The sequence below is a fragment of the Streptomyces sp. AC602_WCS936 genome, assembly GCF_019049125.1.
GTDB lineage: Bacteria > Actinomycetota > Actinomycetes > Streptomycetales > Streptomycetaceae > Streptomyces.
Map to the genome: position 1 here is coordinate 57,481 of NZ_JAGMUF010000040.1, position 54,219 is coordinate 111,699.

At 73.8% G+C, this 54,219-nt stretch carries 57 protein-coding genes and 1 pseudogene (1 of these 58 only partly in view); 31 read left to right on the forward strand and 27 right to left on the reverse strand.

Annotation, left to right across the window (positions count from 1 at the left end; genetic code table 11):
• The 3 genes in view from egtC to egtA are tightly spaced (each overlapping or abutting the next) and all read right to left on the reverse strand, a layout consistent with a single transcriptional unit that may run on beyond the window.
• Window positions 1–178, reverse strand: partial view of an ergothioneine biosynthesis protein EgtC gene (gene egtC / locus KUM03_RS15510; RefSeq protein WP_217248929.1) — the 5' end (the start) only. Its footprint begins 623 nt before the window's first position; the window shows 178 of its 801 coding nt (coding positions 1–178); it begins with the start codon at window positions 176–178; its stop codon lies beyond the left edge, outside the window.
• Window positions 178–1,533: an ergothioneine biosynthesis protein EgtB gene (egtB, locus tag KUM03_RS15515; protein ID WP_217248930.1), complete on the reverse strand. Its 1,356-nt coding sequence runs from the start codon at window positions 1,531–1,533 to the stop codon at window positions 178–180. The genes egtC and egtB overlap by 1 nt, the downstream gene beginning before the upstream one ends.
• On the reverse strand, window positions 1,530–2,831 hold the full coding sequence (gene egtA, locus KUM03_RS15520) for an ergothioneine biosynthesis glutamate--cysteine ligase EgtA (protein WP_217248941.1): 1,302 nt from the start codon (window positions 2,829–2,831) through the stop codon (window positions 1,530–1,532). The genes egtB and egtA overlap by 4 nt, the downstream gene beginning before the upstream one ends.
• A gap of 286 nt (window positions 2,832–3,117) precedes the next feature.
• Between egtA and KUM03_RS15525 the strand changes: the two genes are divergently transcribed.
• Window positions 3,118–3,957, forward strand: a complete 840-nt coding sequence (locus KUM03_RS15525) for a TIGR02452 family protein (protein WP_217248943.1) — start codon at window positions 3,118–3,120, stop codon at window positions 3,955–3,957.
• Here KUM03_RS15525 and KUM03_RS15530 read toward each other — a convergent pair.
• On the reverse strand, window positions 3,942–4,397 hold the full coding sequence (locus KUM03_RS15530; protein ID WP_217248945.1) for a type II toxin-antitoxin system PemK/MazF family toxin: 456 nt from the start codon (window positions 4,395–4,397) through the stop codon (window positions 3,942–3,944). The two genes, KUM03_RS15525 and KUM03_RS15530, sit on opposite strands and share 16 nt — an antisense overlap.
• Window positions 4,398–4,586: 189 nt before the next feature.
• Here KUM03_RS15530 and KUM03_RS15535 point away from each other — a divergent pair, with 189 nt between their 5' ends.
• Both KUM03_RS15535 and KUM03_RS15540 read left to right on the forward strand, forming a co-directional pair.
• A complete protein-coding gene (locus tag KUM03_RS15535) occupies window positions 4,587–5,498 on the forward strand; it encodes an NAD(P)-dependent oxidoreductase (protein WP_217248947.1) in 912 nt (303 codons plus the stop codon).
• Between the two features lie 62 nt (window positions 5,499–5,560).
• A complete protein-coding gene (locus tag KUM03_RS15540; RefSeq protein ID WP_217248949.1) occupies window positions 5,561–5,986 on the forward strand; it encodes a PPOX class F420-dependent oxidoreductase in 426 nt (141 codons plus the stop codon).
• Window positions 5,987–6,034: 48 nt separating this feature from the next.
• On the opposite strand, the gene KUM03_RS15545 is transcribed toward KUM03_RS15540, so the two are convergent.
• Window positions 6,035–6,676: a LysE family translocator gene (locus KUM03_RS15545; RefSeq protein ID WP_217248950.1), complete on the reverse strand. Its 642-nt coding sequence runs from the start codon at window positions 6,674–6,676 to the stop codon at window positions 6,035–6,037.
• Window positions 6,677–6,838: 162 nt separating this feature from the next.
• Between KUM03_RS15545 and KUM03_RS15550 the strand changes: the two genes are divergently transcribed.
• Complete coding sequence (locus KUM03_RS15550) at window positions 6,839–7,267, forward strand: VOC family protein (protein ID WP_217248952.1); 429 nt, start codon at window positions 6,839–6,841, stop codon at window positions 7,265–7,267.
• 1,067 nt (window positions 7,268–8,334) lie between these two features.
• Here KUM03_RS15550 and KUM03_RS15560 read toward each other — a convergent pair.
• Window positions 8,335–9,624, reverse strand: a complete 1,290-nt coding sequence (locus KUM03_RS15560; RefSeq protein WP_217248954.1) for an MFS transporter — start codon at window positions 9,622–9,624, stop codon at window positions 8,335–8,337.
• 81 nt (window positions 9,625–9,705) lie between these two features.
• Window positions 9,706–10,584, reverse strand: a complete 879-nt coding sequence (locus KUM03_RS15565; RefSeq protein ID WP_217248956.1) for an alpha/beta fold hydrolase — start codon at window positions 10,582–10,584, stop codon at window positions 9,706–9,708.
• Between the two features lie 167 nt (window positions 10,585–10,751).
• Between KUM03_RS15565 and KUM03_RS15570 the strand changes: the two genes are divergently transcribed.
• The 5 genes from KUM03_RS15570 to KUM03_RS15590 are packed head-to-tail and all read left to right on the forward strand — an operon-like array spanning window position 10,752 to window position 15,072.
• Entirely contained in the window at window positions 10,752–12,722 is a 1,971-nt protein-coding gene (locus KUM03_RS15570; protein ID WP_217248958.1) for a BTAD domain-containing putative transcriptional regulator, read from the forward strand.
• A gap of 57 nt (window positions 12,723–12,779) precedes the next feature.
• On the forward strand, window positions 12,780–13,223 hold the full coding sequence (locus KUM03_RS15575) for a PPC domain-containing DNA-binding protein (RefSeq protein ID WP_217248960.1): 444 nt from the start codon (window positions 12,780–12,782) through the stop codon (window positions 13,221–13,223).
• Window positions 13,220–13,642, forward strand: a complete 423-nt coding sequence (locus KUM03_RS15580) for a CBS domain-containing protein (protein WP_217248962.1) — start codon at window positions 13,220–13,222, stop codon at window positions 13,640–13,642. Before KUM03_RS15575 ends, KUM03_RS15580 begins: the two co-directional genes overlap by 4 nt.
• A gap of 31 nt (window positions 13,643–13,673) precedes the next feature.
• Window positions 13,674–14,018 carry a DUF6343 family protein gene (locus KUM03_RS15585; RefSeq protein WP_217248964.1) on the forward strand — a complete coding sequence of 115 codons (345 nt, stop codon included), beginning with the start codon at window positions 13,674–13,676 and terminating at the stop codon, window positions 14,016–14,018.
• A 37-nt stretch (window positions 14,019–14,055) separates the two neighbouring features.
• Window positions 14,056–15,072: an RNA polymerase sigma factor RpoD/SigA gene (locus tag KUM03_RS15590; protein WP_217248965.1), complete on the forward strand. Its 1,017-nt coding sequence runs from the start codon at window positions 14,056–14,058 to the stop codon at window positions 15,070–15,072.
• A 12-nt stretch (window positions 15,073–15,084) separates the two neighbouring features.
• Here KUM03_RS15590 and KUM03_RS15595 read toward each other — a convergent pair whose 3' ends face one another.
• Complete coding sequence (locus KUM03_RS15595) at window positions 15,085–16,512, reverse strand: FAD-dependent oxidoreductase (protein ID WP_217248967.1); 1,428 nt, start codon at window positions 16,510–16,512, stop codon at window positions 15,085–15,087.
• Between the two features lie 30 nt (window positions 16,513–16,542).
• Window positions 16,543–17,775 carry a polysaccharide pyruvyl transferase family protein gene (locus KUM03_RS15600; protein WP_217248969.1) on the reverse strand — a complete coding sequence of 411 codons (1,233 nt, stop codon included), beginning with the start codon at window positions 17,773–17,775 and terminating at the stop codon, window positions 16,543–16,545.
• A gap of 188 nt (window positions 17,776–17,963) precedes the next feature.
• Here KUM03_RS15600 and KUM03_RS15605 point away from each other — a divergent pair, with 188 nt between their 5' ends.
• Window positions 17,964–18,920, forward strand: a complete 957-nt coding sequence (locus tag KUM03_RS15605) for a TerC family protein (protein WP_217248971.1) — start codon at window positions 17,964–17,966, stop codon at window positions 18,918–18,920.
• Between the two features lie 6 nt (window positions 18,921–18,926).
• On the opposite strand, the gene KUM03_RS15610 is transcribed toward KUM03_RS15605, so the two are convergent.
• Together KUM03_RS15610 and KUM03_RS15615 are read right to left on the reverse strand one after the other, a co-directional pair.
• The gene (locus KUM03_RS15610) at window positions 18,927–19,268 is read right to left on the reverse strand and encodes a hypothetical protein (RefSeq protein WP_217248973.1); all 342 of its coding nucleotides are present in this window, start codon (window positions 19,266–19,268) and stop codon (window positions 18,927–18,929) included.
• A 191-nt stretch (window positions 19,269–19,459) separates the two neighbouring features.
• On the reverse strand, window positions 19,460–20,023 hold the full coding sequence (locus KUM03_RS15615) for an NAD(P)H-dependent oxidoreductase (protein WP_217248980.1): 564 nt from the start codon (window positions 20,021–20,023) through the stop codon (window positions 19,460–19,462).
• 145 nt (window positions 20,024–20,168) lie between these two features.
• On the opposite strand from KUM03_RS15615, the gene KUM03_RS15620 reads away from it, so the two are divergent.
• Window positions 20,169–20,837, forward strand: a complete 669-nt coding sequence (locus KUM03_RS15620) for a TetR/AcrR family transcriptional regulator (RefSeq protein ID WP_217248982.1) — start codon at window positions 20,169–20,171, stop codon at window positions 20,835–20,837.
• Window positions 20,838–20,937: 100 nt separating this feature from the next.
• A complete protein-coding gene (locus KUM03_RS15625) occupies window positions 20,938–21,972 on the forward strand; it encodes a LacI family DNA-binding transcriptional regulator (protein WP_217248984.1) in 1,035 nt (344 codons plus the stop codon).
• A gap of 16 nt (window positions 21,973–21,988) precedes the next feature.
• Here the strand turns inward: KUM03_RS15625 and trxA are convergent, their stop codons facing one another.
• Entirely contained in the window at window positions 21,989–22,387 is a 399-nt protein-coding gene (trxA, locus tag KUM03_RS15630; protein ID WP_217248985.1) for a thioredoxin, read from the reverse strand.
• A gap of 119 nt (window positions 22,388–22,506) precedes the next feature.
• On the opposite strand from trxA, the gene KUM03_RS15635 reads away from it, so the two are divergent.
• Window positions 22,507–23,943: an NAD(P)/FAD-dependent oxidoreductase gene (locus KUM03_RS15635; RefSeq protein WP_217248988.1), complete on the forward strand. Its 1,437-nt coding sequence runs from the start codon at window positions 22,507–22,509 to the stop codon at window positions 23,941–23,943.
• Here KUM03_RS15635 and KUM03_RS15640 read toward each other — a convergent pair.
• Window positions 23,911–24,123, reverse strand: coding sequence for a hypothetical protein (locus KUM03_RS15640; RefSeq protein ID WP_217248990.1), 213 nt, complete (start codon window positions 24,121–24,123; stop codon window positions 23,911–23,913). The two genes, KUM03_RS15635 and KUM03_RS15640, sit on opposite strands and share 33 nt — an antisense overlap.
• 289 nt (window positions 24,124–24,412) lie before the next feature.
• The gene (locus KUM03_RS15645; RefSeq protein WP_217248992.1) at window positions 24,413–25,063 is read right to left on the reverse strand and encodes a peptide deformylase; all 651 of its coding nucleotides are present in this window, start codon (window positions 25,061–25,063) and stop codon (window positions 24,413–24,415) included.
• A gap of 139 nt (window positions 25,064–25,202) precedes the next feature.
• Here KUM03_RS15645 and KUM03_RS15650 point away from each other — a divergent pair, with 139 nt between their 5' ends.
• Window positions 25,203–26,633, forward strand: coding sequence for a PepSY domain-containing protein (locus KUM03_RS15650; RefSeq protein WP_217248995.1), 1,431 nt, complete (start codon window positions 25,203–25,205; stop codon window positions 26,631–26,633).
• A gap of 69 nt (window positions 26,634–26,702) precedes the next feature.
• Here KUM03_RS15650 and KUM03_RS15655 read toward each other — a convergent pair whose 3' ends face one another.
• Complete coding sequence (locus KUM03_RS15655; RefSeq protein WP_217248996.1) at window positions 26,703–27,050, reverse strand: tetratricopeptide repeat protein; 348 nt, start codon at window positions 27,048–27,050, stop codon at window positions 26,703–26,705.
• Window positions 27,051–27,199: 149 nt separating this feature from the next.
• Between KUM03_RS15655 and KUM03_RS15660 the strand changes: the two genes are divergently transcribed.
• The 3 genes from KUM03_RS15660 to KUM03_RS15670 all read left to right on the forward strand — a co-directional run bounded on the left by KUM03_RS15660 (window position 27,200) and on the right by KUM03_RS15670 (window position 30,528).
• Window positions 27,200–28,564 carry an APC family permease gene (locus tag KUM03_RS15660; RefSeq protein WP_217249002.1) on the forward strand — a complete coding sequence of 455 codons (1,365 nt, stop codon included), beginning with the start codon at window positions 27,200–27,202 and terminating at the stop codon, window positions 28,562–28,564.
• 413 nt (window positions 28,565–28,977) lie between these two features.
• A complete protein-coding gene (locus KUM03_RS15665; protein WP_217249003.1) occupies window positions 28,978–29,517 on the forward strand; it encodes a DUF2269 domain-containing protein in 540 nt (179 codons plus the stop codon).
• 9 nt (window positions 29,518–29,526) lie between these two features.
• Window positions 29,527–30,528, forward strand: a complete 1,002-nt coding sequence (locus tag KUM03_RS15670) for a zinc-binding dehydrogenase (RefSeq protein ID WP_217249004.1) — start codon at window positions 29,527–29,529, stop codon at window positions 30,526–30,528.
• On the opposite strand, the gene KUM03_RS15675 is transcribed toward KUM03_RS15670, so the two are convergent.
• Window positions 30,515–31,330 (reverse strand): thioesterase family protein, encoded by an 816-nt coding sequence (locus KUM03_RS15675; RefSeq protein ID WP_217249006.1) that lies wholly within the window; start codon window positions 31,328–31,330, stop codon window positions 30,515–30,517. The genes KUM03_RS15670 and KUM03_RS15675 overlap by 14 nt on opposite strands.
• A 230-nt stretch (window positions 31,331–31,560) precedes the next feature.
• On the opposite strand from KUM03_RS15675, the gene KUM03_RS15680 reads away from it, so the two are divergent.
• The 4 genes and pseudogenes from KUM03_RS15680 (at window position 31,561) to KUM03_RS15695 (ending at window position 34,912) form a co-directional block, all read left to right on the forward strand.
• A complete protein-coding gene (locus KUM03_RS15680; RefSeq protein ID WP_217249008.1) occupies window positions 31,561–31,791 on the forward strand; it encodes a DUF2945 domain-containing protein in 231 nt (76 codons plus the stop codon).
• 6 nt (window positions 31,792–31,797) lie between these two features.
• Window positions 31,798–32,130 (forward strand): DUF3140 domain-containing protein, encoded by a 333-nt coding sequence (locus KUM03_RS15685; RefSeq protein WP_217249010.1) that lies wholly within the window; start codon window positions 31,798–31,800, stop codon window positions 32,128–32,130.
• Between the two features lie 89 nt (window positions 32,131–32,219).
• Window positions 32,220–32,726, forward strand: coding sequence for a MarR family winged helix-turn-helix transcriptional regulator (locus KUM03_RS15690; protein ID WP_217249012.1), 507 nt, complete (start codon window positions 32,220–32,222; stop codon window positions 32,724–32,726).
• Between the two features lie 93 nt (window positions 32,727–32,819).
• Window positions 32,820–34,912, forward strand: a pseudogene (locus KUM03_RS15695) (MMPL family transporter).
• A gap of 16 nt (window positions 34,913–34,928) precedes the next feature.
• On the opposite strand, the gene KUM03_RS15700 reads toward KUM03_RS15695, so the two are convergent.
• Complete coding sequence (locus KUM03_RS15700) at window positions 34,929–35,354, reverse strand: TIGR03618 family F420-dependent PPOX class oxidoreductase (protein WP_217249014.1); 426 nt, start codon at window positions 35,352–35,354, stop codon at window positions 34,929–34,931.
• A 133-nt stretch (window positions 35,355–35,487) separates the two neighbouring features.
• The gene (locus KUM03_RS15705; protein ID WP_217249106.1) at window positions 35,488–35,703 is read right to left on the reverse strand and encodes a hypothetical protein; all 216 of its coding nucleotides are present in this window, start codon (window positions 35,701–35,703) and stop codon (window positions 35,488–35,490) included.
• A 211-nt stretch (window positions 35,704–35,914) separates the two neighbouring features.
• Here KUM03_RS15705 and KUM03_RS15710 point away from each other — a divergent pair, with 211 nt between their 5' ends.
• Together KUM03_RS15710 and KUM03_RS15715 are read left to right on the forward strand one after the other, a co-directional pair.
• Window positions 35,915–36,916: a mechanosensitive ion channel family protein gene (locus tag KUM03_RS15710; RefSeq protein ID WP_217249015.1), complete on the forward strand. Its 1,002-nt coding sequence runs from the start codon at window positions 35,915–35,917 to the stop codon at window positions 36,914–36,916.
• Between the two features lie 130 nt (window positions 36,917–37,046).
• On the forward strand, window positions 37,047–37,682 hold the full coding sequence (locus KUM03_RS15715) for a bifunctional 2-polyprenyl-6-hydroxyphenol methylase/3-demethylubiquinol 3-O-methyltransferase UbiG (protein ID WP_217249016.1): 636 nt from the start codon (window positions 37,047–37,049) through the stop codon (window positions 37,680–37,682).
• Window positions 37,683–37,720: 38 nt separating this feature from the next.
• Here KUM03_RS15715 and KUM03_RS15720 read toward each other — a convergent pair whose 3' ends face one another.
• The gene (locus tag KUM03_RS15720; RefSeq protein WP_308406326.1) at window positions 37,721–38,911 is read right to left on the reverse strand and encodes an amidohydrolase; all 1,191 of its coding nucleotides are present in this window, start codon (window positions 38,909–38,911) and stop codon (window positions 37,721–37,723) included.
• A gap of 174 nt (window positions 38,912–39,085) precedes the next feature.
• Between KUM03_RS15720 and KUM03_RS15725 the strand changes: the two genes are divergently transcribed.
• The 6 genes from KUM03_RS15725 to KUM03_RS15750 all read left to right on the forward strand — a co-directional run bounded on the left by KUM03_RS15725 (window position 39,086) and on the right by KUM03_RS15750 (window position 44,541).
• A complete protein-coding gene (locus KUM03_RS15725) occupies window positions 39,086–40,552 on the forward strand; it encodes an aminotransferase class I/II-fold pyridoxal phosphate-dependent enzyme (protein WP_217249018.1) in 1,467 nt (488 codons plus the stop codon).
• A 131-nt stretch (window positions 40,553–40,683) separates the two neighbouring features.
• Window positions 40,684–40,869: a hypothetical protein gene (locus KUM03_RS15730; protein WP_217249020.1), complete on the forward strand. Its 186-nt coding sequence runs from the start codon at window positions 40,684–40,686 to the stop codon at window positions 40,867–40,869.
• Window positions 40,870–40,890: 21 nt separating this feature from the next.
• The gene (locus tag KUM03_RS15735; protein WP_217249022.1) at window positions 40,891–41,598 is read left to right on the forward strand and encodes a hypothetical protein; all 708 of its coding nucleotides are present in this window, start codon (window positions 40,891–40,893) and stop codon (window positions 41,596–41,598) included.
• Complete coding sequence (locus KUM03_RS15740; RefSeq protein WP_217249024.1) at window positions 41,595–42,536, forward strand: hypothetical protein; 942 nt, start codon at window positions 41,595–41,597, stop codon at window positions 42,534–42,536. The genes KUM03_RS15735 and KUM03_RS15740 overlap by 4 nt, the downstream gene beginning before the upstream one ends.
• Window positions 42,533–43,453: a hypothetical protein gene (locus KUM03_RS15745; protein WP_217249025.1), complete on the forward strand. Its 921-nt coding sequence runs from the start codon at window positions 42,533–42,535 to the stop codon at window positions 43,451–43,453. The genes KUM03_RS15740 and KUM03_RS15745 overlap by 4 nt, the downstream gene beginning before the upstream one ends.
• On the forward strand, window positions 43,450–44,541 hold the full coding sequence (locus KUM03_RS15750) for a serine hydrolase (protein ID WP_217249026.1): 1,092 nt from the start codon (window positions 43,450–43,452) through the stop codon (window positions 44,539–44,541). Before KUM03_RS15745 ends, KUM03_RS15750 begins: the two co-directional genes overlap by 4 nt.
• A gap of 70 nt (window positions 44,542–44,611) precedes the next feature.
• On the opposite strand, the gene KUM03_RS15755 is transcribed toward KUM03_RS15750, so the two are convergent.
• Both KUM03_RS15755 and KUM03_RS15760 read right to left on the reverse strand, forming a co-directional pair.
• Entirely contained in the window at window positions 44,612–45,985 is a 1,374-nt protein-coding gene (locus KUM03_RS15755) for an alpha-lytic protease prodomain-containing protein (protein WP_217249031.1), read from the reverse strand.
• A 180-nt stretch (window positions 45,986–46,165) separates the two neighbouring features.
• Complete coding sequence (locus KUM03_RS15760) at window positions 46,166–47,827, reverse strand: alkaline phosphatase (protein ID WP_217249033.1); 1,662 nt, start codon at window positions 47,825–47,827, stop codon at window positions 46,166–46,168.
• Between the two features lie 197 nt (window positions 47,828–48,024).
• Here KUM03_RS15760 and KUM03_RS15765 point away from each other — a divergent pair, with 197 nt between their 5' ends.
• Window positions 48,025–48,330, forward strand: a complete 306-nt coding sequence (locus KUM03_RS15765) for a hypothetical protein (RefSeq protein ID WP_217249037.1) — start codon at window positions 48,025–48,027, stop codon at window positions 48,328–48,330.
• Between the two features lie 22 nt (window positions 48,331–48,352).
• Here the strand turns inward: KUM03_RS15765 and KUM03_RS15770 are convergent, their stop codons facing one another.
• From KUM03_RS15770 to KUM03_RS15785, 4 genes are all read right to left on the reverse strand, one after another.
• The gene (locus tag KUM03_RS15770; protein WP_217249039.1) at window positions 48,353–49,153 is read right to left on the reverse strand and encodes a class I SAM-dependent methyltransferase; all 801 of its coding nucleotides are present in this window, start codon (window positions 49,151–49,153) and stop codon (window positions 48,353–48,355) included.
• 63 nt (window positions 49,154–49,216) lie between these two features.
• Window positions 49,217–50,173 carry a transporter gene (locus KUM03_RS15775; RefSeq protein ID WP_217249040.1) on the reverse strand — a complete coding sequence of 319 codons (957 nt, stop codon included), beginning with the start codon at window positions 50,171–50,173 and terminating at the stop codon, window positions 49,217–49,219.
• Window positions 50,170–51,057, reverse strand: a complete 888-nt coding sequence (locus KUM03_RS15780) for an ATP-binding cassette domain-containing protein (RefSeq protein WP_217249041.1) — start codon at window positions 51,055–51,057, stop codon at window positions 50,170–50,172. Before KUM03_RS15780 ends, KUM03_RS15775 begins: the two co-directional genes overlap by 4 nt.
• Window positions 51,054–51,500 carry a GntR family transcriptional regulator gene (locus KUM03_RS15785; RefSeq protein WP_217249044.1) on the reverse strand — a complete coding sequence of 149 codons (447 nt, stop codon included), beginning with the start codon at window positions 51,498–51,500 and terminating at the stop codon, window positions 51,054–51,056. Before KUM03_RS15785 ends, KUM03_RS15780 begins: the two co-directional genes overlap by 4 nt.
• Window positions 51,501–51,624: 124 nt before the next feature.
• On the opposite strand from KUM03_RS15785, the gene KUM03_RS15790 reads away from it, so the two are divergent.
• Window positions 51,625–51,984 carry a cupin domain-containing protein gene (locus tag KUM03_RS15790; protein WP_217249045.1) on the forward strand — a complete coding sequence of 120 codons (360 nt, stop codon included), beginning with the start codon at window positions 51,625–51,627 and terminating at the stop codon, window positions 51,982–51,984.
• Between the two features lie 59 nt (window positions 51,985–52,043).
• Here KUM03_RS15790 and KUM03_RS15795 read toward each other — a convergent pair whose 3' ends face one another.
• Together KUM03_RS15795 and KUM03_RS15800 are read right to left on the reverse strand one after the other, a co-directional pair.
• A complete protein-coding gene (locus KUM03_RS15795; RefSeq protein ID WP_217249047.1) occupies window positions 52,044–53,354 on the reverse strand; it encodes an ABC transporter permease in 1,311 nt (436 codons plus the stop codon).
• Window positions 53,355–53,357: 3 nt separating this feature from the next.
• A complete protein-coding gene (locus KUM03_RS15800) occupies window positions 53,358–54,143 on the reverse strand; it encodes an ABC transporter ATP-binding protein (protein ID WP_217249049.1) in 786 nt (261 codons plus the stop codon).
• Window positions 54,144–54,219 lie beyond the last annotated feature (76 nt).

Consider the following 54,219-nt stretch of genomic DNA (forward strand, 5'->3'; position numbering starts at 1 on the left):
AGCGCGCCGGCACCGGGTCGCCCTCGGCGTACCAGCCGATGCCGAAACCGTCGGCGTTGACCGTGCCGTACCGCTGGTGACGGGGCGCCCAGGACTGGCGGTACAGCCCGTGCGGCGGCGCCACCACGAGCCGGCCGATCGGTTCTTCCGGGCCTACATAGGCCAGGTGCCGGCACATCAGGAGCCCTCCGCCGACCGGGCGGTGCGGAAGCCGGAGAAGATCTGCCGCCGGATCGGGTAGTCCCAGTTGCGGAAGGTGCCCCGGCAGGCGACCGCGTCCACCGCGAACGAGCCGCCGCGCAGCACCTTGTAGTCGGGCCCGAAGAACACCTCCGAGTACTCCTTGTACGGGAACGCCCGGAAGCCCGGGTACGGGGCGAAGTCGCTCGACGTCCACTCCCAGACGTCGCCGATCAACTGCCGTACGCCGAGCGGCGACTCACCGGCCGGATAGCTGCCGGCGGGCGCCGGACGCAGGTGCCGCTGGCCGAGGTTGGCGTGTTCCGGGCCTGGGTCGGTGTCGCCCCACGGGTAGCGCATCGCGCGGTCGCCCGCCGGGTCGTGCCGGGCGGCCTTCTCCCACTCGGCCTCGGTGGGCAGCCGCCGCCCGGCCCAGCGGGCGTAGGCGTCGGCCTCGTACCAGCACACGTGCACCACCGGCTCGTCGGCCGGCACCACCTCGGTGACGCCGAAGCGCCGCCGCAGCCACTGCCCGCCGTCCCGCCGCCAGAACAGCGGGGCGGTGACGGAGTGGCGGCGGATGTGGTCCCAGCCCTGAGGGGCCCACCAGCGCGGGTCGTCGTAACCGCCGTCGTCGATGAACGCCTGGTACGCCCCGTTGGTCACCGGCGTGGTGTCGAGGTGGAAGGGCGCCACCTCGCGCCGGTGCGCGGGGCGTTCGTTGTCCAGCGCCCACGGCTCGGTCGACGTGCCCATCACGAACGGGCCGCCGGGCACCAGGACCTCCGCGGGGCCGGCGAACAGCGGCACCGGGTCCGGGTCCGGCGCGGTCAGGGCCTGCGGGCCCTTGCGGAGCTGGTGCGTGATGAGCATGGTCTCGTCGTGCTGCTGCTCGTGCTGGGCGATCATCCCGAAGGCGAAGCCGGCCTCCGTCAGCCGCGTCCCGTGGAACGCGGTGCCCTCCAGCACGTCCAGCGCCCGTCCGCGCACGTCGGCCGCGTACCGGCGGGCCTCCTCGGGGGAGAGCAGCGGCAGCTTGGGCCGCTCGGCGCGCGGATGCTCGAAGGCGTCGTACAGGCTGTCTATCTCGGGGCGTATCGCCTCGTGGCCGGCGACGGCGCGCAGCAGCCACTGCTCCTCCTGGTTGCCGATGTGCGCCAGGTCCCACACCAGCGGGGACATCAGCGGTGACACCTGCCCGGTCAGGTCGGGGCCCTCCACGCAGCTGGTCAGCAGCGTGGTGCGGTCGCGGGCGGTGACCAGCGTGGCCAGGGCCCGCTCGCGCAGGGTCTCGGCGTCGACGGGAGGTACGGCGGTGGTGTCGGTGGCGGTGTCCATGGCGGGGTCGGTCATGGGCGGGTCTCCCTCCCGTGCGGGCCACGGCTCGCGCCGTCCGGCATCTCCAGCAGGTCGTCGGCGGGGCAGCGGCCCCTGAGGACGTAGCGCTCCAGGTACCCGGCGACGGCGTCCGTGATCTCGGGCGTGGCACCGGTGCGGGGCAGGGCGTCGAGCGCTGCGGTGAAGCACGTGACGGCGGCCTCGCGCAGCTCCGGATCGGTGAGGGCGTGCCGGGCCGCGTCCTCGTACAGCGGGTTGTGCGGGGCGCGCAGGCCGAGCGTGCGCTCGGCGAGGGGCTTCACCGCCCGGTAGGCGGTCTCGGTGGCCTCCGGGTCGTCGAACAGCGCCGCCGTCACGGCGAGCGGCACGATCCAGCCGTCGTCCCCGGGCTGCGCGTCGATCATGCGCAGTTCCAGATGGCCGCGCGGTCTGACCGGCGGGAACAGCGTGGTGAGGTGGTAGTCCAGATCCTCCCGCGTCGGCGCTCTGGGCGTCTGGTTCCGGGTCCACTCCCGGAAGGTCATCCCCTCCGGCACGTCCCAGGGCCCGCCGTCCCGGCGCACGCACATCACCGGTGCGTCCAGGACGTGCCGGGTCCAGGCGCCGCGGGGATCGGAGTCCAGCGCGGGGCCGCCGGCCCGGCCGGTGCCGATCTGGGTCCAGCGCAGCTGACGGGTGGACCGCCAGCCGGTGGGCCGGTCGCCGGCCAGCGGGGAGTTCGCGAACGCGGCCAGCAGGACCGCGCCCAGGTGGTGGGCCAGCCACCACCGGCGCACGTGCCCGAGCGGGCCCGGCTCCTCGTGCCCGGCGTCCAGGCACACCTGCACGGAGGCGGAGGTGCACATCATGAAACGCCCGGCGGGGCCGGTGCGGTCGAGACAGGCCTCCATGGCGTCGTAGCGCGGCTGCCGCAGAAAGCGGCGGGGCGCCTGCCAGGGATCGTGGCCGAGGCCGACGAGGGCGAGACCGTCCTCGCGCAGGACCGCGCGGACGGCGTCGAGGTCGGCGGAGACGGCGCCGACGCACTCCGTCAGGGAGGCGGCGGGCAGCGAGCTGAGCTCCAACTGGCCGCCCGGTTCGACGGTCAGCGCGGATCTGAGGGGCACGGTCCGCAGGGCGGCGTAGACCGCCTGGAGCCGTTCGGGTGCCACGGGGAGCCGTGGCGCGTGCGTGTCGTGGACCAGCCACTCCACCTCGACGCCCAGGCGACGGGGCGGGCCGGTCTTGAAGCAGATGCCGTGGACCAGCGCCTCGACCTCCGCCTCGGTGACAGTGGTGCGTGGCCGGATACAGCCACCTACCGCTTCGGACATGTCGGGATCCTCCTGAGATTCCACCATGTCGCCGACCCGTTCACGGTGGGCCGGGTCGGCACACTCGTCCCACCCAAGACCCTCGTACGGCTCCGCACAAGGGTGCACAGCGGGACATTCCGGCTCGGGAATCTCCGCGACCCGTCCGTTTCCGGGGGCTTTCCCCGGCGTTCCCCGGCCGGGAAACTCCGTTGCACCGCAGCACCAGCATCACCCAGGATCACCACATGAGCACGACGGGGGAGACCGCGCCGCGCGCGGTCATGGCGTCCACGGGGGTGTCGCCATGAGCGCGCGCCTGCGGGGCATCGCACAGCGGACCGAGCAGATCGTGACGGCGGGGTACTACCGCACGCCCGGCGGACGCGAGGTGTCCGTCGCGGCAGCGGTCGCCGCCGCACGCGAGGGCACCCGGACGCACGGACCGGAGCCGGTGGAGCCGGCCGTCTGGACCCCGGCACGGACGGCCCTCGAAGTGACCGGCGAGAGCAGCCTGGAGGCCGCCCGCCGGCTCGGCGGCGAGGTAGCCGTGCTGAACTTCGCCTCCGCCCGCAATCCCGGCGGCGGCTACCTCAACGGCGCCCAGGCCCAGGAGGAGGCCCTGTGCCGGGCCTCCGCGCTGTACACCTGCCTGCTGCGGGCCCGCGGGTTCTACGACCACCACCGCGCCCACCGCGACCCGTTCTACACCGACCGCGTCATCCACTCACCGGCCGTCCCCGTCTTCCGCGACGACCGCGGCGGCCTGCTCGACGAGCCGTACACGGCGGGCTTCCTCACCTCCGCCGCGCCGAACGCGGGCGTGGTGCTGCGTACGGCCCCCGAGCGCGCCGCCGAACTGCCCGCCGCGCTGGCCGCGCGTGCCGAGCGGGTGCTGGAGACGGCCGCGGCCCACGGGTACCGGCGGCTCGTGCTCGGGGCCTGGGGCTGCGGCGTGTTCCGCAACGACCCCGCGCAGGTCGCGGGCGCCTTCCGGACGCTGCTGGGGCCCGGCGGACGCTTCTCGGCGGCCTTCGAGCGGGTGACGTTCGGCATCCTAGACCGCACGCCGGGCGGCACGGTCCGACAGGCGTTCGCGCGGGCCTTCCCCGAGGGCGCGGCCCGCCCCGGTCAGCTCCAGCCGTAGCGCTCCCGCAGCCGCCTCCGAACGAGGTCGAACCGCATCCGGTCCAGGGCGCACGCCTCGCGGCGCATCCCCGCGTCGTACAGCCGCAGCACCCGGTCCACGTCGACCCAGGAGTCCCGCCCGGAACGGTCCCACGGCCCGCTCCCGATCGGCACCCACTCCCGGTCCCCGTCATGCCGCTTGCTGGACAACTGCACCGCCAACAGCGTGCCGGCCGCCTCCCGGGCGACGACGAGCACCGGCCGGTCCTTGCCACGCCCGTCATTCTCCTCGTAGGGCACCCAGGTCCAGACGATCTCGCCGGGGTCGGGGTCGCCGTCGTGCGCGGGGGAGTACTCGGTCCGCACCGGGCCCACGTCCCGGGGATCGGCCTCGGTGGTGGCGAAGGGGCCGTGACGGCCGGGAACGGCGTCGTCCGTGTCGTCGATGAAGGAACTCACGGCCGTACCGTACGGGACGCCGGCGGCAGGCCCCGGCGGATGCGCGGGCGTTCGGTTCCGCGCAGTCGCCGTCGCCGCACGCGCGGGGCGTACGGACCGGCGCCGCCGCCGACCGGGTGGCAGGCTGATCACCGGGTGCCGTACCGCCGCGGCCCGCCACCGACCGTACGAGCACAGAAAGCCGACGTCATGACCGAGCAGCTCACCGTGAGCGTCCTGGGCACCGGCATCATGGGTGCCGCGATGGCCCGCAACCTCGTCCGCGCCGGACACTCCGTCCGCGTCTGGAACCGCAGCCGGGACAAGGCCGAGCCGCTGGCCGCCGACGGGGCGCACGTCGCCGACGGACCCGACGAGGCGGTGCGGGGCGCCGACGTCGTCCTCACCATGCTGTACGACGGTCCGGCCGCCCTCGACGTCATGCGGCGGGCCGCACCCGGCCTGCGTCCCGGTACCGCGTGGGTCCAGTCGACCACCGCCGGCGTCGACGCGGTCGCCGACCTGGCCGCCTTCGCGCACGAGCACGGCCTGGTCTTCTTCGACGCGCCCGTGCTGGGCACCCGGCAGCCAGCCGAGGCCGGGCAACTGCTCGTGCTGGCCGCCGGACCGGCCGAGGCGCGCGGCGCCGTCGAGCCCGTGTTCGACGCCGTCGGCTCCCGCACGGTGTGGACCGGCGAGGACGCCGCGGCCGGCAGCGCCACCCGGCTGAAACTGGTGGCCAACAGCTGGGTGCTCGCCGCCACCAACGCGGCCGGCGAGGTCCTGGCGCTCGCCAAGGCGCTGGGAGTGGACCCGGACGCCTTCTTCGACGCCATCGCCGGCGGCCCGCTCGACATGGGCTACCTGCGTGCCAAGGCGGGGATGATCCGGGACGGCGCGCTGACACCGGCCCAGTTCGCGGTCACCACCGCCGCGAAGGACGCCCGGCTCATCGTCGAGGCCGGCGAGGCGAACGGCGTCCGTCTGGACCTGGCCGCCGCCGGTGCCGAGCGGTTCGCGCGCGCCGCGGCGCAGGGGCACGGCGACGAGGACATGGCGGCGGCCTACTTCGCCAGTTTCGAGGAGAAGGCGTCCGACCGACCGCGCCCGGGGTACCGGTGAGGGAGCGCGAGAAGCCGGACGCCGACGTAGCCTCGGCACAGACCAGGACCCAAGGAGCCACCATGTCCAAGCCCCCGCTGCCGCCCGAGGCCGTCGCACTGCTGCGCCGCCCCAACCCGTGCGTCATGGCCACCGTCCGCTCGGACGGCGCCCCCGTCTCCACGGCCACCTGGTACCTGTGGGAGGACGACGGCCGGGTCCTGATCAACTTCGACGCCGGCCGGGTACGCCTGAAGCACGTGCGCCGCGACCCGCGGGTGACCCTCACCGTCCTCGCGGGCGACGACTGGTACACACACGTCACCCTCATCGGCCGCGTCACCGACATCCGCGACGACGAGGACTTCTCCGGCATCGACCGACTCTCCCGGCAGTACACGGGCAACCCCTACCCGGACCGCGTCCGGCCCCGGGTCAGCGCCTGGATCGAGGTCGAGCGCTGGCACGGCTGGGGCGCCATGAAGGACAGCGACCAGGCGTCCCCCTGAGCGACGACCGCGAACTTCCGTATCCCGGAGGCCGTCGCCGGACGGGTTCTAGTCCTTCCGCCCGGTGACGGCCACCGTGACGCCGAGGCCGATCATCGCCAGGCCGCCCGCGCCGCCGACCGCGGACAGCCGGCGCGGTGACCGCGCGAACCAGTCGCGCGCCGTGGCCGCGAGCAGGCCCCACACGCTGTCGCAGGCCAGCGCGATGGCGTTGAAGACCAGGCCGAGCAGCAGCATCTGCCCGGCGACGCCGCCCCGGTCCCGGTCGGCGAACTGCGGCAGCACGGCGGCGAAGAAGACGATGGTCTTGGGGTTGGTCACCCCGACGGCGAAGCCCTCCCAGAAGGTGCGCCGCCGGTCCCCGCCGGTCCCGGCGTCACCGGCGAACGCGGCCCGCAGGGACCGGCGTTCGCGCCACGCCCTGACTCCGAGGTGCACCAGGTAGGCGGCGCCCGCCAGCTTCAGCACCGTGAAGACGACGGCCGACCGCTCCACGACCGACCCGACGCCCAGGGCGACCGCGACGACCAGGACGTAGGCGCCGAGCGTGTTCCCGGCCACCGTGGTGAGCGCGGCGCGGCGGCCGCGCGCGAGCGCCCTGCCGACCACGAACAGCACGCTGGGGCCGGGGACCACGACGATCAGCAACGACAGCGCCGCGAAGGCGAGAAGACGGTCGGCGGACACCATGGCGTCATGCAAGCACGGCGCCCGCGCGGCGTACCACGGGATTTCGCCGGGCGTCGACACCCGTCCGGCCCTCGTCTAAGATCCACGGCGCGGCATCGCGTGCCGGTCACCGTCCGGGTGAGGCATGGAGGCGCCGCGGAGATGCCCGTGGAGGCATTGCCCGTGTCAGTCGAGTTCAACCACACCATCGTTCTCTCCCGCAGCCGGGAGGAGTCCGCCCACTTCCTCGCCACCGTCCTGGGGCTGGAGGTCGGCGAGCCCGCCGGAATGTTCCTGCCGGTGACGACCGCGAACGGCGTCACCCTCGATTTCGCCACCGTCGACATCGACATCCCCGTGCAGCACTACGCGTTCCTCGTCTCCGAGGACGAGTTCGACGCGATCCTCGCCCGTCTCGTCGCGGACGGCGTCCCCATCCAGGCCGACCCGCACGGCCGGCACCCGCGCCGCATCAACCGCAACGACGGCGGCCGGGGCGTGTACTTCAGCGACCCGTCCGGGCACGGCATGGAAGCCTTCACCCGCCCCTACGGAAGCGACCCGTCCTCGCCGCTCAACGGCGTCACGGAGGACGTCCCGGGCGCTCGCTGAGCGCGGTCGCCGGCGGACCGTTGTCAGACCCCCTCCCCATACTGGTGGCCTCGAGTGAGCCGGACGTGAGGAGGGGGTTGCCGTGCGCACGGTCTACAGCGGTGAACTGGACGTCAGCTACGGGCAGTTCTACGTGGACAGCCGACGGGACGACGACGGACCGGCACCGTGGGCGGCCTGCGCCGGGCAGAGCAACGGACTGTGCGGCGCGGCCGTCCCCGGCCACCTCTTCCTCGTCACGGGCCTGCACACCGGCCGGGTCGGTCTGACCGTCGAGGTGCACGGGACGGCCCCGCCGCTCGACGACGCCTGGGAGGAGGCGGTGGAGGCGTCCTTCCGGCCGGCCGGCGCCCCGGTGGCCGTCCTGCCGTGGGGAGACGGTCCGCTGTGCACGCTGGACCTGCACCCGACCGACCACCGGGTGCGCTATTGCGGGCGCGGCATGGACCGGGGGCGGGAGGAGGAGCTGGCCGTGCTGGAGGGCGGCGCGCCGGTGGACCACTATCTGCTGCAGTTCTGGCCCGCCCCGCCCGCCCCGGACGTCGTCGTCCGGCAGACCTCCGGCAGCGCCGCGTACTGGCACCGGCACGCCCGCAGTCTCCCGGCGGCCGGGAAGGAGACCGTGCCGGGGGACCCGGAAACCCTCTCCTGGGGCGGCCGGCTGCCCAGCCGGCGCGTACGGGAGGCCGGCGGCGACGCACGCGGACTGGTCCCGCTCGACCGAGAACTGATCGACGCCGTCGACGCCGTGTGCCCGAAGACGCAGCGGTGCCTCGCGCGCTGGGCCGCCCACCGCGCCCTCACCGAGGCGGGGCTCGACGGCATCGACTGGATCACGCCCGCGCTGGCCGCACTGGACCGCGGTGAGCCCCTGCCCGACCCGTTCGACGACCCGGAGCGGGCCTGGGGGCGCTTCTTCGCCGACGCCCGCACCCGGCGCACCGCCGCCGCCCCGCCGGACGGGTGCGGCAACCCGCTGCGGCGGACCACGGCCCTGCCCGCCCTCCTCGCCGCGGCCGAACCGGACCCGCTGCGCGCCGCACTCGGCGCCCTCTTCGCCGCCGCGGTCACCCACGGCCCCGGGTACCCGGCGCTCTTCGCCGAGGCCCGCCGCCGCTTCCCGGCCCTCGTCCGGGACACACCAGCAGCAGGGGAGTCGCCAGCAGGAGGACTCCCGCCAGCGCGATCGCCGTACGAGGACTCGTGAGGCCGGCCAGCAGGCCCCACAGCGCGGTCAGCGCCGCGGTCGCCAGCTTGGTGCTCACCGTCCAGGCGGTCAGCGTGCGGGCGACCCGGCCCGCCGGCGTCAGGCCGAGACGACGCGTGGCGGACACCGGGTTGAACACGCCCGCACTGGCGATCAGACCGAACTCGACGGCCATCACGAGGACGAGTCCGCCGGTGCCGGGACCGACGAACGCCAGGCCCACCGACCAGCACACGCGGAGCACTCCGCTGCCGACCAGCACCCGGTGCTCCCCGAAGCGCGCCACGAGCGGGCCGGCCAGCCGCGAGCCGATCAGCCCGCCGGCGCACGGCACCGCGAAGGCCAGGCCGTACTGCCAGGGCGCGAAGCCCAGATCGCCCAGCATGAGGACGGCGAGCAGCGGCGCCGTGGCCATGATCAGGCCGTTGACCAGCAGCGTGTTGAGGAACAGCGGGCGCAGCCCCGGCGAGGTGAGGATGTACCGCCAGCCGGCAGCCAGGTCACCCGCCCGCGGCCGGACCGGGACCGCGCGGAGGGGGCGCGGCTCGCCGCCGCCGACGGCGCGGACGCCCAGCGCCGACAGCAGATGGCTCACCGCGTCGACCGTCACCGTGACCACCGGGCCGAAGAGCCCGATCGCCGCGCCGCCGGCCGGGGGTCCGAGCATCGTCGCGGTCCAGGTCGTCGCCTCGAACCGGCCATTCGCCCGCAGCAGGTCATCCGGCGGTACCAGCGCCTTGAGACAGGAGCCGGCGGCGGCCCGGAACGTGATGTCGGCCGCGGCCATGACGATCGACACCACCAGCAGCTGGGCGAAGGAGAGCCGGCCGCACGCGTACGCGACGGGCACGCTCAACAGCACCGCGCACCGGACCAGATCCATCGCGACCATCACCGGCCGCTTGCGCCGGAACTCCACCCACGGCCCCAGCGGCACCGCCACCACCGCGCCCACCGCGAGCCCGGCCGCCGCGAGCGCCGCCACCTGCTGCGGCCCGGCGCCCAGCACCACGACCGCGATCAGCGGGAAGGCGTCGAAGGCCAGCCGGGTGCCGAACGTGCTGACCGCGTACGCCGCCCACAGCCACCGAAACGGCCGCCCCAGCGACCTGCTGCCACTCACCACGTCCGACACCGACACGCCCGACATCCAAGCGAGCGCGGCACTCGCGAATCAAACAACGGGCCGGGCGCCCCGTACAACCCGCGGTTGTACGACAGCCCCCCGCCGCTACCGCACCAGCAGCTTCCGCAGCGCCCCGGCGACCTCGCCCGGTGCCTCCTCCGCCATGAAGTGGCCGCAGCCGACGGTCTCGTGGCTCAGGTCCGGGGCCCAGGCCCGCCACAGCGCGGCGGCGTCGTAGCCGAGGGCCGCGCCCCAGTCCTGCTGGAGGACGGTCACCGGCATCCGCAGCCGGTTCCCGCTCTCGCGGTCGGCCCGGTCGTGGGCGACGTCGATGCCGGCCGAGGCCCGGTAGTCGGCCACGATGGACGGCACCGCCGCACGGGACGCCTCCAGGTAGGCGGCGCGTACGTCGGCGGGCAGCGCGTCCGGATCGCGGGTCCAGACGTCGAGGAAGTGGCCGAAGAACGCGTCGGGCGCGGCGCCGATCAACTGCTCCGGCAGCCCGGGCGGCTGTGCCATGAGGTAGAGGTGGAAGCCCACCGCCGCCGAGGTGCCGTGCAGCACGTCCCACATGTCCAGGGTCGGCAGCACGTCCAGCGCGGCCAGGTGCGTCACCGCGTCCGGGTGGTCCAGCCCGGCCCGCACCGCGACCAGCGCGCCCCGGTCGTGCCCGGCCAGCGCGAACCGCTCGTGTCCGAGCGCGCGGGCGAGGGCGACGACGTCGGCGGCCATGGTCCGCTTGGCGTAGGCGGTGCCGTCGGGATCGGCCGGCTTGTCGCTGGCGCCGTAGCCGCGCAGGTCGGGGCAGATGACCGTGTGGTCGGCCGCGAGGTCGGCGGCGACGTGCCGCCACATCAGGTGGGTCTGCGGGAAACCGTGCAGCAGGACGAGCGGGCTGCCCGAGCCGCCGACGGCCACGTTCAGGGCGACGCCGTCGGCGACCGTGACGCGGTCGCAGGTGAAGTCGGGGATGGTCGGTGCCATGGCTGCTCCGTGTCTTTCGACGCACGCCGTGCCTGTTCCACGGCGTGCTGGTGACTGCTCCCAGCCTCACGGGCCCGAATCAGCAACGGATCAGCGACGGATCAGCACCATCGGCACGCGTACCGTGGGGGAGCGGCGAGCAGCGGTGCGATCGGAGCGGGCGGAACATGGAAGCGGTCACCTTCGGTGTACTGGGACCGGTCACCGCCGAACGCGCCGGCGCCGGACTCGCCCTCAAGGGCCCCAGGCACCGCGCCGTACTGGCGCGGCTGGTCCTGGCCCGGCGGCGGGTCGTCCCGCTCGACCGCCTCGTCCACGACCTGTGGGACGAACCGCCGCCGAGGGCCGTGGGCGCGGTGCGCACCTTCGTCGGGGACCTCCGCCGCGCCCTGGAGCCCGACCGTCCGCCGCGCACCCCGGCCCGGCTCCTCGTCACCGAAGGCCCCGGCTACGCTCTGCGCGCGGCCCCGGACGCCGTCGACGCGTGGCGCTTCGAGGCGGCCGTCGCCGAGGCCGACCGGCTGCCCGCCGACCGGGCCCCGGACCGCATCCGGGCCGCGCTCGGACAGTGGCGGGGACCGGCGTACGCCGACTTCGCCGGGGCCGAGTGGGCCCGCGGCGAGCGCTCCCGGCTCACCGAACTGCGGCTGCGCGCGGTCGAACGCCGGGCGGAGCTCCTGGTGGACGCGGGCCGCGCCGCCGAGGCGGTCCCCGACCTCGACGCGCACCTGACCGAGCATCCCTGGCGCGAGGAGGCCTGGCGGCTGCTGGCCCTGGCCCTGTACCGGACCGGCCGCCAGGCGGACGCCCTCGCGGTGCTGCGCCGGGCCCGCGACCTGCTCGCCGCCCACCTGGGCGTCGACCCCGGGCCCCGGCTGCGCCGCCTGGAGGCCCGCGTCCTCGCCCAGGACCCGGACCTGGACCCGCCCGGCGAACCGGCGGAGGCGGCGGCCCGGCTGTGGGCCCGCGCGACCGAGGCGTACGACCGCGCGGTCGCCGCCGGCGCCCACGCCCGCTTGGAGTCCACCGTCGGCCTGCTGCGAGGCCTCGCGGTCACCGGCGGCGGCGGTCTCCAGGCGGCCAGGGAGCAGCGCGTGGCGGCGGTCGCGGCGGCCGAGGAGACGGGCGACGCGGAGCTGACGGCCCGCGTCATCGGCGCCTACGACGTGCCCGCCAACTGGACCCGGGGCGACGACACCGAACTGGCCCGGCGGATCGTCGCGGCTGCCGAGCGCACCCTGGCCGCCCTGCCGGACGACACCACCGCCGACGCGGCCCGCTGCCGCCTGCTGGCCACCGTCGCCCTGGAGTCCCGCGGCGTCCGGTCCCCGCGCGGACCCCGGGCCGCGCACGAGGCCGAGCGCATCGCCCGCCGCCTCGACGACCCGGCGCTGCTGGCCTTCGCCCTCAACGGCGCCTTCATGCAGTCCTGCACCACCGCGGGACTGGCCCCGCGCCGCGACGCGATCGGCGCCGAACTCGTCGCGCTCTCCAGTCGGCACGGCCTGGTCAACCACCTGGTCCTCGGCCACCTGATCCGGCTCCAGGCCCGCTCGGCCCTGGCCGACCTCACCACCGCCGACGAGCACGCCGCCGCCGTGGACCGGCTGGCCGCGCGGCACGAACGGCCGCTGGCGGGCGTCTTCACCGAGTGGTACCGCGCCCTGCGCCACGCCGTCACCGGCAGCCCGTACGACCGTACGGAGGCCGCCTACCGGACTGCCGCCGCACGCCTCGAAGGCGCGGGCATGCCGGGCCTGGAACAGGGACTGCTCCCCCTCGCCCTGCTGGGCCTGCGCCTGTCCCGCGGCCGGCCGGCCGACGTGGACCCGCGTGCCGACTGGGGCCCGTACCGGCCCTGGGCCGAACCGTTCGCCCTCCTCGCCGACGGCCGTGAAGCAGAGGCCCGCACGGCCCTGCGGTCCCTCGCCGAGCCGCCGCCCGACCTGCTGTACGAGGCCCTGTGCTGCGCCGAGGCCGCGCTCGCCCTCGAACTCGGTGACCGCGCGGCGCTGGAGCGGACGTACGACAGACTGCTGCCCGCCGCGGGCGAGATCGCCGGCGCGGGCAGCGGGCTGCTCACCTTCGGACCGGTCGGCACGTGGCTCGCCGCGATCCGCCGGGCACTCGGCGCGTGAGTCCGTCGCGCCCGCCGCCCCGGGGTTGCCCCGAGGCCCGTCGGGTACCCGGCGGGCATGAAGTGGCGACAGGTGCAGGACGGACCGTCAGCGGTGTACGTGGTGGTGCTCGACCCGGGGGAGGACGCGGTCGCCGAGCTCACCGCCTTCGCCCGCGACCGGTCCCTCGGGGCGTCCCAGGTGACCGCCGTGGGCGCCTTCTCGGAGGCGGTCGTCGGCTGGTTCGACCGGCAGGCGAAGGACTACCGGCACATACCGGTGGAGGAGCAGTGCGAGGTGCTCTCCCTGATCGGGGACATCGCCGTCGCCGACGAGGGACCCGCCCCGCACCTGCACGCCGTACTGGGCCTGTCCGACGGCTCCACCCGCGGCGGGCACCTGCTGTCCGGCCGGGTCTGGCCGACGCTGGAGGTCGTCGTCCGGGACAGCCCGGCGGACCTGGCCAAGACCCACCGCCCCGAGATCGGACTGGCCCTGATCGACCTGGAGGCGCGACCATGACACGGATACGAGACGTGATGTCACCCACCCCCGTGGCCGTCGAGCCCATGACCACCGTGACGCGGGCGGCCCGGCTGATGCGCGAGGAGGACGTCGGCGACGTCCTGGTGACCTACGACCGCGACCTGTTCGGCGTGCTCACCGACCGCGACATCGTGCTCCGGGGCGTCGCCGACGGCCGCGACCCCGACACCACCACGGTCGGCTCGGTGTGCTCGCCCCCGCCGGTCGTCACCCTCGGACCGGACGACACGACCGACCGCGCGGCCGAACTGATGCGGCACCACGCCATCCGCCGGGTCCCGGTCGTCGAACACGGCGGCGTCCCCGTCGGCGTGGTCACCCTCGGCGACCTCGCCGCCGCCGACGACCCGCACTCCGCGCTGGCGGACATCAGCAGGGCCGCACCCGGCCACTGAACCACCGGACCGGTCACGCAGGAGGCACGGCATGAACGACCGGCGTCACTCCCACGGGGCCACGGAACCCGCCTCTCGGGCGCGGTCCGGCGTGTTCGGCCGCCGCCACCCGCGCACCGGCACCGAACCGGCCACGGCACAGAGCCCGCTGGGGCTCCGCCTGGTGCTGTCCGTCGTCTTCCTGCCGCTGTTCCTGGCCGGTGCCGCCTACTTCGGGGTGTGGGCCGCGGACGCGGGCCCCGGGGACAGTCCCGGACGCGGCGGCCTGGTCGTCCTCGCCGTCGTGTGCGCGGCGTTCGCCCTGCTGGCGGCGGCGGACCTGATGGTCGTACTGCGCAGGCTGCGGCACGAACGCCCCAGGACGGCCCCGCACTGACCCGAGCACCCGAGGAGGGGACGGAGGAGGAAGCGACATGGCTCCCCTGGCACGAACACCCGCGACCGGCACCGAGGACCGCCGCGCCCCCGCCCGCACCGCACGGCTGCGCAGCCGCATCCCCGAACCCGACGAGGAACCCGACCTGCTCGGCCAGTACCTCGCCCAGATCGGCGCCACCCCGCTGCTGACCGCCGAGGACGAGGTGCGGCTCGCCAAGCGCATCGAGGCCGGCGTCCGGGCCATGGCGGAACTGGAGTCGGCCGACACCGGCGAGCCCGCCCCCACCCCCGGACGGCGCCGCGCCCTCCAGGAGACCGTCCACGACGGCCAGGCCGCCAAGGACCACATGGTGCGGGCGAACCTGCGGCTCGTGGTGTCGATGGCCAAACGGCACGCCCACCGCGGACTGCCCCTGCTGGACGTCATCCAGGAGGGCAACCTCGGCCTGATCCGGGCGGTGGAGAAGTTCGACCACACCAAGGGCTTCAAGTTCTCCACGTACGCCACCTGGTGGATCCGCCAGGCCATCGAGCGGGGCCTGGCGACGCACGCGCGTACGGTACGGCTGCCGGTGCACGTCGTGGAGCAGCTGCAGAAGCTCGCCAAGGTCGAACGGAAGCTCCGGGTGGGCCTCGACCGCGAACCGACCGCCGACGAGGTGGCCGCCGAGAGCGGCATCGACGGGGACAAGGTCGTCTGGCTGCGCCGCGTCGGACGGGACGCCGTCAGCCTCGACACCCCGGTCGACGAGACCGGCGAGACCGTCGTCGGCGACCTCATCCCCGACAGCGAGGTGCTCCAGGCCCCCGAGGTCGCCGAGTTCCAGGCGCTGGCGGCGGAGCTGCGGGAGGCCGTCGGCACCCTCGCGCCCCGCGAGGCGATGATCCTCAGCCTGCGCTACGGCCTGCACGACGGCCGCCCGCGCACCCTGCACCAGGTGGCCCAGCACGTGGGTCTGACCCGGGAACGCGTCCGCCAGCTGGAGAAGGCCTCCCTCGACCACCTGCGCGCCCCCGAGACCCGGGACCGCCTCCTGGACTGGGCGAGCTGACGGGACCGGGCGTCAGGTGCGCAGCCGCGCCCCCTGCCGCAGCAGCTCGTGCTGGACCATCCGGTAGGGCAGGCCGCGCGGCCCGCGCCCGTGCCGGACGGTCAGCGCCGCGCACACCCCGGCCGCGTGACCGGTCGCCATCGCGATGGGCATGACCCGGTACGACGAGTGCGCCACGTGCGTGCCGGAGATGCAGCGCCCGGCCACCAGCAGCCGCTCCGTGCCCCGGGGGACCAGGCAGCGCAGCGGAATGTCGTAGAAGCTGCCCTGCGGGACCCGCTTGAGGACGGTGCCGGAGCCGCGCGGGTTGTGGATGTCGACCGGGTAGGCGCCGTGCGCGATCACGTCCGGGAAGGTGCGCGCGGCCAGGATGTCGTGGCCGGTCAGCTGGTAGTCGCCGAGGACGCGGCGGCTCTCCCGCACGCCGATGTGGGTGCCGCTCTGCACCACGTACGACTCCTCGAAGCCCGGCACGCGGGTGCGCAGGAAGCGGTCGATCTGGGCCAGCTGGCGCCGGGCCGTGTACTCGGCGCGGGTGAGGTCCCAGACGCTGGTGCCCAGCACGCGGTTGACCCGGGTGCTGTTGACGGCGACCTCGCGCGGGTGCGGGGTGGCGAAGAAGAGGATGTCCTCGCGCGGCAGCCGCAGCTCGCCGGCGGCCCTGGCCTCCTCGATCAGGTCCCACAGGCCGTGCACACCGCGCCACTGGTCCGGATTCTCCCGCACGTAGTCGGCGAAGTCCGGCCGGGAGAAGTCGGCGACGCGGAACATCAGCGTCATCGGCTGCACCAGCCCGTCCTCGGGCCGGCCGATCTCGAACGGCGCCCCGCAGGAGGCCGCCACATCGCCGTCGCCCGTGCCGTCGACGACCACCCCGGCGTCGATCACCACCGGACCCGACTTGGTCTCGAACACCACCCGCCAGCCGGAGCCGTCGTCCAGCGGCAGCGCGCCGGACGCGAACGAGTGGAAGAGCATCCGCACCCCCGCCTCGTCCATCATCTCCAGCAGGGAGAACTTGAACAGCTCCGGGTCGAAGGGGACCGTGTACCCGGTCTTCGGGGAGGGCGGAAGGCAGCCGCCCCGGCCCATCAGCCGGTCGAGCAGCTGCCACAGCACGCCCGCGACGACCGGCTCGCCCTCGCCGTGGTCGGTGGGCAGCAGCCGGGAGGTGTCCCCGGACTCGGTGAACGCCGCCTGCTTGTGCTCGTTGTGGAAGGACATCAGCGGCATCACCAGTGCCGCGGTCGCGTTGCCGCCGAGGAACCCGTACCGCTCGACCAGGACCACGTCGGCCCCGGCGTCGGCCGCGCCGATCGCGGCGGCGAACCCGGCGGGGCCGCCGCCCACCACCAGCACGTCGCACCGGCCCCCGTGCCGGGCGGACCGCGGCGGCAGCGTGACCTCACGTGGTTCGCGGGGCTCTTCCAGGACCGGCATCGCTCTCCTCGCGGGGTCGCTTTCCAGGGGTCAGGCGTGCAGGGGGCGCGGCTCGACGGCGTACGGCGCGTACCCGGCCGCCCGGGAGCCCGCGCCCGCCCCGCCCTCGCCGAGGCTGTCGAGGCTGTCGAGCAGGGAGCCGCAGCGGACGCAGGTCTCGCGGGCCGCCGCGGACAGCTCCCGCATCCGCGACCGCACGTCGTCCCGGCGGTTCGGGTACTCGTCCCACATCCGGTCCACCTCCGCCAGCAGCAGCCCGGCCTGCTCCCGCGCCACGCCCACCAGCGCCGGGGCGCCCAGCCGGCGCGCGAAGTCGAAGACCTTGCCGGAGTACGGCAACGGCAGCACCGGCACCCCGCTGAGCGCCGCGAAGATCACGAAGTGCAGCCGCATGCCGACGGCCACGTCCAGGTGGCGCATGAAGCCGAGGACCTGCCCCGGGCTGTAGTCGCCGTGCAGGATCCGGCCCTTGTCCGGCGCCGTCATGTGGGACAGCACGGCGTGCGCGTGCCGTACGTCGTGCCGCTCCATCGGCAGGAACACCACGTGCGCGTCCAGCCGCCGCACCAGGAAGTCGGCGACGTCGGCGAGCAGCGCGTGGTAGTCGCCCTCGTCCAGCTTCTCGGCGGCCCGGCCCGGTTCGCGCACCGACATCCCCACCAGCCGGGCGCCCGAGGGGATGCCCTCATCGCGCATCATGGCCTCGGTGAACGCCTCCGGCCCCAGCAGCAGGGCCGGATCGGCGGTGACCGCGACCTCACGCTCCAGGCCGACCTCCTCCAGCACCAGCCGGGACTCCTCGTCCCGCACCACGACGTCGTGCATGTCAGCCAGCACGGTGCGCACCGCGTCCCGGTCCTCCGCGTCCGTCAGCGGCCCGGCGCCGACGGCGTACGCGAAGGTCGGCACGGACCGGGTCTGCGCGGCGCGCACCAGCCGCAGATAGCGCCGCGCCTCGCCGTCGTAGAGAATTCCGCCGCCGCCCAGCACCAGCAGGTCCAGGCCGGGCAGCACGTCCAGGACGTGGTTGCGGCTGACGCCCTCCCAGGGCACCACCTCGTCGGCGTCGGGGTGATGGGCGCGGGTGTGCTCCGCGTCGCGGCTCATGACGACGAGGCGCGCGTCGGGCCGCTGGGCGCGCAGACAGCTCAGGACGCAGGTGAGGATCGCCTCGTCGCCGGTGTTGAAGCCGCCGTAGGAACCGAGTACGCCGATGCGCGGGCCCGGCCGGGCGGGCTGCGGAGGGGAGGGGGCAGTGGTCATCCGGGGGCTCCCGTCGGATCGGAGTGGGCCGGCCTGCCGGCCACGGTGCGCCGATCGGGCGGATCGTGCGGATCAGGCAGATCGGGCACGGTGCCGGGTTGCCTGCGCCGCTCCGCGGAAACACCCTGTCCAGGAACCTGTCCGTCGTCCGGCCCCCGCTTTCTTCCTCCACCGCATCAGGAGCTCCAGTGAACGTTTCGCTCACGGTCTGGCTGCTGACCGTCGCGGGCCTGTGCGTCCTCGTCGGCGCCGACTTCTTCATCGGCCGCAAGCCGCACGACGTGTCGATCCGGGAGGCGGGGATCTGGACGGCCGTCTGGGTGGTCCTGGCCTGTCTGTTCGGCGTGGGGCTGTGGGCGGCCGCCGGCGGCGCCCCGGCGGGCGAGTTCTTCGCCGGCTACATCACCGAGAAGTCGCTCAGCGTCGACAACCTCTTCGTCTTCGTCCTGATCATGGCCAAGTTCGCGGTGCCCTCCCAGTACCAGCAACGGGTGCTGATGGTCGGCGTCATCGTGGCCCTGGTCCTGCGCGCCGCGTTCATCGCGGCCGGCGCGGCGATCATCTCCGCCTTCTCCTGGGTCTTCTACATCTTCGGCGCCTTCCTGATCTGGACCGCCTGGAAGCTCGTCCAGGACGCCCGCAAGGGCGGGCACGACGAGGAGTACGAGGAGAACAAGCTGCTGAAGTCGATCGAGCACCGCTTCGGGGTCGCCGACCGCTATCACGGCACCAAACTGTGGATCGAGGAGAACGGCAAGCGCGTCATGACGCCGATGCTGGTCGTGATGCTGGCGATCGGCTCCACCGACGTCCTGTTCGCCCTGGACTCCATCCCCGCGATCTACGGCCTCACCCAGGACCCGTACATCGTCTTCACCGCCAACGCCTTCGCCCTGATGGGCCTGCGCCAGCTGTACTTCCTCATCGGCGGCCTGCTGAAGAAACTGGTCCACCTCTCCTACGGGCTGTCGATCATCCTCGGCTTCATCGGCGTGAAACTGGTGCTGCACGCCCTGCACGAGTCCGGTGTCCACGTCCCCGAGATCAGCATCCCGTTCTCCCTGGGCTTCATCGTGCTCGTCCTCGCGGTCACCACGGTGACCAGCCTGGTGGCCGCGAGGAAGCAGGAGGAACGGGACGCGTGACCCGTTCTACTGAATGGTCCAGCCCACGCTGCCGACCCCCGAGCTGTAGATCGCGCAGACGCCCGAGGACTCGCCGTACTGGCCGGGCGCCAGCGTCACCCACTGGCCCGAGACGTCCGGTGCCCAGCCGCAGACCACCTCGGCGCGGAAGGTGATGGTCCGGTCGGTGTTGTTGCTGCAGCCGGCGATTCCGTGGTCCGGATTGTTGTTGTGCACCCAGCCGTCGCAGTCCACACCGGCCGCGGCCGGGGCGGCCTGTGCGGGACCGGCGAAGCCGGCGGCCGTGAGGGCCAGGGCGGAGGCGGTGGCGGCGAGGCCCGCCCTGACGAGGGTCTTCCTGCGGCGCATGCGTACTCCCGTGAGGTCGCGTCCTGTCGGCGTGACCAGTCAAAGGGGCGGCGGCTGCCGTGTGAACCTCGGACCTGTCAGGGTGGGGTGCGCGGACAGCGCCTGGAAGGGCTGGGCACCGGCGGTGGTCTGACACACGTCGGGACCGGAGCCGTGCGCGGCTCCGGTCCCGTGGGCGTACGACGCTGCTGTCAGGCGGCGACGGCCTCGTCGGCGTGGCCGAGCAGCTGGGTGACGACCTCGGTCAGCTGGGCGGCGACCTCGGTGTCGTCGGCCGGGTGGGTCTCGGCGAAGCGGGTCACCGAACCGGGGATGGACAGCTTGATGTCCTCGATCACCTTGCCGCCGGCGATGCCCACGGCCTTGCGGGTGTCGTCCTGCGCCCACACACCGCCGTACTGGCCGAAGGCGGTGCCGACGACGGCGGAGGGCTTGCCGGAGATGGCGCCCGCGCCGAACGGACGGGACAGCCAGTCGATGGCGTTCTTCAGGACGGCCGGCATGGTGCCGTTGTACTCCGGCGAGAAGAACAGGAAGGCGTCGGCGGCCTGGGCGGCCTCGCGCAGCTTCACGGCGGCGGCCGGGACGCTGCCCTCCACGTCGATGTCCTCGTTGTAGAAGGGGACGTCGGCCAGCCCCTCGAACAGCTGCACCTCGGCGCCCTCCGGCGCGAACTTGGCGGCCGCCTCGGCGAGCTGGCGGTTGTGCGAACCGGCGCGAAGGCTGCCGACGAGCGCAAGGATGCGGACAGACATGAGTACTCCCACTGATGGCGCAGGCGCTGCGGGCGCAGACGCTGCTGAAACACTGCCGTAACGATCCGGACCGGGGTCCGTTTAAGTTCTAACATCCCAAACGGACCGCGGTCCAGTTTTCTTCCCGATGCTTTACGCTGGCTTCATGTCCGCCGCTCTGCCGCCCTTCCCGAAGCCCGAGGAGACCGTCGGCCCGCCCGAGCTGCCGCTGCTCGGCGCGGAGGCCGAGGCGGACGAGCCCTGCCTGCGCGCCGACGCCGCGCGCAACCGGGCACGGCTGCTGGAGGCCGCCGCACGGCTGGTCGCCGAGCACGGCGCCGCCGCCGTCACGATGGAGGCGGTGGCCGCGGCCGCCTCGGTGGGCAAGGGCACGGTCTTCCGCCGCTTCGGCGACCGCACCGGCCTGCTGATGGCCCTCCTCGACCACTCCGAGAAGAAGTTCCAGGCCGCGCTGCTCGGCGGCCCGCCGCCCCTGGGGCCCGGCGCCCCGCCCGTCGAGCGGCTGCGCGCCTTCGGCTGCGCGATGCTGCGCCGCTCCATCGACGAACTGGAACTCCAGCTGGCCGCCGAGCCGAGCGCCGAACGCCGCTACACGTCCGCACCGCGCCGTTTCCTGCGCGGCCACGTGGCGCTGCTGCTGCGGCAGGCGGCCCCGGACGCGGACAGCGAGCTGCTCTCCCACACCCTGCTCGCGTATCTGGACGCCGCCCTGGTCCACCACCTCACCGAACAGTGCGGGGTGCCCCCGCAGCGGCTGCGGGAGGGCTGGCTGGACCTGGTCGCGCGGGTGACCCGCACCGAGACCCCGGCCTGAGCCGGCCACCGGCCCGCCCCGGAACGGGAGTTCGTCCGGTCCGGACGATGCCGCCCCGCCCGGCACACCCCGCGCGGCCTCTGCCAAGATGCCGTACGTCATGGTGCAGATACCGAAACCGCCCGCCCCCGAGTCCCTCGCACCGCGCTCCGTCCCCACGAGCGCCGATGTGGCCCGCCTGGCCGGCGTCTCGCGCGCGACCGTCTCCTACGTCCTCAACAACACCAGCGCCGTCCGGATCAGCGAGCCCACCCGCCGCCGCGTCCACGAGGCCGCCAGGGAACTCGGGTACGTACCGCACGCCGCCGCCCGCTCCCTGCGCGCCGGGCACAGCCGGACCGTCCTGATGCCCGCGCCGTCCTTCCCGGCCGGCCCGCTCTACAGCCGTTTCTTCAGCGAACTCCAGGGCGCCCTCGGCCGCCTCGACTACACCGTCGTGCAGTACGGCAGCGTCGGGTTGTACGGCGACGAGGCGGCCCGCGCCTGGGCCGAACTCCGCCCGGTCGCCGTCCTCGTGCCCGGTGCCGGTCTGGGGCCGCGAGGTGTGGAGATCCTCAAACGCTCGGGCGCCCGAGCGGTCGTCACCCTCGGCCACGAGGCCGTCGAGGGGGCGCACGCCCTGCTCATGGACCACGAGATCGTCGGGCACAGCGCGGTCCGCCACCTCCGCGAGCGCGGTCACCGCGGGATCGGCGTGGTCGTGCCCGCGGAGGACGGCCTGGAAGTCTTCTCGGCGCCCCGCCTGGCCGGTGCCCGCCGCGCCGTGCGCGACACCGACGCCTCCGTCACCGAGCTGCCCCTCGCCTACGACGAAGGGGCCGCCGCCCGGCTGGCCGCCCGCTGGGACTCACTCGGCCTCGACGCCGTGTTCGCCTACAACGACGAGTACGCGATGCTGCTGATGCGCGCCCTCCAGGACGAGGGCGTCCGCATCCCCGGCGACACCGCCGTGATCGGCGCCGACGATCTGATGCTGGGGCGCCTGCTGCGGCCCCGGCTGAGCACCGTCCACCTGGAGCTGCCCTCCGGCCGCGACCTGGCCGCGCTGGTCGACCGCGCGGTCCACGACCCCGGCGCCGCGCCCGAGCGCCACGAGGTGCTGGGCGCGGCGGTGGTCCACCGGGAGTCGAGCTGACCGTGTCCTACTGGTCCTACTGGCCGGGCTGACCGCCCTGCCCGCCGGCCTGCGCCTGCTGCTCGGCGACCGCCTTGCGCACCTCGTCCATGTCCAGGTCCCGGGCCTGCCCGATGACGTCCGTCAGCGCCTCCTCGGGCAGCGCGCCCGGCTGCGCGAACACGGCCACCTGCTCTCGGACGATCATCAGCGTCGGAATCGACTGGATGCCGAAGGCCTGCGCCAGCTCCGGCTGCGCCTCGGTGTCCACCTTGCCGAACACGAGGTCCGGGTTGGCCTCGGCCGCCTTCTCGTAGACCGGCGCGAACTGCTTGCAGGGACCGCACCACGACGCCCAGAAATCGATCAGGACGAACTCGTTGTCCGTGACCGTCTGGTCGAAGTTCTCCTTGGTGAGCTCCACGGTGCTGCTCATGGTGTGACCCTCTTCCTGGGTTCGGTGCGTAAATCGTCGGCACAACACTGCCGACCTGGTGGGTATTCCGCGCACGTACCCATGTGGCCACGTCGCACACCACCCACCAGACTGACCCCATGACGCAAACGGATTCCATCGCGTACGACGTCGTCGTGATCGGCGCGGGCCCCGTGGGGGAGAACGTCGCCGACCGCACCCGCGCGGCCGGACTGACCACCGCGATCGTGGAGAGCGAACTGGTCGGCGGCGAATGCTCCTACTGGGCGTGCATGCCCAGCAAGGCCCTGCTGCGCCCCGTCATCGCCCGCGCGGACGCCCGCCGCCTGCCCGGCCTGAGCGGGCCGGCGCAGGAGCCGCTGGACGCCGCGGCCGTCCTCGCCCGCCGCGACGAGTTCACCTCCCACTGGAAGGACGACGGCCAGGTCCAGTGGGTCGAGGGCATCGGCGCCGACCTGTACCGCGGGCAGGGGCGGCTCGCCGGACCGCGCACGGTCGAGGTGGCCGCGCCCGACGGCACCCGCCGGACGCTGACCGCCCGGCAGGCCGTCGCCGTCTGCACCGGCAGCGGCGCCGCCCTCCCGAACCTGCCGGGCCTCGCCGAAGTACGCCCCTGGACCAGCCGCGAGGCCACCGCTGCCGAAAGCGCGCCGGGGCGGCTCATCGTGGTCGGCGGCGGAGTCGTCGCCGTCGAGATGGCCACGGCCTGGCAGGCCCTCGGCTCCAGGGTGACGCTCCTGGTGCGCGGCGACGACGGTCTGCTCGCCCGCATGGAGCCGTTCGCCGGTGAACTGGTCGCCGACGCCCTCACCGAGGCCGGCGTCGAGATCCGCACCGGCACCTCCGTGGAGTCCGTGGTCCGCGAGAACGGCACCGTCGTCGCCGTCACCGACACCGGTGACCGCGTCGAGGCCGACGAGATCCTCTTCGCCACCGGCCGCGCGCCCCGCACCGCCGACATCGGCCTGGAGACCGTCGGCCTGGAACCCGGCACCTGGCTCACCGTCGACGACAGCCTTCGGGTGGAGGGCCACGACTGGCTCTACGCCGTCGGCGACGTCAACCACCGTGCGCTCCTCACCCACCAGGGCAAGTACCAGGCCCGTATCGCGGGCGCCGCCATCGCCGCCCGTGCCTCGGGCGAACCGGACCTGGAGTCGGACCCCTGGGGAGCCCACGCCGCGACCGCCGACCACGACGCCGTGCCCCAGGTGGTGTTCACGGACCCCGAGGCGGCGTCCGTCGGTCTCACCCTCGCCGAGGCCGAGCGGGCCGGACACCGGGTCCGCGCCGTCGACGTCGACCTCGCGACGGTGGCCGGCGCGAGCCTCTACGGCGACGGCTACAAAGGGCGCGCCCGGATGGTCGTCGACCTGGAGGACGAGATCGTCCGAGGCGTCACCTTCGTGGGCCCCGGAGTCGGCGAACTGATCCACTCCGCGACCGTCGCAGTCGCCGGCCAGGTACCGATCAGCCGCCTGTGGCACGCGGTCCCGTCCTACCCGACGATCAGCGAGGCCTGGCTACGCCTGCTGGAGACCTACCGCGACAACTGACGGCCCCAGCCCCGCCCAGCCGTACCCGCCCACCTGCGGGCAGCCGTACCCGCCCACCTGCTGCGGGCAGCCGTACCCGCCCAGCCCCGGGCAGCCGTACCCGCCCAGCTGCGGGCAGTCGTGCCCGCCCAGCTGCGGGCAGTCGTGCCGCTGGGGCGGCACGGGTGGGCGCAGCGGCACCCCGCGACGCCGGGCTGCGCCCCCACGCCGTACTCCGGCGGCACCCCGCGACGCCGGGCTGCGCCCCCAGCCGTACTCCGGCGGCACCCCGCGACGCCGGGCTGCGCCCCCACGCCGTACTCCGGCGGCACCCCGCGACGCCGGGCTGCGCCCCCACGCCGTACTCCGGCGGCACCCCGCGACGCCGGGTCGCGCACCCACGCCGTACCCCGGCGGCACCCCGCCACGCCGCGCGGCGTCACGCGCCCCCGCAGCCGTCCCGCAGCCGCCCCGCCCCCGCAGCCGCCCCTCAACCCCCCGGCAGCCCGAACCCCAGCTCCCCCGCCGCCCGTTCCGGCGTCACCTGCCCCCACCACCGAGCCATCGCCCGCGACGACGCCAACGACCGCATCTCCGCCCGGTCGAGATACAGCACCCCGTCGAGATGATCCGTCTCGTGCTGCACGATCCGCGCCGGCCACCCCGAGAACACCTCGTCCACCTCCCGCCCCCGCTCGTCCCGCGCCCGCAGCCGCACCTGAGCGTGCCGCGCCACCACCGCCTGCCAGCCCGGCACGCTCAGACAGCCCTCGAAGAACGCGGCCCTGACGTCCCCGACGGGCTCGTACGACGGATTGACCAGCACCCGGAACGGCTGCGGCACCCGCCCCCGGGCCACCCGCACCTCCTGAGGCACTGTCGCCGGATCCTCGATCACCGCGATCCTGAGCCCCACCCCCACCTGCGGCGCCGCCAGCCCGACCCCCGGCGCCGCGTGCATGGTCAGACGCAGCGCCTCGACGAACCGTGCCAGCAGCGGCGGCGCCAACTGCCCGTCGAAGGGCTCGGCCGCGCGCCGCAGCACCGGGTCACCGGCCTCGACGATCGGCAACGGCCCACCGGTGGAGAGCAGTTCCTCCACACGCTCGGCAAGAGGCGTGCGGTCACTCGGAGTTCCCATCGAGCCAGGATGCCACGGCGCACACCACCCACCGTCACCGGCGCTGTGACGCACGCCACTTCACGGCTGGGGAACCTCACGCGCTCCGGACCCGACCACTGGGACCACCCCGTCCCCACGACGCCCCGGAGCGCCATCGATGACGACCACCTCCCCGACCCCCACGGACGAGGCCCCAGGACCGGCAGGACCGGTGACCCCGCCTCCGAGATCCGGCGGATGGTCCACGCTGCGCCCGCTCGTGCTGCGCCTGCACTTCTACGCCGGCTTGTTCGTGGCCCCCTTCCTGCTGGTCGCGGCGGCCACCGGTTTCCTCTACGCCGCCTCGTTCCAGGCCGAGAAGATGGTCTACGCGCACGAGCTGACCGTCCCGGACGTGGGCGACCGCAAGCTGCCCGTCTCCGAGCAGGTCGCCGCCGCCCGCAAGGCCCACCCGGAGGGCACGGTGTCGGCCGTGCGGCCCTCGCCCGAGGCCGATGCCACCACCAGGGTGCTGCTGTCCGGCGCCCCGGGCGTGGACCCGGACCACACCCTCGCGGTCTTCGTCGACCCGTACACCGCCGAGGTGCGCGGCGCGCTGGAGCAGTACGGCTCGACCGGCGCGCTGCCGCTGCGCACCTGGATCGACGAGTTCCACCGGGACCTGCACCTGGGCGAACCGGGCCGCCTGTACAGCGAGTTCGCCGCCAGCTGGCTGTGGGTGATCGCGGGCGGCGGCCTGGTGCTGTGGTTCTCCCGCCGCCGGGCCCGGCGCAAACTGCGCGGCACCAGCGGCCGGCGCCGCACCCTGGGCCTGCACGGCACGGTCGGCGCCTGGGCCGCGGCCGGGTTCGTCTTCCTCTCGGCGACCGGCCTGACCTGGTCGACGTACGCCGGCGCGAACATCGAGGAGCTGCGCGTCTCGCTCGGCCAGACCACCCCGTCCGTGTCGGCGTCGGCCGCCGGCGGCGGCGAGCACGCGGGCCACGGCGCGGCGGCGGGCGCCGGCGGGGACGCCGCGCACGGGGTCGGTCTCGACAAGGTCCTGGCCGCCGCGCGCGCCGAGGGTCTGGGCGACCCCGTGGAGATCGTGCCGCCCGCCGACGCGTCCTCCGCCTACGTCGTCAAGCAGGTGCAGCGCAGCTGGCCCGTGAAGCAGGACTCGGTCGCCGTGGACCCGGCGACCGGCGAGGTGACCGACGTACTGCGCTTCGCCGACTACCCGGTGCTCGCCAAGCTCAGCCGCTGGGGCATCGACCTGCACACCGGCAGCCTGTTCGGGCTGCCCAACCAGATCGCCCTGATGCTGCTGGCCGCCTGTCTGGTCCTGCTCATCGTCTGGGGCTACCGCATGTGGTGGCAGCGTGGCCGGGGCTCCGCCTTCGGCCGTCCGATCCCGCGCGGCGCGTGGCAGCACGTCCCGCCGGCGCTGCTCGTGCCGCTGCTGGCGGCGGTAGCCGTCCTCGGCTGGTTCGTGCCGCTGCTCGGCATCCCCCTGGCCGTGTTCGTCGCGGTCGACGTGGTGCTGGGCGAGATCGCCCACCGGCGGGGGCGCCGGAGAGGGGAGGGGAGCGCGGCGGTCAAGGGGTGAGCGGACGGGCGAAGCGGTGAGTACGGCGCCGTACTCACCGCCTCGCCCTGTTCACCGCGGCGTGGTCGCTCAGAGCCCCGCGAAGTCGCCCGACAGGGCGGCGGCGATCCGCAGGTGCGTGTCGGCCTCCTCCTGCCGCCCCTGCCGTTCGAGCGTGCGTCCCAGCATCAGCCTGGCGTACTGCTCGACGGGGTCCCGCTCGACGAGGATCCTCAGCTCGGCCTCCGCGCGCCGCAGTTGGGCCGAGTGGTAGTAGGCGCGTGCCAGCAGCAGCCGCGGTCCGTTCTGCTCGGGCACCTCCTCGACCAGCCCGCCGAGGACCCGCGCCGCGGCGGCGTAGTCCTTGGCGTCGAAGAACATGCCCGCGCGCTCCCAGCGCTCCGCCGGCGTTCCGTGGTCGTAGTACGTCGTGTCCACTCCTGACCTCCTTCGGCGTACTGCAACCGACACCAGTGGTTGAACATTCCACCAACTGCTTCCGATTGCAGTATGCGAGGGCATGTCCCGGCGGATCACCGGGCAGGGGAGAGATTGTTCAGCGCCGAACACCTCAGGAGGGAGCGTCCGTGGCCACAGGCGGAAAGGGTGCCACTGCCGAGCCGGAGGGCGCCGACGGCACCCCGTTGCACCGGGCCCTCGGTCCCAAGCTGCTGATCCTCTTCGTGGTCGGCGACATCCTCGGTACCGGCATCTACGCCACCACCGGCCAGGTCGCGGGCAAGGTCGGCGGGGCGCTGTGGCTGCCGTTCGTCATCGGCTTCGTCGTGGCGATCCTGACGGCGGCGTCGTACGTCGAGCTCGTCGGCAAGTACCCGAAGGCGGCCGGGGCCGCGCTGTACACCCACAAGGCGTTCCAGGTCCCCTTCCTCACCTTCATCGTCGCCTTCATGGTCATGTGCTCCGGCCTGTCCTCGGCGAGCGCGGCGGCCCGCGCCTTCAGTGGCGACTACCTCGGCGAGTTCACGGACTTCTTCCCGCCCACCCTCGTCGCGATCCTTTTCATCCTCGCCCTGGCGGCCCTGAACCTGCGGGGCGTGTCCGAGTCGGTGAAGACCAACGTGGTCCTCACTCTGGTCGAGCTGACCGGCCTGTTCGTCATCCTCGCCGTCGGTGCCTGGGCGGTCCTCAGCGGGGAGGGCGAGCCCTCCCGGCTCGGCGAGTTCCAGGCGGGCGGCACCGGCTACGCACTGCTCACCAGCGTGCTGGGGGCCACGGCCCTGGGCTTCTTCGCCTTCGTCGGCTTCGAGGACTCCGTCAACATGGCCGAGGAGACCAAGGACCCCGCGCGCACCTTCCCGCGCGCCATCTTCACCGGCGTCGCCGTCACCGGGACCATCTACGTCCTGGTCGCCCTGGTCTCCTCGCTCCTCGTCGACTACCGCGTCCTGGAGGACTCCAGCGGCCCGCTGCTGGAGGTCGTCAAGGCCGGCGGCCTGGACTTCCCGCCGAAGCTCTTCGCGCTGATCGCCCTGTTCGCGGTCACCAACTCGGCGCTGATCAACATCATGATGGCCTCCCGGCTCTGCTACGGCATGGCGAACGAACGCATCCTGCCCCGTGCCCTGGGCCGAGTCCTCCCCAGGCGCCGCACCCCCGTCGTCGGCATCGTCTTCGTCTCCCTCCTCGCCATCGGCCTGGTCTCCACCGGGGAGATCGCGGGCCTGGGCGACACCACGGCCTTCCTGCTCCTGTGCGTCTTCGCCGTCGTCAACATCACCGTCCTGGTGCTGCGCCGCGACCGCGTCGCGCACGAGCACTTCCGTACGCCGACGGTCCTGCCGGTGCTGGGCGCGATCACCTCACTGATCCTGGCCAGCCCGTTGTCCGACCGCCCCGCGCACGTCTACATCCGGGCGGGCGTGCTGCTGGCGATCGGGATCGGACTGTGGGTGCTGAACAAGGCGGTGATGAAGGCACGCCACGAGACCTGAGCAGACGGGGCGCCCGTGGCCGCGCCGCGTTGAACGGGTCCTGGAGTCCCGCGACCTCCGGGCAGCAGGACACGACCGCGCGGCCGGCCACCGCCTCCTCGACCTCCGGCGACGCCCTTGTGACGTCCGTCGAACCGGCAGGGCACCCCGCGCAGACACGCGCTGACCAGGATCGTTTCCATGCCCTCACGGACTCACCACAGCCCGGCGGCCCGCCGAACCGGTCGGCGGCGACGGGCACGACGTCCTGGACGGCACCGCGCGCGTCGTGTCCGACAGCCCATCGTGCGGCCGGAACGGCGGGGCACGGCGCCGGACGTACGTGCCTCCCCGCGTCCTGCGCCCGCGTCGGTATACGCGGTTACTCCCGTCGTGGGACGCCCGGGCGGCCGTCGCCCGGCACCGTGGGCGGTGTGAAACTCAGCCGCCCCGCACGCCGGGTCTCCCTCGTCGTCCACGTCGTCGCCTCCGCCGGCTGGCTCGGGCTCTCGCTCGGGCTGCTGGCGCTCGGAGTCACCGCCGCCACCACCGCGTCCCCGGTGGCCGTGGAAGCCGGGGTGCGTGCCATGAAGCTCTTCGCCGACTGGCTCCTGCTGCCGCTCGCGTTCCTCACCCTCGTCAGCGGTGTGGTGCTGGCCCTGGGGACTCCCTGGGGGCTGGCCCGGCACCGGTGGGTTTTCACGAAGTTCTGGCTCACGCTGGCCACGACGACCGCCACCGTCTTCGCGCTGCGCCCCGGAGTGAACGCGGCCGTGACCGAGGTCGCCGCGGGCGGAACGCTCCCGGACGCGGGCGACGTGCTGTTCGGACCGGTCGTCTCGCTGTCCGCCTACTTCTTCATGACGGTGATCTCGCTCCTCAAGCCCTGGGGTCTCACCCGGCGCGGCCGCAGGCTGCGCGCGGCGGCCGCACCAGCCGGCCGGCAGGCTGCGACGCTCCCGGCCCGTTCGTAGCATGAGGCCATGACCGACAAAGTCCCCGACGCGATGCGCGCGGCGTACATCGACTCCGTCGGCCCGGCCGACCACATCCGTCACGGGGAACTGCCCGTGCCGGCGGTCGGACCCACGGACGTGCTCGTGCGGGTCGGGGCGGTCGCCGTCAACCCCGTGGACACCTTCGTACGTTCCGGCGCGTACGCCACGCCGCTGCCCTTCCCCTTCGTCGTCGGCCGGGACCTGGTGGGCGAGGTCGCCCTGGCGGGCCCCGGCGCCGCGGGCTTCGCGCCCGGACAGCGGGTCTGGTGCAACAGCCTCGGGCACGCGGGCCGGCAGGGCTCCTGCGCCCAGTACGCGACGGTCGCCGCCGAACGGCTCTACGCCGCCCCGCCGGACATCGCCGGCGAGGATCTCGTGGCGGCCGCGCACCCGGCGGCGTCGGCCTGGCTGGCGCTGTTCCGGCACGGCCGGCTCGGGGCGGGGGAGACCGTGTACGTCGGCGGCGGCGCCGGGAACGTCGGTGGCGCCGCCGTGGCACTGGCGGCGCGGGCCGGGGCTCGCGTGGTCGCCACCGCGCGGGCCGAGGAGGCCGAGGCGGTACGGGCCCTGGGCGCCGCCGAAGTCCTCGACCACCGCGCCCCCGGCCTCGGCGAGCGGGTGCGCCGGGCCGCCCCCGACGGCTACGACGTGCACCTGGACACCTCCGGGCACGCCGTGCTCGCCGACTCCGTGGAGGCGCTGGCACACGGCGGGCGCCTGGTCGCGATGGTCGGACTGGGCGGCGGGGCCACCGAACTGCCGGTGGGGCGGCTCTACACCAGGGACGCGAGCATCGTGGGCTTCGCCATCAGCAACGCCACGACCGCCGACCTCGCCGACGCGGCGGACGGCGTCGTCCGCCTCCTGCGGGACACCCCCTGGCGCCCCCGCGTCGCCGACCGGCTGCCGCTGTCGATGACGGCGGACGCCCACCGCCGACTGGAGGCCGGCGAGGTGCGCGGCCGGCTGGTCCTCAATCCGTCCTGACCGTCGGCTGCGGGCGGACGGTGAGCAGCTGCTGGGCGTGACCCACGGGGCCGTCCAGGTCGTGCAGCACCGTGCTGGTGATGCCCTGGCCGGTGGGGCCGAAGACCACGGTGGTGTCGAGGCCCGTCCAGCGACCGCGCGGCGCGCGGTGCAGGTGCAGGGTCAGGTCGACGTTCGGGAACATCCACTCCGCGGGCGACTGCCGCACCGCGATGCCGTTGGCCGTGTCGACCAGCGCCACGTAGGACGCCAGCGGGCTCGCCGTCTCGCCGGCGACCAGGTCGAGTCCGGTGGAGACCCAGGCGGTGGTGCGGCCCGGCCGGGGCGGGGCGAGCGGGCGTACGTCCAGGGAGGCGATGTAGCCGCCGGGCCACTGGGTGGCCATGGGCCAGGAGGCGAGGTCGTGCGGTGGGGTGAGCGGGGCCGCGGCACCCGCGGCGACCGCTTGCGTGTCCACGTCGGCGAGCAGCCAGGCCCTGGCCCGTGTCACCGAGCGGCCCGAGATGAACACGGTCGCCTCGACCAGCTCGATGGTGCGTCCGGGCCGTACGGTCTCCACCCGTATCTCGCACTCGTCCAGCGCCGGTCGGCCGAGGATGTCGAAGCTGATCCGGCTCAGCGACATGGCCGCACCGGCACGTCCGGCCAGATGGCGGTCGACGGCGTGGACGATCAGGCCCCCGAGCGGGCTGAAGTGCTGCTCGTCCGCGCTCCACGCGCCGCCCGCGTGCGGGGTGGGCTTGTAGCGGTGCTCGTCGATGCGCTCGTAGTAGCTGTCCGGGGTGGCTGTGCTGGTGTTCAACGGGCTGCTCCTGGAACGGCGGCGGTGACGGGTGGGGTGGTGGACGGCGGCACCGGGGCCAGGATAGTTCGGCAGTGAACGACAGTTCCGGCGCCCCCGTGGCGCCCCCGTGACGCCTCCCTGGGGGCACCGTCCGAGTGGTGCGACCCGTGCACGGGGCCCAGGCTGTGGAGGAGCCGGAAGGAGCGCGCACGGCGAGCACCGGGCACCGCGAGTGAAGGAGCACCGAGATGGCGAAGAACCGCGACCACGGCGACGGCCTCAAGAAGGGCGACAAGGTCGCCTGGAGCACCCACGGCACGGAGACCGAGGGCGAGGTGGAGAAGAAGATCACTGAGCGGACCGAGGCCGCGGGCCGCACCGTCGACGCCTCCTCCGACGACCCGCAGTACCAGGTCCGCAGCGACAAGTCGGGCAAGCCGGCGGTGCACAAGCCGTCCGCGCTCAAGAAGAAGAAGTGAGGCGCCGTGGACGCCGATGAGCGGAAGAAGACCTGGGACGAGTTCCGCGAGCTGGTGAACATGACACCGGCCGACCTGGAGAAGTGGCTGGCCTCCGACCGGTCGCGGGACGCCGGTCAGCACAAGGACGGCGGAGAGTCCACCGGGCACGCCTCCGGACGCCGCATCGTGGACATCCTGCGGACCAATAAGGGCGACCTCTCGGACGACGACCACCAGCACATGCGCAAGGTCGTCGGCTACATCCGCCGCCACCTGGCCCAGCGCCCCTCGGGCGACGTCGAGGACACCCGCTGGCGGTACTCGCTCATGAACTGGGGCCACGACCCGCTGGCCTGACCGGAAGGAGAACGCCCGCACGGAAGAGCCGCACCGGCGTCCAGGGCGGTCTGCACGGCGACCCCTCGGCCCTTCTATACGCTGATCGCGTGGCGACAGCGAACCAGCGCGGACAGCACGCGAGCGAGCGGGGGACCGGCACCGGGCCCGAGGCGGGCGACCTCCAGGCCCTGGCCGTGCAGTTGCGGCGGATGAACGGCGAGATCAACCGCCTCGTGCAGAGCTTCGCCGGCACCCACGGTCTGCACGCCACCGACGTCCAGGCGCTCGCGGCGATCCTCGACGCGCGCGAGCCCATGACGCCGGGGCGACTGCGCGAGCACCTGGGCCTCACCTCCGGCGCGGTGACGGCGTGCGTGGACCGGCTGGAGCGTGCGGGGCACGTCCGACGGGTCCGGGAGAGCGCCGACCGCAGGGTCGTCCACCTGCACTACGTGCCCGACGCGCGCGCCGCGGCCCGCACGTACTTCCGTCCACTGGCCGAAGCGGCGGCAGCCACCCGCGCGCGCTTCGACGACGCCGAACTGGCGGTCGTGCTCCGCTTCCTGGCGGCGATGAACGAGGAACTGGGCCTGGTGCGGTCGGAGGACCGCTGACGACACGGACTGCGACCCAGTTAGTTCAATCATTGAGATTGTTTATGATCGAGCTACTGTGACCGAGACCTGAGACCAGGAGACCTGAACCCGATGACCAACCCCTCCCGACGGGCCCGCTGGCTCGTCCCCCTCGTCCTGCTCCTGGTCTGGCTCGGCATCGGCGGCACCCTCGGCCCGTACGCCGGGAAGCTCGGCGAGGTCGCCACCAACGACCAGGCCGCCTTCCTGCCCCGCAGCGCCGAGTCGACGCGGGTCATCGACGCGCAGAAGGCCTTCCAGCAGGACGAGACCCTCCCGGTGATCGTCGTGTGGACGGCGGACGACGGTGGCGCCGCCGCGGGGCACCGGCAAGAGGCCACGCGTTCGGTCGCGGGCCTGGAGGGCGAGCCCGGCATCGTCGGTCCCGCCTCCCCGGCCGTGCCCTCGCGCGACGGCGAGGCCCTGCAGGCCGTCGTCCAGGTCGAACCCGGCCTCGGCGACCGCCTGCCCGACGTCCTGGAGCGCATCGAGGAGGCCGCCGGGCAGGTCCCCGGCACCCGGGCGCAGCTCGCCGGACCGGCGGCCTCCCAGGCCGACCTCTCCGACGCGTTCTCGGGCATCGACGGACTGCTGCTCGGCGTCGCACTGGTCACGGTGCTGGTGATCCTGCTGCTCGTCTACCGCAGCGTCCTGCTGCCCCTGGTGATCATCATCAGTGCCGTGTTCGCGCTGGGCCTGGCCTGCGCCGTCGTCTACGCTCTCGCCGACCGCGACGTCGTCCGCGTCGACGGGCAGGTCCAGGGCATCCTCTCCATCCTGGTCATCGGCGCCGCGACCGACTACGCCCTCCTGCTCACCGCCCGCTTCCGCGAGGAACTGCCCCGCCACCCGGACCGCTTCGCCGCCGTCCTTGCCGCGCTGCGCGCCTCCTGGGGAGCCGTCGTGGCCAGCGCGGCCACCGTCGCCCTCGGGCTGCTGGCCCTGCTGCTCAGCGACCTGACCAACAACCGCGCGCTCGGACCGGTCGGCGCCATCGGCATCGTCTGCGCGGTCCTGAGCACGCTCACCTTCCTGCCCGCCGTCCTGGTCCTGCTCGGCCGGGCCGCCTACTGGCCGGCCAAGCCCGTGCGGGCCGGCGACCCGGAGGCCGGCCACCGCCTGTGGCACCGCGTCGCCGAACGGGTCGACCGCACCCCCCGCCGCATCTGGGCGATCTCCCTGGCCGCGCTGGTCGCCTGCGCCGCCTTCGCACCGACCCTGACCGCCAAGGGCGTGCCGCTGGACGAGATCTTCGTGGGCGACGCCCCCTCGGTCGCCGCCCAGCAGACCCTGGCGCGGCACTTCCCGGGCGGCTCCGGCAACCCGGCGGTGATCATCGCGGACGCCGACCGGCTCGACCCCGTCCTCGACGCGGCCCGCGACACCGAGGGCGTGGCCTCCGCCGACGCGGTGACCGCCTCCGGCCGTCCTGGGGCGGCGAGCCGAAGGTGGTCGACGGGCGGGTGCGGATCGACGCGACGCTCCAGGCGCCGGCCGACAGCGACGCGGCCAAGAACACGGTGGCCCGGCTCAGGACGGCCGTCCACGACGTGCCCGGCGCGGACGCGCTCGTCGGCGGCTACACCGCGCAGCAGTACGACACCCAGCGCACCGCCGAGCACGACCGCACGCTGATCGTGCCCGTCGTCCTCGGCATCATCCTGGTCATCCTGATCGTCCTGCTGAGGTCCCTGCTGATGCCGGTGCTGCTGGTGGCGACGGTGGCCCTCAACTTCGTGGCCACCCTGGGCGTCTCCGCGCTCGTCTTCACCCACGTGTTCGGCTTCAGCGGCACCGACGCCTCCGTCCCGCTGTACGGGTTCGTGTTCCTGGTCGCCCTGGGCGTGGACTACAACATCTTCCTCATGTCCCGGGTCCGGCAGGAATCGCTGGAACACGGCGTGCGCGAGGGCATCCTGCGCGGGCTGACCGCCACCGGAGGCGTCATCACCTCGGCCGGTGTCGTGCTCGCCGCCACCTTCGCGGCCCTCGGGGTGATCCCGCTGGCGTTCCTGGTGCAGATCGCCTTCATCGTGGCCTTCGGCGTGCTCCTGGACACGCTCGTGGTGCGTTCGCTGCTGGTGCCGGCGCTCGCCCGGGACATCGGCGCCGTCGCGTGGTGGCCCAGCCGCCTCGGCCGGCGCACACCGACCCGGACCGAGTGACGTACCCCGCGTCGGGTCAGGCCTCCAGAGTCCTCGCGAGGGGGCGCACGGTGCCGAGGAAGCGCCGTACGGCGATCTCGACGACGACCCGGTCCGGGTTCGCCCGAGGGCGGCGGTAGCGGTCCGCGTACCGGGTCTCGGCGTCGCGGACCGCCTCGGCGTCGTAGCGCACGGTCGCCACGCCCTCGAGCGTGGACCAGCGCCTGCCGTCCACCTGGCCCACGGCCACGACGGGGGATTCCGCCCGCTCGATGTTGCGCACCTTCGCGGTGCCCCGGCTCGTGATGATCCGCGCGGTGCGGGTGGCGTGGTCGTACGTCACACCGACCGGGACCAGGTGCGGGGTGCCGTCGGCACGCGGCGTCGACAGGAAGCACACCCGGCGCTCCTGCCAGAAGGCCACGAACTCGGCGTCCTCGTCGGGCAGTTTCCCGGTGTCCATCCGCTCTCCTCGCCCGAGTCGCGCGACCGCTGCCACGCGCTGCGTCCACCTCGGGCAATTTCCCACCCTACGACGCACGTGCGCGGCGCGTTCGCGGGCCCCGCCGCGCCGGACGGGCGCCGGACGGCGGACGTCAGGCGGCGTGCCGGCCCGGTGGACGGTCCTCCCGGGCCTCTTCCGGGCGCCGGGCCTCGGAGGCCTCGTCCCTGCCGCCCGGGAGCAGCCGCAGATGCCGGCGCCGGGCGTGCCGGGGTGGCTCCGGATCGCCGAAGAGCCGGTCCTCCAGATACGTCATGGTGAACAACAGCAGCCCCAGACCGGGCAGCAGTAGGACGGCAACGGTAACCACGCCGCGGGTCCCCCTCCGCTGTGGACGACTCCGTGCCGGGTGCCCGGGCCGGCGCCGGTGATGGGTCGGTGGCGGGTGAGGATGGTGCAACGGTCGGACATAAAGGGCAAGTGGGGAAGGGGGACGAGTGCGCCGGGCGTCATGTTCGAGCGGTGCCTGGGTAGGCGGGCCCGACGGCGAACACAACCCCGAGAACGGAGCACCCCAGCCGATGTCGCACACCGCACCACCCACCGGACCGAGTACGGACGCGCAGTTGGCGGCTTCGTGGTCGGACTGGATCGGCGACCACACCGAGGCACTGATCGGGATCCCGCTGCGCATCGCGCTCATCGTCGTGGTCCTGCTGGTGCTGCGCGCGGTGGCCAAACGGGCCATCACCCGGGTCGTCCAGCGCGTGCTGGAACCGTCGTCCGGCGAGACCGAGAGCAGCCGGCCCCGGCGCACGAGCCGTGGGGCCGCCGTACTGCACCGCGACCGCTCCCGGGCACGGCAGCGCCGCGAACAGCGCGCCCGCACCATCGGCTCCGTCCTCAGCAGCGCCGTGACCATCGTGCTCTTCATGGTGGGCGTGGCCATGGTGCTCGACCAGGTCGGCATCGCGCTGGGACCGCTGCTGGCCAGCGCCGGGGTGGTGGGCCTCGCGATCGGCTTCGGCGCGCAGAGCCTGGTCGCGGACTACCTGTCCGGCCTGCTCATCATGATCGAGGACCAGTACGGCGTCGGTGACTCGGTCGACCTCGGGGAGGCCGTCGGCGAGGTGGAGCACGTCGGTCTGCGGCTGACGCACGTCCGCGATCTCAACGGCGGACTGTGGCACATCCGCAACGGCGAGATCCTGCGGGTCCGCAACGACAGCCAGGAATGGGCGCGTGCCGTCCTGGACGTCGCCGTGACCTACGACGCCAATCTCGACACGGTCCACCGCGTCCTGGAGGACACCGGCCGCGCCCTGCGCCAGGACCCGGACTTCACGGACGTGCTGCTCGAGGACCCGGCGGTGTGGGGCGTGCAGTCCCTGGACGCCGACGGTGTCCTCGTGCGGCTCGCGGTCAAGACCGTGCCGCTCCAGCAGTGGGGTGTCACCCGCGAGCTGCGCCGCCGGGTGAAGGACGCCCTGGACGAGGCGGGCATCGACATCCCCTTCCCGCAGCGCACGGTGTGGGTGCGCACGGACGCCGAGGAGTCCGGGGGCGACGCCCTCGCGCGCTGACGCCGGGCGCGGCTTGCCGGAACGGCAAAGATCTTTGTCGTTCCGGCTTCCGCGGGTGCAGCCTGCACGCAGGGCGCGAGACCGTCTCGCGCCCGGCCGAGCAGACGGCCCGTCCGCCCCAGGAGGCATCATGACCGACACGCCCGCGACGGCTCCCGCCGCGGAGTTCTGGGAAGCGCGCTACCGCGACACCGACCGCGTCTGGAGCGGCCGCCCCAACGACCTGCTGGTCCGCGAGGCGAGCGGCCTCGCCCCCGGTACGGCGCTGGACCTGGGCTGCGGCGAGGGCGCGGACGCCGTGTGGCTGGCCTCGCGCGGCTGGCGGGTCACCGGCGTGGACATCTCCGGCACCGCACTCGAACGCGCCGCCGGACACGCCGCGGACGCCGGGATCGGCGACCGCGTCGCCTGGGAACGCCACGAGCTGGGCAAGTCCTTCCCCGAGGGCTCCTTCGACCTGGTGAGCGCCCACTACTTGCAGTCCCCGGTCGAGCTCGACCAGCAGACGGTCCTGCGCGCCGCCGCTCGGGCCGTGGCGCACGGCGGCACCCTGCTGCTCGTCCTGCACGCCGGCTGGCCCTCCTGGCAGACCGAACCGCCGTTCGACGCGGTCTTCCCCACCCTGGACGGAGTCCTCGCCGAACTGGCCCTGCCGGCCGACGAGTGGACCGTCGAAACCAAGGAGACCGCCCGCCGGCCGAGCACGTCCCCCGAGGGCGCCGAGGGCTTCCGCGAGGACCACGTATGGCGCCTGCGCCGAGCATGAGGCGCCGGCGCCCGCGTACCCCTCCCGGCCCGGCCGGGTCAGCGCTCCGCGGCCTCCGCCGTGCGATGGGCCGACCAGGCCTCGGCGCGCAGTTCGGGCCGGAGCAGGACGTCCGCCGCGGTGCAGGCCAGGGCGGCGGCCGCGGCGACGGTCACCTCCCGGGCCCGCTCCGAGGCGGCGGCCTCGGCGAACTCGGGGGTGTGGTCGGAGCCGTCCTCGCCCATGATCGCCACGAACGGGTGGACGGCCGGCACCCGCACACTCACGTTGCCGATGTCCGACGACCCCAGGTACACACCCGGCACGGGCGGCGTCAGCGTGATCCCCGCCCCGGAGAGATGCGCCGCGAACCGGTCGGACAGGATCCCGCTGTCCCGGAAGTGGTCGTAGCGGGCTGTGGCGCGCTCCACCTCGGCGCGCGTGCCCGTGGCCCGGGCCACGCCCTCGGCGCACTCGCCCAGCTGCCCGACCAGCTCGTCCAGCGCTCGTGAGGTGGCCGCCCGCAGCCCGAACAGCCCCTGGGCGTACTCGGGCACGATGTTGGTGGCCGTTCCCCCGTGCGTGACGATGCCCTGCACGTGCGAGGCCTCCGGCAGCCGCCGGCCGACCGCGCCCAGCACGTTGAACAACTCCACCAGGGCCGCCAGCGCGTCGATGCCCTCGGTCGGGTTGCCCGTCGGGTGCGCGGCCCGCCCGTGGAAGGCCACCCGGTACTGCACCTGCGCGGTCAGCGGTGCCCGCCGCCAGTCGTACACGCCCGGGTGGAACATCAGCGCCGCGTCCACCTCGTCGAACACCCCGGCGTCCACTTCGAGGGCCTTCCCGCCCCCGCCCTCCTCGGCGGGCGTGCCCACGGCCATGACGCATCCGGCGCGGCCGCCCAGCACCGCGTGGAGAGCGAGCGCCGCGCCCAGGCCCGCCGCCGCGATCAGATTGTGGCCGCAGGCGTGGCCGAGGCCCGGCAGGGCGTCGTACTCCAGCGGCAGCGCCACCGCGGGACGGCCCCGGCCCGAGCGCGCCGCGAACGCGGTCGGCATCCCCGCGACGCCCCGCTCCACCGCGAAACCGGCACGTTCCAGCTCGCCGGAGAGCAGGGCCGCCGCCCGGTGCTCGGCGAAGGCGTACTCGGGGTCGGCGTGCAGCCGCAGCGCGACGTCCCACAGCGCCCCGGCCCGGCCGGCCACCTCCTGGCGGATGTCCTCGTGGACGTCGTCGAGCGTGCGGGTCACGCGGCCTCCTCGGGTCGGATGCTCCGAATGCGTGCCGTTCCCGGGTTCCACCGCCCGGGTGCCGCGACACCCGCCGGGTTTCGGCGCCGGGGCGGGTGCAATACGTTCCATGCGCCGCGCGGCCGCGAGCCGACGGAACCGGACGGCGCTTCCCGAACCGACGTGGGAGGAACGATGGATCACTCGCGGGTGCCCGTACTGGAAGCGCTGCAGGACTTCCGCCGCCGGGGGGACATCGCCTACGGGCCGCCGGGACACAAGCAGGGCCGCGGCGTCGACCCCAGGGTCGCGGAGATCGTCGGCATGGACGTCTTCCGCTCCGACGTCCTCTCCCTCAACGGGCTGGACGACCGCCGCCAGTCCCAGGGCGTGGTGAGCCGGGCCCAGGAGCTGATGGCGGACGCCGTCGGCGCCGAGCACGCCTTCTTCTCCACCTGTGGCAGCTCCCTGTCGGTCAAGACCGCGATGCTGGCCGTGGCCGGCCCCGGCGAGAAGCTGCTGGTCTCGCGCAACGCGCACAAGGCCGTGGTCGCGGCCGTCGTCGTCAACGGCGTCGAACCCATCTGGGTGCACCCGAAGTTCGACGCCGAGCGGCACCTCGCCCACCCGCCCGAGCCGGACGACGTACGCCGCAAGCTGGCGGAACACCCGGACGCCAAGGGCATGTTGCTCATCACGCCCACCGACTGGGGGACGTGCGCCGACATCGCGGGCGTGGCCCGGGTCTGCCACGAGTTCGACGTCCCCCTCATCGTGGACGAGGCCTGGGGCGCCCACCTGCCGTTCCACTCCGGCCTGCCCGCCTGGGGGATGGACACCGAGGCCGACCTGGTGGTGACCAGCGTCCACAAGATGGGCGGCGCCATCGAGCAGAGCTCCGTCTTCCACCTCCAGTACGACCGGGTCTCGCCCGAGGTGCTCAAGCAGCGCGAGGACCTGCTGGGCACCACCAGCGCCTCGACCCTGGTGTTCGCCACGCTCGACGGCTGGCGCCGGCAGATGGTCGAGCAGGGCCGCGAACTGCTCGGTGCCGCGCTCGGCCGGGCGGAACGCGTCCGTGCGGCGGTCGCCGCCATGCCGGGGCTGCGCCCCATGGGACAGGAGGTCGTCGACGTCGGGCTCGCCGCCGCCTACGACCCCCTGAAGATCGTGATCGACGTGCGCGAACTGGGCATCAGCGGCATGCAGGCGACCGAATGGGTGCGCGACCACTGCCACGTCGACCTCGGCGGCTCCGACACCTGCCGCATCAGCGCCTCGATCACCCACGCCGACGACGACCGGACGGAGGAGGTGCTGCTGGACGCCCTGCGCGCGCTCGTCGACGGCGCCGGGTCCATCGAACGCAGGCCGCCGGTCCGGCTGCCCGAGCCCTCCGCGCTCGAACTGGAACAGGCCATGCTGCCGCGCGCGGCGTTCTTCGCCCCGGTGGAGCACGTGCCCGCCGAACGGGCCGCCGGGCGCATCTCCGCGGAGATGATCAGCCCCTATCCACCGGGTGTGCCCGTCGTCGCCCCCGGCGAGGTCATCACCCAAGAGGTCCTGGATTACCTGCGCAGCGGCGCGGACCACGGTGTCCTCATCCCGGACGCGGCCGATCCGTCGGTGCGGACGCTGCGGGTGGTGCGCACCCCGCACTGAGCGGGCGGACGATTCGTGTCCGATTTGTTGAAGAAGTGACGTAATGAGTTTTTTGAGAAGAGAGGCATGCTTTGTGGCTTCCCGGACACCTGTGGTGTGAAGGCCTTTGGCTACCAGAGGGAGATGGTGAAATGCCTTCCAACGACAAGGTGCTCGAGGAAGTCCGCACCGAGAACATCGACATCGAAGCAGCACTCGACCCCACCGAGCCCGACGGAGTCTTCCGCGACAGCCGCGAGTGCGCCGCGCTCGCCCTGCAGTCCGGAGGCACCACCCTGCTGCTTTCGCCGCCGACCCCGCGCCCCAAGAAGGGTTGACGGACCGACGGGAGCAGTGAGATGGAGCAGTCGAGCACGTCAGCCCTTCTCCAGGGAACGGTGCTGGACCTCGCTTCCGACGTGGTCTCCGCTCTTCGGAGCGGAGACCACGTGCGAGCGGGGGGCACCCTCGCGGCAGGCGGATCGGGCGACGGCGTCGCACGCGCGGCGGTACGCGTCCTGGGCGCCGACCTGCTGCTGCCCACCACCCTGTTGAGGCTTGAGCCCGACCCCGGTCAACTCGCCGTGTTCCGGGACGCCGTGACGGCCCATCCGCCCCGCGGCGACGCGGCCCCGGCCGTAGCGTGGAGCCACTGGGCGATGACCCGGACCCTGCACCGGCTGGGACAACCCCCGAACGACCCGCTCACCGCCGAGGCGGGCGCGGAACCCGATGCCCGCTGGCTCGACGGCGCCGGCTGGCAGTACCTGACCCACCAGCTCGCCGTCCTCGCGCCGCTCGCGCTGCCCGGCGAGGAGAACGCGGTCATGCGCGCCGCCCGCCGCCGCCCGGTGGACGTCGCCCGCGGCTTCGTACGGGCGGTACGCCGCCGCGACTGGCAGCAGGCGGCCGGAGCCGGACGCTGGCTCACCCTGCTGGACGGGGTGCCCGCCACCCTCGGTCTCGACGCCGGCCTCGACTTCGTACGGCTCATGGGCGGCAGCGACCCCCGGGTCGCCCTCCAGCTGGAGGCGGCACGGCTGATGCCGGCCGGAGTGCTCCTGTGAGCGCCCGGCGGGTCGAGGAGGCCGCCCTGAACTGGGTGTGGACCCACCGCGACCGCTTCGCACTCGGCGAGGACGCGCTCGCGGCGGACGGACAGGTCAACCACACCTGGAAGCCGCTGGGCGAACTGGCCCAGGTGTGCGCGTCGGTGGCCGCCCGCACCTCGGCCTCGGACCCGCTGCACGCACCGGTGGCCGAGCTGCTGGACTTCGCCTGGCAACAGACCCGCGAGGGCGAGATGTTCCCGCTGATGCAGTCGCTGGAACCCTTCGCCACCTACCCGCTGGAGGTCTACGCGGCCTTCGCCTCGGCCGGCTACCGCCACCCCGGCTACGAGGCGTCGGCCGCCGTGGTGGCCCGCACCCGCGGCTGGCGGCTGACCGAGCAGTACCCCACCCGGCGGCTCGGCGTCATCGAGGCCGAACGGCGCAGCGGCCTGCGCCCGCACGGCGCGGTGCCGCAGGCGCTGGACCGCACCTGGCTGGGCGGCCTGCCCGAACCGTGGACCTTCGAACGCGCGGCCGGGTACGCGCTGACCCACGTCGTCTTCCACCTCACCGAGTGGGGCCGCGCCCCGCAGGGCGTGCCACCGGACCTGGCGGACTACCTGCGGCACTGGCTGCCGCCCTGGCTGGACACCTGCCTCGACGCCCGCATGTACGACCTGAGCTGCGAGCTGCTGGCGGTGGCGGCGAGCCTGCCGGACCCGCCGGAGCCGGCCGTCCTGGAGGACGCCTGGCACCGCGTCACGGCCGCACAGCACGCCTGCGGCGCGATCCCCGAGGAGGGCGCCCTCCAGGACGCCGCCCCACCGGGCCAGGACGACCCCTACGCCTTCACCGACTGCTACCACTCCACCCTCATGGCGGTGTTCGCCGCGGCCCTCACCACGGCACGGGTGCGCGACCTGGACCACGCCGGACAAGGAGTGCCCGGATGACGGACACCCGACTGATCCACCGCGTCGGAGCGGGCGCCCTGGAGTGGCTCTGGGCCCACCGGGACGGCTTCCGGCTGGAGCCGGACGTGGACCCCGAGATCGGCTTCCTCGAGCGCTTCAAGCCGATCGGCGAACTCGCCCTGATCTGCAAGGTCCTCTTCCGCGAGGGCGTCGCCGGCTCCCGCCAGGCCCAACTGGCCCGCCAACTGCTCGACCACGTCTGGCGGGACACCCTGGACGGCGGCCGCATGCTGGAACGCGGGCAGCGCATCGAACCCTTCTCGCCCGTGCCCTTCGAGGTGTACCTGCCGTTCAGGGAGCTGGGTTACAGCCAGCCCGAGATCGAGCGGGCCACCGTGCTCAACCACCGTCTGGACAGCTGGACGCGGTTCCCGGTGACCCCGACCCGGCGCCTGGGTCTGTCCGCCTTCCAGCGCCGCTTCGGCCTGCCGGCCCGGCCGCCCGAGGCCGACCTGGTGGGCACCACCTGGCTGGCCGGCACCCCCGAACCGTGGACGGTCGAGGGCCACACCGCCTACGACATCACCCACACCGTCTTCCACCTCACCGACTGGGGCGAGCGGCCCGACGGCCTGCCCGAGCCCGTTGCCGACTACCTCGCCACCTGGCTGCCGGTCTGGATCGACGACTGGCTGGACCTGGAGCGCTGGGACCTGCTCGGCGAACTCCTCGTCGTGGACGCCTGCCTGCCCCGGCCCACCCTGGACGAACCCGCGTGGCAGGCCTTCGCCGCCGCGCAGCAGCCCGACGGCGCCATGCCCGCCGTACGGACGATGCCCGAGGGCGACCCCGACACGGTGTTCGACATGATCTACCACCCGACGCTGGTCGCCGCCTACGCCTCCGTGCTGGCCACCTCCCGCGCCCTCAGCGAACTGGCGCACAGCACCTCATGACGGCCCGTCCCGCGCCCTGGCCGGGCGAACCCGACGACGAGGCCGAGCACGTCCCGCCGACGCCACCACCCCCCGGACCGTCCGACGACGCGGCCCTGCGCGACCGGCTGGCCGAGGCCGTCGACGCCTCCGACGCACCCGACGCCGTCTTCGCCGTCTCCCGGCACGGCCGCCGCACCCTCCACAGCGGCGGCACGGGCACGCCGCCCGCCGTCCCCCGCCAGGACCTGCGCTACGAGATCGGCTCGGCCTCCAAGACCCTCACCGGACTGCTGCTGACCCTGCTGATCCGGCGCGGTGTGCTCACCGGAGCCGAACCGGCCGCCGGCTGCCTGGAACCCGGCCGCCCGGCCGGCCCGCACCCCGTGACCCTCACCCACCTCATCACCCACACCTCGGGACTCCCGGCCCTGCCCGCCGACTTCGTCCCCCGCGCCCTGCCCGCCTGGCGCACCAACCCCTACGCCCGCTACCCGGCCGAACGGTTGACCGGCGCCTTCCTGCGCCACGGCGCGCGCCACCGCCCCGGAACCCGCTGGCACTACTCCAACTACGGCGTCTCCGTCCTCGGCCACGCACTCGCCGCCACCACCGGCAGAACCTGGGACGACCTGCTCACCGGGCAGGTCCTGCGCCCCCTCGGCCTGAGCGGCACGGCCCTGCGCGCTCAGGACGAGAAGACCGACGCCACCGGCCACCGCAGGGACGGCCGGACGCCGGTCCCGGCCTTCGACGCGGGCGGCTTCCAGGCGGCGGGCGCCATCCGCTCCACCCCGCACGACCTGCTCACCTTCCTCGAGGCCCACCTCGACCCGGCCCGCTCACCGGCGGCCGGCGCGCTGCGGGCGGCACGCGTGCCGGTGCTCCGCCGCGGGCTGGGACACCGCCATGTGCACACGGTGGCGTGGTTCCGGCACCCCACCGACGGCGGGCCGATGTACTTCCACAGCGGCGCCACCCTCGGCCAGCAGGCGTTCCTCGGTTTCCGGCCCGACACCGGCACGGCCCTGGCCGCGGTCTGCACCCGCCGCTTCCGCGCCCGGGACCCGTTCATCGCCACCGCCTACGCGCTCCTCGCCGGACAATGACGAGGGCGCGGGACCGCCGCCTCCCGCGGCGGCCCCGCGCCCGAGCCGTACCGCGCCGGCTCACGCTCCGTCAGACGCGCTGCCACAGGGCCGGCGTCGCCTCGGGCGACCACACGCCCTGCGCCTGGTGGTTCTGCAGGCACCGGTAGCGCAGCCCCGCGTGGGACACCGTGGCCCCCACCTCGTAGACCCGGCCCGCCGCCCACGCGTCCGCCGCCGCGTTGTCCTGCGGCGCGGGCGTGCCCGCCTCGGCGGAGGTGGTCTTCAGGGTGAGGCCGAAGTCGCTGAGCAGCGGATTGATCGGCTGGTAGAAGGTGGTCCCGCCACTCGTGCAGTCACCGGAGCCGCCGGACGTGGTGCCCTGTGCCTGGGTGCCCGCGACGAAGGGGCCGCCGGAGTCGCCGGGTTCGGCGCACACCGTGGTCTGGGTCAGCCCGTCGACGGTGCCCTGCGGGTAGCTGACGCTCGTGTCGTGCTGCTGGACCGTACCGCAGTGCCATCCCGTCGTGGAACCGGAGCGGCAGACGGACGCGCCCACGAGTGCCTCCACCGAGCCGTCGATCTGCACCTTCTGGCCGCCCTCGCCGTTGACGTCCGGGGTGGCGGACCAGTCGGCGTTGACGCCCACCCAGGCCATGTCCTTGCCCGGGAAGGTGGATGCCTGGAAGGTGCCCTGGTCGGTCTCGTCGACTCCGGTGGTCGTCGCGCCCGGCTCGCCGCAGTGGCCGGCCGTGGCGAAGCCCTGCTGCTGGTCCTTGGTGACGGAGAAGCCGATGGAACAGCGGGCCTGGCCGTCGATGTAGTAGGCGTCGCCGCCGACGAGGTCCTTGAACACCCGGGGCCGGTCGGCCGAGACCCGGACGCCGACGTCCTGGCCCCCGACCCCGGCGGCCTCGGCGAAGTCCGCCGCGGCCGACTCGCTGGTGGCCTGCACGACGACCCGGTTGGTCCGGACGTCGACGAACCAGACCGGTGTCTCGCGCGTCCCGGTGCGCACCGCGGCGGCGTCCAGCTTCTCCTTGACCGAGCGGAGCTCCGCCAGCCCCTTCTCGACGACCGCCGCTGTGGCCCCCTGGGCCTCGATGGCGGCCGTGTCCGCGGCGTCGGTGGTGGCGACGGTCAGTTCGGCGGAAGTCGCGCCGCTGACCCAGGCACCGGCGAAGCGGTCGCCCAGCGTGTTGCGCAGCATGCCCGCGCGGGTGCCCGCCTCCGCCTCGTTGACCAGCCTGGCCGACGCCTGGGCCGGCGTCAGCCCCAGGTCCCGTTGCATGGCACGCAGCACCTGTGCCGGGGGTTTGTCCGCGCCGAGCGTCCGGGCGGCGGACGCCGGCCCCGGAGCGGGCGGCGGTGCGGCCGACGCCGCGGCGGGGACTGCGGTCAGGACCAGGGCGCCGAGCGCGGTGAGGGCGGCGCGGCGGCTGCGCGCGGCATGTCTGCCGACCATGCGATGTGCCTCCTTCGAGGGCTGTGCGAGACAGCGGGTGTCGGTGGGTGACCACGGTTCGTGGTGCGGGTCCGGCGAAGTCACAGTCCTTGCCGGTGGGGTCCGCGGCCATGTCCGCACCGGGCGTCTTTCGCGCGATGGGGGACGCGACGGGTGCCAAGTGCAGTACGCGGGCGGGCGTCAGGCGGGGGTCAGCCCCGGGTTGCCCGCCTCGGTGACGAAGGACGCGGCCGTGGTGATGGGAGCACCGGGCGTGCTGATGGCGGAGACCGTCCGGAAGTCGAGGCGGGTGGCCTGGCGGTCGAGCTCGGCGCGGACGTACCCACGCTTGCCGTTGTAGAACTTCATGTGCGGGTTGGCCCGCATGTACACGTCCCAGTTGGCGGGCTGCTCCACGCCGTCCCGGCCGCTGGCGACCGAGGTGCAGGTGACCTCCGTGCCGACGGTGGCCGACGCCGGGTCGTCGAAGTCCTCCTTGACGTCGAGGGCGTAGCCCACGTGCACGTCACCGGTGAGGATCAGCCAGTTCTCGACCCCGGCGGCCTTCGCCCCGGCGACGACCCGGTCGCGCGAGGCGCGGTAGCCGTCCCAGGCGTCCATCGAGAGCGCGGCGTCGGCGGTCACGTCGAACTTGCGCTGGGAGAAGCAGACCTGCTGGGGCATCACGTTCCACAGCGCCGTCGAGTTCTGCCAGCCCTCCAGCAGCCACTGCTCCTGCGCCGCGCCGGTGATGGTGCGCGCCGGGTCGTCCGACTCCGGACCGGGAGCGTGCGGCCGGTCGTCGTAGGCCTGGTCGGAGCGATACTGCCGGGTGTCGAGGATGTCGAACTGGGCGAGCGTGCCCCAGTGCAGCCGGCGGTACAGCTGGGCGTCCGGGCCCTGGGGCAGCTGGGCGGCGCGCAGCGGCTGGTTCTCCCAGTACGCGCGGTAGGCGGCCGCCCGCCGCAGCAGGAACTCCTCCGGAGGGATGCCGTTCTCCGGGATGTCGTCGGCGTAGTTGTTCTCGGTCTCGTGGTCGTCCCAGGCGACCACGAAGGGGTGCGCGGCGTGGGCCGCCTTGAGGTCCTCGTCGCTCTTGTACAGCGAGTAGCGCAGCCGGTAGTCCGCGAGCGTCATGGTCTCGCGGTTGAAGACATCGGGCAGGACGCGGTCGGTGTAGCGGCGCTCGCCGCCCGACGGGTTCACCGCGTACTCGTACAGGTAGTCGCCGAGGTGGAAGACCACGTCGACGTCGTCCTGGGCCAGGTGCCGCAGCACGGTGTAGTAGCCGTCCATGTACGCCTGGCAGGCGACGGCACCCAGCCTCAGCGTGCCGGTGGCGCTGCCCGCCGGCGGCGCGGTGCGGGTGCGGCCCGCGGGGCTGATCCAGGCTCCGGCCCGGAAGCGGTAGTAGTACACGGTGCCCGGCGTCAGGCCCTTCACGTCGACGTGCACGCTGTGGTTGTACTCGGCGTGGGCGTCGGCGGTGCCCCGGAACAGGACGGCCGCGAAGTACTCGTCGAGGGCCACCTCCCACTCGACCGTGACCCGCTCCGTGCCCATGCCGCCGTCCTCCAGGAACGGCTCGGGCGCGAGCCGGGTCCACAGCAGCACCGAGTCCGGCAGCGGATCGCCGGAGGCGACACCGAGCGTGAACGGGTCCTTGGTGATCCGGGCGGCGCGCTCGGGTGCGGCCACCGCGCCGCGGGCCGGGGTGTTGGTGGAGAAGGCGAGCGCGGCGGCGGCCGCGGTGACGGTCAGGAAACGCCGGCGGGCCAGGTGCCGCGCGGCGGCGCCCATGACGGCGTCGTGCGGGGAGAAGGCGTGCTCGGCCGGTCGGCGGTGACGGCCCGTGGGCGCCATCTGGTGTCCTCTCGTACGGGGCGGGCGTCCTGCCCGGGATGCGCGGACCCCGCATGCTAAGCAGACAAAACGGCCGAAACCGGAAGGGCTTGCGGAGTGATCACACAGGAGGACGTACGCGCGTGTGGGCGCCGTGCCCCGGGGGCACCCGGAAGCGGGTGGGACGGGGCACGGGAGAGGGGCGGTGGGCGGAGCCGATGGCCAGGACCAGGCGCTACGAGGTGGCGGCCTCCGGCCGCTGGTGGGACGAGGAGGACAACCGCTGGCTGCCGGCCGGCGAGGTGCACGCGTGGGAGCAGGGCATGAACCAGACCGTGTGCGGGCTGTCCCTGCACCGCTCGCAGCTGGCCCGGTTCCCGGCCGTCGGCTGGAGTGACGTCCTGCCCGAGTCCGGCGGCGCGGCCGACGCCGTCCGCCGGGTCTGCCCGCGCTGCGCGGCGGCGGCCGGCCGCCGGGGAGCGGGCGACCGGCCGGGCTGGCGGCGGGTGAACCCGCGCCCCTGAGACCCGGGGCGCGGGCCGCAGGTCAGGACGGCAGCGGTGAGCGGCTGACCCGGATCTTGGACTGTCCGTGCGGCCGCTTCTCCCAGTCCGCCATGAACCGCGCGTGCAGGTTGTGCTGGGCCGCCAGCGTGAGCAGTGTGTCGGTGCGGTAGTAGAAGTCCTCGCGCAGCACCTGGTGTTCCGTGCCCTCGGTGCGGTCGAAGGTGAAGTCGAAGAACCCCGTGTCGGTCAGGATGCGGCCGACGTGCCCGAGGCACTCGTCGATGACGCTCAGCGGCGAGTGCGAGAAGACGCTGTGCGCGTGGACGACGTCGAAGTGGCCGTCCGGCAGGAACTCCAGCTTCAGGTCCCCGGTGATGGTCAGGTGGGGCAGCTTGGCCTGGAGGCCGTGCTCGGTCAGCGTCTGCTTCGCGGCGATCAGTATGTCCGGCGAGATGTCGATGCCGTAGTAGTGCCCGGTGTCGAGGTGGTCGATGAAGTGCCGGCCGCCGCGCAGGTTGCCGCAGCCGATGTCGAGCATGCGATGCTCCGGGCGCAGTCCGTGCTCGATCAGGTAGTCGAACTGCATCTGTCCCAGGGCCAGCCAGCGGTCGTGGGTACGGCTGCCGACCGCCGCCTCGGGGCTGCGGCGGGCGTCGGAGGCCATCACCGCCCGGTAGTAGCCGACGTGGTCCGGGTGCTTGAGCCGCAGCCACGCGTCCCGGCCGGCGCGGCGCACGTACGGGCCCACACGGTCGGGGTGGCGCAGCGCGTAGCCGACCTTGTGGGTGAGCGCGGCGCGGTTGCTGCGCAGTTTCTTTTGGGACTTGGCGTCCTTGGGCATGACGGGTTGGACCTCCGTGTGAGGGGTTGAGGGGGGACGGTGCGGGAGGTTCCGCAGAGGGTGTCAGATCCGGCGGCGCAGCAACAGGACCGTGACGAGGGCGAGTACGAGCGCGAGGCCGCCGAGGAGCGCCGTGTCGGTCCACTGGAACGCCCAGTAGTCGCCGGCGGGGTTCGCCTCGTAGAAGCGTGCGACGTAGCCGTGCTGCGTCATGCACTCCTTCAGCTCGCGCCCGGACGGGTAGGGACAGTTCAGGACGTCCTCCCGGCGGCCGGACGCCGTGATCAGGCCGTAGTGCCCGGTGGACCACTTCTCGCCCATGGGTGCCTTGGGCCGCCACCCGTCGCTGACGTAGGTGTGCGGCGGGACCAGGAGCCGGGCCCGGTGGGTCCACTGCACCAGCGCCGTCACCGCGGCCGTGACCAGCAGCGTCCACGCCATCGCGGACAGCACCCGGCGGGTCAGCAGCCCGGCGAGGGTGCCCACGGCCAGGCCGCACAGCGCGGCGGCGACGGCGGAGGGGCCGGAACCGGTGAGCGCGGTCGCCTCGTACCAGAAGACGCCGTAGCTGTGGTTGGCGGCGGGCTCCCACCACCAGCGGAACAGCAGGGCCAGCGACCCGGAGAGCGCCACGGTGCCAACCGCGGCGAGGGCGAGGCGGGAGGTGAACCACTGGGCCCGGCTCACGCCCTGCGCCAGCACCATCCGGTGGGTGCCCAGCTCCCGGTCGCGGCCCAGCAGCGGTGCTCCCCAGAACATGCCGATCAGCGTGGGCAGGGCGATGTTGAGCGCGCCGAGCAGCTTGAGCGGTTCGATGTCCAGGAACTGCGGCAGCCCGTCGCCGGGCCGGCTGCAGAACAGCGGGCCGGGATCGCAGTGGTCGAACAGCCCGCTGTGCAGGTCGTCCAGCATGCCCGAGCGGAAGTAGGCGGCGAGCACGGCGGCGACGACCAGGACGGCCGCGCCGCAGCCGACCAGCACCCGCTGCTGGCGCCAGGCCAGCCACAACGTGCCCTTCACGCCGCCTCCCGCGTGCCGTCGGCGCCGGAGCGCAGGTGACCGAGGAGGATTTCCTCCAGGCCGGGCCGCTCGACGTGCCAGTCGCCGCCGAGCGGGCCCCGGGGGCGTATCAGCGCGGTCAGCTGCCGTCCGTGCGTGCGTTTCCGCACCACTTCGTGGCGCCGCAGTCCGGGTGCCTCGTCGGCGTGTCCGGTGACCAGGGCGTGGCTTTCGCGGAGCGCGTCGGTGTCCTCGTCCAGTGCGACCCGGCCGGCCCGCAGCAGCAGTACCCGGTCGCAGGTCTGCTCCAGGTCGGGCAGGACGTGCGAGGACAGCACGATGCTCACCTCGCGCTCCGCCGCCTCGGCCATCAGGGTCGCCATGATCTCCTCACGCACCACCGGGTCGAGGTCGGCGAGCGGCTCGTCCAGGAGCAGCAGCTCCGGCCGCTTGCCGAGGGCCAGGGCGAGCGCCACCCGGGTGCGCCGGCCCGGTGACAGCTCGCCCACGCGGGCCGTCAGAGGGATGCCGCCCTCGCCCACGACCCGCTCGGCGACCGCCCGGTCCCAGGCGGCGTTCAGCTTGCCGCCCATGCGCAGGGTGTCGGCCACCGTGAAGCGCGGGTAGAGCGGCTTGTCCTGGGTGAGCAGAGCGACCCGGGTGCGGGCCGCGGCCGTGTCCGGCGCGGTGCCCAGGGCCCGGATCTCTCCGCGCGTGGGCCGCAGCAGGCCGCCGGCCAGGTGCAGCAGGGTGCTCTTGCCCGCGCCGTTGCGGCCCACCAGCGCGGTGATCCGGCCGCGGGGCACCGTGAACCCGCAGTCCCGCAGGGCCCAGTCGCCGCGTGCCCGGTAGCGGAACCCGAGGTCCGTGGCGTGCAGCGCGGCGGGCTCGTCCGGCCCGGTCATGCGTCCTCCTGTCTCCGTCCCCGGTCACCCGGGTCCTGCTCGTGCGGCTCGTCGGGCTCGTACGCGTCCAGGGCCGCCGTGACCAGGGCGAGCACGTCGTCCCGCTCCAGTCCGGCCGACCGGGCCCGTGCGACCCACTCGGCGAGCTCCGTGCGCAGCGGCGAGTCGTCCTCCGCGCCGGGCCGCGCCAGCGACCGCGTCACGAAGGTGCCGAGCCCGCGCCGCGACCGCACCAGACCGGCCTGCTCCAGGTCGCGATAGGCCCGGAACACGGTGTTGGGGTTGATGGCGGTGGCGGCGACGACCTCCTTGGCCGTCGGGAGCTTGTCCCCGACCCGCAGCACGCCCATCCGGAGCGCCTGCTCGGTCTGCCGCACGATCTGTACGTAGGCGGGGATGCCGCTGCGCCGATCGATCCGGTACTCGACCACGTCACCTTCCATGCTTTCATTAATTCATTAGTAGAAGCATGATCAGGTGGCCCGTGGATGTCAACTCCTCCCGGATGGCGGCGCCGAGTTGACAGGCGGACGATGGGGTGGTGGGGACTGGGAAAGGAGGAGCGTCATGCTGGAGGCCAAGACGCTCGACAAGCCGGACGAGCGGCGCGATTTCCCCCGCGGGCACATCGAGGCCGTGCACATGGAAGGACTCGACTTCGCCGTCGCCACCTTCGAACCGGGCTGGCGCTGGTCGGAGTCCGTGGCGCCCATCGCGGGCACCGACAGCTGCATGATCCACCACAACTGCTATGTGGCGGAGGGCCGGATGCACGTCCGCATGGACGACGGCGCCGAGAGCGAGGTGGGCCCCGGCGACGTGTTCGTCTGCTCGCCCGGCCACGACGCCTGGGTCGTGGGCGACGCGCAGTGCGTCGTGTACGACTTCGCGGGCGGCATGGCGAAGGAGTACGCCAAGGCCGACTAGAAGCGCATACGGGAGGAGGGGGTGACCGCCTCGGCGGTCACCCCCTCCTCCCGCGTCGCTCACGCCGCCAGGGCCACCGCCCCGACCGCCGGCGTACGCAGCACCCGCCGGGCCGTCCCCAGACCCGTCCCGAGCGTCACCGCCGCCGACACCGACATCATCGTCAGCCAGACGCCGGGGAACTGCTCCGGCAGCACCGCGTCGGTCCGCACCACCGTGAACGGCACGACCCCGGCCAGCGCGGCCACCGTGCCGAAGAACACCCCGGTCAGCGTCAGGATCAGCCCCTCGACGCCGACCACGCCCAGCACCTGGCCCGGGGTCGCCCCCGCGAGGCGCTGCTGCCCGAACTCCCGGGAGCGGTATGTCGTCGCCGCGTACAGCGAGTTGACCAGCATCACGCAGACGAACACCGCGATGATGCCGACCACCGTGAGGTTGAGCGTCTCCAGGTTCTTCGCGTCGACCGACTTGACCAGGCCGGAGGCCTTCACCGCGTCGCTCTCCACCGCCTGCACGGTGACCGTCGCCGTCGACACCGCCGTGAACAGGATCAGCGACACCAGGATCCCGGCGAGGTGATCCGCCCGCTCCCGCAGGTTGCGCACGGCCAGCCAGCCGCTCGCGCCGCTCAACGGCAACCGGTCGAGCACGCCCTTCAGCAGCCGCGGCGACAGCAGCGCGAAGCCCACCGACAGCAGGATCGCCCCGTAGGCCGGCGGCGCCATCAGCGCCTCGTCCGTCGCGGAGAACAGGAACGTGGCACCCGCCCCGACGGCACCGGTGGCGAGCGCGGCGTACGCCAGGAACCGCTTGGCACCGGCCCGCTCCCGACCGCGCCGCGTCACCCGCCGCACCGCCAGGAACGCGGCGCCCGCCGACGCGAGCAGCGTGATGCCCACACCGCTCAGCAGCGCGACCGGCCCGAAGGAGTACTCGACGGCTCCCGCCACCTGGCCGCTGTCCTGGAACATCTCCAGCAGCGCCCGCCCACCGAGCATCGCCGGGCCGACGGCCAGCGCCGCGCCCACCAGGGCCACGGCCACCGCCTCACCCACCACCATCCGCTTGATCTGCGCCGGGGTCGCCCCCGAGCAGCGCAGCAGTTCCAACTCGGCGGTGCGCTGCCGCACGTTGACCGTCAGCGTCGAGGCCACCGCGAAGAACACCAGCAGCGTCCCGTACCCACCGACGACCCCCGCCGCCGTGCCCAGCGTCTCCGAGCTGACCGGGTCCACCCCGCCCTGCCCGGCCGTGTCGTGCATCGAGTTGAACATCATGATGACCGCCGCGCCCAGGAAGGCGGACAGCAGCGTCGCGAGGAACCGTCCGGGGCGCCGCCGGATCGACCGCAGGGCCAGTACGAACACCGCTCACACCCCCGCCGGCACGTCGTCGCCCAGGTGCGCCAGCCGCTCCGCGACCGCGTCCGGCGCCGGCGCGTCCATCCGCCCCGCGAGCCGTCCGTCGGCGAGGAAGACGACCGAGTCGGCGTACGAGGCGGCGACCGGGTCGTGCGTCACCATCACCACGGTCCGGCCGTGCACCCGCACCGCCTCCTGCAACAGCAGCATCACCTGCCGCGCGCTGCGCGTGTCCAGCGCGCCCGTCGGCTCGTCCGCGAAGATCACCCGGGGCTCGGTCACCAGCGCACGGGCGATCGCCACCCGCTGCCGCTGCCCCCCGGAGAGCTGGTCGGGACGGTGCCCGAGCCGGTCCCCGAGACCGACCGCGGCCAGGACCTCCCGCGCCCGCTTCCGGTCGACGCGGCGCCCGGCCAGCTTCAACGGCAGCACCGTGTTCTGCGCGACCGTGAGCGTCTCCAGCAGGTTGTACTGCTGGAACACGAACCCGACCCGGCCGCGCCGGAACCTGGTCAGCTCCGCCTCGGTGCCGCCCGTCAGCTCCGTGCCGTCCACCCACACGATGCCGCCGTCCGGCCGGTCGAGACCCGCCGCGCACTGCAGCAACGTGGACTTGCCCGAACCAGACGGCCCCATCACCGCGGTGAACGTGCCACGCCCCAGGCTCAGCGTCACCCCGTCCAGCGCGGTCACCGCGTTCTCGGCGGTGCCGTAGGTCCGGGTCACCTTGACCAGACGGAGCGCCTCGGGGGCGGGCCCCGGTTCACTGCCGCCTCGTGCGCCGGTGCGAAACATCGTCATCATCCTCCGTGCGGCACGCCCTGTGCGCTGCCTCACCGAGGACGCTACGGAGCGGAACGCCGGGGCACAC

Excerpts from the sequence above, each read along its gene's own strand:
- egtB (WP_217248930.1), bottom strand. The coding sequence starts at position 1,533 with ATGACCGACCCCGCCATGGACACCGCCACCGACACCACCGCCGTACCT.
- egtA (WP_217248941.1), bottom strand. The coding sequence starts at position 2,831 with ATGTCCGAAGCGGTAGGTGGCTGTATCCGGCCACGCACCACTGTCACC.
- KUM03_RS15525 (WP_217248943.1), top strand. The coding sequence starts at position 3,118 with ATGAGCGCGCGCCTGCGGGGCATCGCACAGCGGACCGAGCAGATCGTG.
- KUM03_RS15535 (WP_217248947.1), top strand. The coding sequence starts at position 4,587 with ATGACCGAGCAGCTCACCGTGAGCGTCCTGGGCACCGGCATCATGGGT.
- KUM03_RS15540 (WP_217248949.1), top strand. The coding sequence starts at position 5,561 with ATGTCCAAGCCCCCGCTGCCGCCCGAGGCCGTCGCACTGCTGCGCCGC.
- KUM03_RS15545 (WP_217248950.1), bottom strand. The coding sequence starts at position 6,676 with ATGGTGTCCGCCGACCGTCTTCTCGCCTTCGCGGCGCTGTCGTTGCTG.
- KUM03_RS15560 (WP_217248954.1), bottom strand. The coding sequence starts at position 9,624 with ATGTCGGGCGTGTCGGTGTCGGACGTGGTGAGTGGCAGCAGGTCGCTG.
- KUM03_RS15565 (WP_217248956.1), bottom strand. The coding sequence starts at position 10,584 with ATGGCACCGACCATCCCCGACTTCACCTGCGACCGCGTCACGGTCGCC.
- KUM03_RS15570 (WP_217248958.1), top strand. The coding sequence starts at position 10,752 with ATGGAAGCGGTCACCTTCGGTGTACTGGGACCGGTCACCGCCGAACGC.
- KUM03_RS15575 (WP_217248960.1), top strand. The coding sequence starts at position 12,780 with ATGAAGTGGCGACAGGTGCAGGACGGACCGTCAGCGGTGTACGTGGTG.
- KUM03_RS15580 (WP_217248962.1), top strand. The coding sequence starts at position 13,220 with ATGACACGGATACGAGACGTGATGTCACCCACCCCCGTGGCCGTCGAG.
- KUM03_RS15585 (WP_217248964.1), top strand. The coding sequence starts at position 13,674 with ATGAACGACCGGCGTCACTCCCACGGGGCCACGGAACCCGCCTCTCGG.
- KUM03_RS15590 (WP_217248965.1), top strand. The coding sequence starts at position 14,056 with ATGGCTCCCCTGGCACGAACACCCGCGACCGGCACCGAGGACCGCCGC.
- KUM03_RS15595 (WP_217248967.1), bottom strand. The coding sequence starts at position 16,512 with ATGCCGGTCCTGGAAGAGCCCCGCGAACCACGTGAGGTCACGCTGCCG.
- KUM03_RS15600 (WP_217248969.1), bottom strand. The coding sequence starts at position 17,775 with ATGACCACTGCCCCCTCCCCTCCGCAGCCCGCCCGGCCGGGCCCGCGC.
- KUM03_RS15610 (WP_217248973.1), bottom strand. The coding sequence starts at position 19,268 with ATGCGCCGCAGGAAGACCCTCGTCAGGGCGGGCCTCGCCGCCACCGCC.
- KUM03_RS15615 (WP_217248980.1), bottom strand. The coding sequence starts at position 20,023 with ATGTCTGTCCGCATCCTTGCGCTCGTCGGCAGCCTTCGCGCCGGTTCG.
- KUM03_RS15620 (WP_217248982.1), top strand. The coding sequence starts at position 20,169 with ATGTCCGCCGCTCTGCCGCCCTTCCCGAAGCCCGAGGAGACCGTCGGC.
- KUM03_RS15625 (WP_217248984.1), top strand. The coding sequence starts at position 20,938 with ATGGTGCAGATACCGAAACCGCCCGCCCCCGAGTCCCTCGCACCGCGC.
- trxA (WP_217248985.1), bottom strand. The coding sequence starts at position 22,387 with ATGAGCAGCACCGTGGAGCTCACCAAGGAGAACTTCGACCAGACGGTC.
- KUM03_RS15635 (WP_217248988.1), top strand. The coding sequence starts at position 22,507 with ATGACGCAAACGGATTCCATCGCGTACGACGTCGTCGTGATCGGCGCG.
- KUM03_RS15645 (WP_217248992.1), bottom strand. The coding sequence starts at position 25,063 with ATGGGAACTCCGAGTGACCGCACGCCTCTTGCCGAGCGTGTGGAGGAA.
- KUM03_RS15650 (WP_217248995.1), top strand. The coding sequence starts at position 25,203 with ATGACGACCACCTCCCCGACCCCCACGGACGAGGCCCCAGGACCGGCA.
- KUM03_RS15670 (WP_217249004.1), top strand. The coding sequence starts at position 29,527 with ATGACCGACAAAGTCCCCGACGCGATGCGCGCGGCGTACATCGACTCC.
- KUM03_RS15680 (WP_217249008.1), top strand. The coding sequence starts at position 31,561 with ATGGCGAAGAACCGCGACCACGGCGACGGCCTCAAGAAGGGCGACAAG.
- KUM03_RS15700 (WP_217249014.1), bottom strand. The coding sequence starts at position 35,354 with ATGGACACCGGGAAACTGCCCGACGAGGACGCCGAGTTCGTGGCCTTC.
- KUM03_RS15710 (WP_217249015.1), top strand. The coding sequence starts at position 35,915 with ATGTCGCACACCGCACCACCCACCGGACCGAGTACGGACGCGCAGTTG.
- KUM03_RS15715 (WP_217249016.1), top strand. The coding sequence starts at position 37,047 with ATGACCGACACGCCCGCGACGGCTCCCGCCGCGGAGTTCTGGGAAGCG.
- KUM03_RS15725 (WP_217249018.1), top strand. The coding sequence starts at position 39,086 with ATGGATCACTCGCGGGTGCCCGTACTGGAAGCGCTGCAGGACTTCCGC.
- KUM03_RS15730 (WP_217249020.1), top strand. The coding sequence starts at position 40,684 with ATGCCTTCCAACGACAAGGTGCTCGAGGAAGTCCGCACCGAGAACATC.
- KUM03_RS15735 (WP_217249022.1), top strand. The coding sequence starts at position 40,891 with ATGGAGCAGTCGAGCACGTCAGCCCTTCTCCAGGGAACGGTGCTGGAC.
- KUM03_RS15745 (WP_217249025.1), top strand. The coding sequence starts at position 42,533 with ATGACGGACACCCGACTGATCCACCGCGTCGGAGCGGGCGCCCTGGAG.
- KUM03_RS15750 (WP_217249026.1), top strand. The coding sequence starts at position 43,450 with ATGACGGCCCGTCCCGCGCCCTGGCCGGGCGAACCCGACGACGAGGCC.
- KUM03_RS15755 (WP_217249031.1), bottom strand. The coding sequence starts at position 45,985 with ATGGTCGGCAGACATGCCGCGCGCAGCCGCCGCGCCGCCCTCACCGCG.
- KUM03_RS15760 (WP_217249033.1), bottom strand. The coding sequence starts at position 47,827 with ATGGCGCCCACGGGCCGTCACCGCCGACCGGCCGAGCACGCCTTCTCC.
- KUM03_RS15765 (WP_217249037.1), top strand. The coding sequence starts at position 48,025 with ATGGCCAGGACCAGGCGCTACGAGGTGGCGGCCTCCGGCCGCTGGTGG.
- KUM03_RS15770 (WP_217249039.1), bottom strand. The coding sequence starts at position 49,153 with ATGCCCAAGGACGCCAAGTCCCAAAAGAAACTGCGCAGCAACCGCGCC.
- KUM03_RS15780 (WP_217249041.1), bottom strand. The coding sequence starts at position 51,057 with ATGACCGGGCCGGACGAGCCCGCCGCGCTGCACGCCACGGACCTCGGG.
- KUM03_RS15785 (WP_217249044.1), bottom strand. The coding sequence starts at position 51,500 with ATGGAAGGTGACGTGGTCGAGTACCGGATCGATCGGCGCAGCGGCATC.
- KUM03_RS15790 (WP_217249045.1), top strand. The coding sequence starts at position 51,625 with ATGCTGGAGGCCAAGACGCTCGACAAGCCGGACGAGCGGCGCGATTTC.
- KUM03_RS15800 (WP_217249049.1), bottom strand. The coding sequence starts at position 54,143 with ATGTTTCGCACCGGCGCACGAGGCGGCAGTGAACCGGGGCCCGCCCCC.